The sequence below is a fragment of the Streptomyces sp. CY-1 genome (assembly GCF_047218265.1).
GTDB classification, from domain to species: domain Bacteria; phylum Actinomycetota; class Actinomycetes; order Streptomycetales; family Streptomycetaceae; genus Streptomyces; species Streptomyces niphimycinicus.
Genome location: NZ_CP178393.1, coordinates 6,105,196 through 6,162,601, shown reverse-complemented (window position 1 = coordinate 6,162,601; position 57,406 = coordinate 6,105,196). Strand labels below are relative to the sequence as shown.

Annotated in this window: 47 protein-coding genes and 1 pseudogene (1 of these 48 cut by a window edge); 24 read left to right on the top strand and 24 right to left on the bottom strand. The window is 71.6% G+C overall.

Going from position 1 to position 57,406, the window contains the following annotated elements; all coding sequences use genetic code 11:
* The 5 genes from ACK1X7_RS26555 to ACK1X7_RS26535 all read left to right on the top strand — a co-directional run.
* Positions 1–1,976 carry the 3' portion of a copper resistance CopC/CopD family protein gene (locus ACK1X7_RS26555; RefSeq protein WP_385138197.1) on the top strand. Its footprint begins 163 nt before the window's first position, so 1,976 of the gene's 2,139 nt are visible here — the last part of the coding sequence; its start codon lies beyond the left edge, outside the window; it ends in the stop codon at positions 1,974–1,976.
* Complete coding sequence (gene efeB, locus ACK1X7_RS26550; protein WP_413115722.1) at positions 1,973–3,214, top strand: iron uptake transporter deferrochelatase/peroxidase subunit; 1,242 nt, start codon at positions 1,973–1,975, stop codon at positions 3,212–3,214. Before ACK1X7_RS26555 ends, efeB begins: the two co-directional genes overlap by 4 nt.
* Positions 3,215–3,343: 129 nt before the next feature.
* Positions 3,344–4,279 carry a prephenate dehydratase gene (pheA, locus tag ACK1X7_RS26545; RefSeq protein WP_382957189.1) on the top strand — a complete coding sequence of 312 codons (936 nt, stop codon included), beginning with the start codon at positions 3,344–3,346 and terminating at the stop codon, positions 4,277–4,279.
* Between the two features lie 712 nt (positions 4,280–4,991).
* On the top strand, positions 4,992–6,269 hold the full coding sequence (serS, locus tag ACK1X7_RS26540) for a serine--tRNA ligase (RefSeq protein WP_385138194.1): 1,278 nt from the start codon (positions 4,992–4,994) through the stop codon (positions 6,267–6,269).
* On the top strand, positions 6,266–7,120 hold the full coding sequence (locus tag ACK1X7_RS26535) for an HAD family hydrolase (RefSeq protein ID WP_413115721.1): 855 nt from the start codon (positions 6,266–6,268) through the stop codon (positions 7,118–7,120). The genes serS and ACK1X7_RS26535 overlap by 4 nt, the downstream gene beginning before the upstream one ends.
* Positions 7,121–7,247: 127 nt before the next feature.
* On the opposite strand, the gene ACK1X7_RS26530 is transcribed toward ACK1X7_RS26535, so the two are convergent.
* A complete protein-coding gene (locus ACK1X7_RS26530) occupies positions 7,248–7,700 on the bottom strand; it encodes a phospholipase (protein WP_390794014.1) in 453 nt (150 codons plus the stop codon).
* Between the two features lie 198 nt (positions 7,701–7,898).
* Positions 7,899–8,903: an Lrp/AsnC family transcriptional regulator gene (locus tag ACK1X7_RS26525; RefSeq protein WP_385138188.1), complete on the bottom strand. Its 1,005-nt coding sequence runs from the start codon at positions 8,901–8,903 to the stop codon at positions 7,899–7,901.
* A gap of 172 nt (positions 8,904–9,075) precedes the next feature.
* Between ACK1X7_RS26525 and ACK1X7_RS26520 the strand changes: the two genes are divergently transcribed.
* The 4 genes from ACK1X7_RS26520 to ACK1X7_RS26505 all read left to right on the top strand — a co-directional run bounded on the left by ACK1X7_RS26520 (position 9,076) and on the right by ACK1X7_RS26505 (position 13,874).
* Positions 9,076–10,620, top strand: coding sequence for an MFS transporter (locus ACK1X7_RS26520; RefSeq protein WP_385138187.1), 1,545 nt, complete (start codon positions 9,076–9,078; stop codon positions 10,618–10,620).
* A gap of 317 nt (positions 10,621–10,937) precedes the next feature.
* Positions 10,938–11,687, top strand: a complete 750-nt coding sequence (locus ACK1X7_RS26515) for a hypothetical protein (protein WP_385138185.1) — start codon at positions 10,938–10,940, stop codon at positions 11,685–11,687.
* Between the two features lie 111 nt (positions 11,688–11,798).
* On the top strand, positions 11,799–12,509 hold the full coding sequence (locus ACK1X7_RS26510) for a FadR/GntR family transcriptional regulator (RefSeq protein ID WP_390794015.1): 711 nt from the start codon (positions 11,799–11,801) through the stop codon (positions 12,507–12,509).
* Positions 12,510–12,581: 72 nt separating this feature from the next.
* The gene (locus tag ACK1X7_RS26505; RefSeq protein ID WP_216343829.1) at positions 12,582–13,874 is read left to right on the top strand and encodes a CynX/NimT family MFS transporter; all 1,293 of its coding nucleotides are present in this window, start codon (positions 12,582–12,584) and stop codon (positions 13,872–13,874) included.
* Positions 13,875–14,093: 219 nt separating this feature from the next.
* Here the strand turns inward: ACK1X7_RS26505 and ACK1X7_RS26500 are convergent, their stop codons facing one another.
* From ACK1X7_RS26500 to ACK1X7_RS26465, 8 genes are all read right to left on the bottom strand, one after another.
* A complete protein-coding gene (locus tag ACK1X7_RS26500; RefSeq protein WP_385138181.1) occupies positions 14,094–14,822 on the bottom strand; it encodes an ABC transporter permease subunit in 729 nt (242 codons plus the stop codon).
* 15 nt (positions 14,823–14,837) lie between these two features.
* Entirely contained in the window at positions 14,838–15,764 is a 927-nt protein-coding gene (locus tag ACK1X7_RS26495; RefSeq protein ID WP_059143685.1) for an ABC transporter ATP-binding protein, read from the bottom strand.
* Positions 15,761–16,663, bottom strand: a complete 903-nt coding sequence (locus ACK1X7_RS26490; RefSeq protein WP_385138179.1) for an ABC transporter permease — start codon at positions 16,661–16,663, stop codon at positions 15,761–15,763. The genes ACK1X7_RS26495 and ACK1X7_RS26490 overlap by 4 nt, the downstream gene beginning before the upstream one ends.
* Positions 16,653–17,750: an ABC transporter ATP-binding protein gene (locus ACK1X7_RS26485; RefSeq protein WP_390794016.1), complete on the bottom strand. Its 1,098-nt coding sequence runs from the start codon at positions 17,748–17,750 to the stop codon at positions 16,653–16,655. Before ACK1X7_RS26485 ends, ACK1X7_RS26490 begins: the two co-directional genes overlap by 11 nt.
* A gap of 115 nt (positions 17,751–17,865) precedes the next feature.
* The gene (locus tag ACK1X7_RS26480) at positions 17,866–18,429 is read right to left on the bottom strand and encodes a hypothetical protein (protein WP_390794017.1); all 564 of its coding nucleotides are present in this window, start codon (positions 18,427–18,429) and stop codon (positions 17,866–17,868) included.
* Between the two features lie 186 nt (positions 18,430–18,615).
* The gene (gene pspAB / locus ACK1X7_RS26475; protein WP_413115720.1) at positions 18,616–19,224 is read right to left on the bottom strand and encodes a PspA-associated protein PspAB; all 609 of its coding nucleotides are present in this window, start codon (positions 19,222–19,224) and stop codon (positions 18,616–18,618) included.
* 2 nt (positions 19,225–19,226) lie between these two features.
* The gene (gene htpX / locus ACK1X7_RS26470; RefSeq protein ID WP_385138172.1) at positions 19,227–20,135 is read right to left on the bottom strand and encodes a zinc metalloprotease HtpX; all 909 of its coding nucleotides are present in this window, start codon (positions 20,133–20,135) and stop codon (positions 19,227–19,229) included.
* Between the two features lie 160 nt (positions 20,136–20,295).
* A complete protein-coding gene (locus tag ACK1X7_RS26465; RefSeq protein ID WP_398158494.1) occupies positions 20,296–21,204 on the bottom strand; it encodes an LLM class flavin-dependent oxidoreductase in 909 nt (302 codons plus the stop codon).
* A gap of 217 nt (positions 21,205–21,421) precedes the next feature.
* Between ACK1X7_RS26465 and ACK1X7_RS26460 the strand changes: the two genes are divergently transcribed.
* Positions 21,422–22,315, top strand: a complete 894-nt coding sequence (locus tag ACK1X7_RS26460) for a Cof-type HAD-IIB family hydrolase (protein ID WP_385138168.1) — start codon at positions 21,422–21,424, stop codon at positions 22,313–22,315.
* Positions 22,316–22,396: 81 nt separating this feature from the next.
* Here ACK1X7_RS26460 and ACK1X7_RS26455 read toward each other — a convergent pair whose 3' ends face one another.
* The 6 genes from ACK1X7_RS26455 to hisC all read right to left on the bottom strand — a co-directional run bounded on the left by ACK1X7_RS26455 (position 22,397) and on the right by hisC (position 34,501).
* Positions 22,397–23,236, bottom strand: a complete 840-nt coding sequence (locus tag ACK1X7_RS26455; protein WP_398158492.1) for a hypothetical protein — start codon at positions 23,234–23,236, stop codon at positions 22,397–22,399.
* A gap of 942 nt (positions 23,237–24,178) precedes the next feature.
* On the bottom strand, positions 24,179–25,855 hold the full coding sequence (locus ACK1X7_RS26450) for a GAF domain-containing sensor histidine kinase (RefSeq protein ID WP_413115719.1): 1,677 nt from the start codon (positions 25,853–25,855) through the stop codon (positions 24,179–24,181).
* 588 nt (positions 25,856–26,443) lie between these two features.
* Positions 26,444–30,562, bottom strand: a complete 4,119-nt coding sequence (gene cydD / locus ACK1X7_RS26445) for a thiol reductant ABC exporter subunit CydD (RefSeq protein WP_413115718.1) — start codon at positions 30,560–30,562, stop codon at positions 26,444–26,446.
* Between the two features lie 22 nt (positions 30,563–30,584).
* The gene (gene cydB / locus ACK1X7_RS26440; RefSeq protein ID WP_413115717.1) at positions 30,585–31,586 is read right to left on the bottom strand and encodes a cytochrome d ubiquinol oxidase subunit II; all 1,002 of its coding nucleotides are present in this window, start codon (positions 31,584–31,586) and stop codon (positions 30,585–30,587) included.
* A gap of 15 nt (positions 31,587–31,601) precedes the next feature.
* Complete coding sequence (locus ACK1X7_RS26435) at positions 31,602–33,209, bottom strand: cytochrome ubiquinol oxidase subunit I (protein WP_390794024.1); 1,608 nt, start codon at positions 33,207–33,209, stop codon at positions 31,602–31,604.
* 212 nt (positions 33,210–33,421) lie between these two features.
* A complete protein-coding gene (gene hisC, locus ACK1X7_RS26430) occupies positions 33,422–34,501 on the bottom strand; it encodes a histidinol-phosphate transaminase (protein ID WP_413115716.1) in 1,080 nt (359 codons plus the stop codon).
* Positions 34,502–34,906: 405 nt separating this feature from the next.
* Between hisC and ACK1X7_RS26425 the strand changes: the two genes are divergently transcribed.
* From ACK1X7_RS26425 to ACK1X7_RS26405, 5 genes are all read left to right on the top strand, one after another.
* A complete protein-coding gene (locus tag ACK1X7_RS26425) occupies positions 34,907–36,007 on the top strand; it encodes a LacI family DNA-binding transcriptional regulator (RefSeq protein WP_385140141.1) in 1,101 nt (366 codons plus the stop codon).
* Between the two features lie 216 nt (positions 36,008–36,223).
* Complete coding sequence (locus ACK1X7_RS26420) at positions 36,224–37,489, top strand: metallophosphoesterase (RefSeq protein WP_413116910.1); 1,266 nt, start codon at positions 36,224–36,226, stop codon at positions 37,487–37,489.
* A 190-nt stretch (positions 37,490–37,679) separates the two neighbouring features.
* A complete protein-coding gene (locus ACK1X7_RS26415; RefSeq protein ID WP_385140147.1) occupies positions 37,680–38,528 on the top strand; it encodes a hypothetical protein in 849 nt (282 codons plus the stop codon).
* A 111-nt stretch (positions 38,529–38,639) separates the two neighbouring features.
* Complete coding sequence (locus tag ACK1X7_RS26410) at positions 38,640–39,794, top strand: serine hydrolase domain-containing protein (RefSeq protein ID WP_385140150.1); 1,155 nt, start codon at positions 38,640–38,642, stop codon at positions 39,792–39,794.
* Between the two features lie 166 nt (positions 39,795–39,960).
* Complete coding sequence (locus ACK1X7_RS26405; RefSeq protein ID WP_398158487.1) at positions 39,961–40,833, top strand: BRO-N domain-containing protein; 873 nt, start codon at positions 39,961–39,963, stop codon at positions 40,831–40,833.
* A 134-nt stretch (positions 40,834–40,967) separates the two neighbouring features.
* Here the strand turns inward: ACK1X7_RS26405 and thiC are convergent, their stop codons facing one another.
* Complete coding sequence (gene thiC, locus ACK1X7_RS26400; protein WP_385140153.1) at positions 40,968–42,740, bottom strand: phosphomethylpyrimidine synthase ThiC; 1,773 nt, start codon at positions 42,738–42,740, stop codon at positions 40,968–40,970.
* A 181-nt stretch (positions 42,741–42,921) separates the two neighbouring features.
* Here thiC and ACK1X7_RS26395 point away from each other — a divergent pair, with 181 nt between their 5' ends.
* Positions 42,922–44,355 (top strand): YibE/F family protein, encoded by a 1,434-nt coding sequence (locus ACK1X7_RS26395; protein ID WP_390794029.1) that lies wholly within the window; start codon positions 42,922–42,924, stop codon positions 44,353–44,355.
* Between the two features lie 188 nt (positions 44,356–44,543).
* Here ACK1X7_RS26395 and ACK1X7_RS26390 read toward each other — a convergent pair whose 3' ends face one another.
* The 3 genes from ACK1X7_RS26390 to ACK1X7_RS26380 form a co-directional block, all read right to left on the bottom strand.
* Positions 44,544–44,981, bottom strand: coding sequence for an SsgA family sporulation/cell division regulator (locus ACK1X7_RS26390; RefSeq protein ID WP_211124680.1), 438 nt, complete (start codon positions 44,979–44,981; stop codon positions 44,544–44,546).
* Positions 44,982–45,415: 434 nt separating this feature from the next.
* Positions 45,416–45,610: a DUF5326 family protein gene (locus ACK1X7_RS26385; protein WP_216344785.1), complete on the bottom strand. Its 195-nt coding sequence runs from the start codon at positions 45,608–45,610 to the stop codon at positions 45,416–45,418.
* A gap of 201 nt (positions 45,611–45,811) precedes the next feature.
* A complete protein-coding gene (locus tag ACK1X7_RS26380) occupies positions 45,812–46,129 on the bottom strand; it encodes a cupin domain-containing protein (protein WP_078642398.1) in 318 nt (105 codons plus the stop codon).
* 65 nt (positions 46,130–46,194) lie between these two features.
* Between ACK1X7_RS26380 and ACK1X7_RS26375 the strand changes: the two genes are divergently transcribed.
* The 5 genes from ACK1X7_RS26375 (at position 46,195) to ACK1X7_RS26355 (ending at position 50,035) form a co-directional block, all read left to right on the top strand.
* The gene (locus tag ACK1X7_RS26375; RefSeq protein ID WP_093463150.1) at positions 46,195–46,575 is read left to right on the top strand and encodes a phage holin family protein; all 381 of its coding nucleotides are present in this window, start codon (positions 46,195–46,197) and stop codon (positions 46,573–46,575) included.
* A 24-nt stretch (positions 46,576–46,599) separates the two neighbouring features.
* Complete coding sequence (locus ACK1X7_RS26370; protein WP_413115715.1) at positions 46,600–47,211, top strand: low molecular weight protein-tyrosine-phosphatase; 612 nt, start codon at positions 46,600–46,602, stop codon at positions 47,209–47,211.
* The gene (locus ACK1X7_RS26365) at positions 47,208–48,347 is read left to right on the top strand and encodes a cystathionine gamma-lyase (protein ID WP_385140161.1); all 1,140 of its coding nucleotides are present in this window, start codon (positions 47,208–47,210) and stop codon (positions 48,345–48,347) included. The genes ACK1X7_RS26370 and ACK1X7_RS26365 overlap by 4 nt, the downstream gene beginning before the upstream one ends.
* 197 nt (positions 48,348–48,544) lie before the next feature.
* Positions 48,545–49,444, top strand: a complete 900-nt coding sequence (locus ACK1X7_RS26360) for a LysR family transcriptional regulator (protein WP_385140164.1) — start codon at positions 48,545–48,547, stop codon at positions 49,442–49,444.
* A 42-nt stretch (positions 49,445–49,486) separates the two neighbouring features.
* Positions 49,487–50,035, top strand: a complete 549-nt coding sequence (locus ACK1X7_RS26355; protein ID WP_413115714.1) for an NUDIX domain-containing protein — start codon at positions 49,487–49,489, stop codon at positions 50,033–50,035.
* A gap of 565 nt (positions 50,036–50,600) precedes the next feature.
* On the opposite strand, the pseudogene ACK1X7_RS26350 reads toward ACK1X7_RS26355, so the two are convergent.
* From ACK1X7_RS26350 to ACK1X7_RS26340, 3 genes and pseudogenes are all read right to left on the bottom strand, one after another.
* A pseudogene (locus ACK1X7_RS26350) lies at positions 50,601–51,287 on the bottom strand (pyridoxamine 5'-phosphate oxidase family protein); the annotation flags it as partial.
* A 172-nt stretch (positions 51,288–51,459) separates the two neighbouring features.
* Positions 51,460–53,010, bottom strand: coding sequence for a globin domain-containing protein (locus ACK1X7_RS26345; protein ID WP_413115713.1), 1,551 nt, complete (start codon positions 53,008–53,010; stop codon positions 51,460–51,462).
* Between the two features lie 351 nt (positions 53,011–53,361).
* Entirely contained in the window at positions 53,362–53,994 is a 633-nt protein-coding gene (locus ACK1X7_RS26340) for an HAD family hydrolase (protein WP_385140172.1), read from the bottom strand.
* A gap of 165 nt (positions 53,995–54,159) precedes the next feature.
* Between ACK1X7_RS26340 and ACK1X7_RS26335 the strand changes: the two genes are divergently transcribed.
* The 3 genes from ACK1X7_RS26335 to ACK1X7_RS26325 all read left to right on the top strand — a co-directional run bounded on the left by ACK1X7_RS26335 (position 54,160) and on the right by ACK1X7_RS26325 (position 55,745).
* Positions 54,160–54,666: a DUF2269 domain-containing protein gene (locus ACK1X7_RS26335; RefSeq protein ID WP_385140175.1), complete on the top strand. Its 507-nt coding sequence runs from the start codon at positions 54,160–54,162 to the stop codon at positions 54,664–54,666.
* A 67-nt stretch (positions 54,667–54,733) separates the two neighbouring features.
* The gene (locus ACK1X7_RS26330) at positions 54,734–55,210 is read left to right on the top strand and encodes a MarR family winged helix-turn-helix transcriptional regulator (protein WP_385140178.1); all 477 of its coding nucleotides are present in this window, start codon (positions 54,734–54,736) and stop codon (positions 55,208–55,210) included.
* 79 nt (positions 55,211–55,289) lie between these two features.
* Positions 55,290–55,745 carry a GNAT family N-acetyltransferase gene (locus ACK1X7_RS26325; RefSeq protein ID WP_385140181.1) on the top strand — a complete coding sequence of 152 codons (456 nt, stop codon included), beginning with the start codon at positions 55,290–55,292 and terminating at the stop codon, positions 55,743–55,745.
* Positions 55,746–55,809: 64 nt separating this feature from the next.
* On the opposite strand, the gene ACK1X7_RS26320 is transcribed toward ACK1X7_RS26325, so the two are convergent.
* Positions 55,810–57,093, bottom strand: a complete 1,284-nt coding sequence (locus ACK1X7_RS26320; RefSeq protein WP_413115712.1) for an SGNH/GDSL hydrolase family protein — start codon at positions 57,091–57,093, stop codon at positions 55,810–55,812.
* Positions 57,094–57,406 lie beyond the last annotated feature (313 nt).

The window sequence follows — 57,406 nt, the reverse complement described above, 5'->3', positions numbered from 1 at the left end:
CCTCGACCGACCCCGCCGACGGCTCGGTGGTCAAGACCGCGCCCAGGGAGGTCACGCTGAACTTCTCGGAGGGCGTGCTGCTCTCCGGCGACTCGGTGCGCGTGCTCGACCCCAAGGGCAAGCGCGTGGACACCGGCAAGACCGCCCATGTCGGCGGCAAGTCGTCGACCGCCGCCGCCGGGCTGCACTCCGGGCTGCCGGACGGCACCTACACGGTGGCGTGGAAGGCGGTATCGGAGGACAGCCACCCGGTGAGCGGCGCGTTCACCTTCTCCATCGGCGCCCCGTCCAAGACCACGGCGAAGGTGCCCACGGGCGAGGCGTCCGACAGCACCGTGAGCACGCTCTACGGAATCGGCCGGTACGCCGCCTACGGCGGGTTCGCGGCCCTGGTGGGCGGCAGTGTGTTCGCCGGGCTCTGCCGGTCCTCCCGCCCGGTGCGCAAGATCGCCGTGGGCGGCTGGGCGACGGTCTTCACGGCCACCCTGCTGCTGTTGCTGCTGCGCGGGCCGTACACCGACGGTGAGGGGATCGGCGGGATCCTCGACCTCGGCAGGCTGGGCGATGTGCTGTCCACCAAGCCGGGCGCGGCACTGCTGTCCCGGCTGCTGCTGCTCGGCGCGGCGGCGGTCTTCCTGGCCGTCCTCTTCGGCTCGTACACCCGTCGTACCGGGGAGCGGGAGGCGGACGCGCGGCGCCGCCAGGACCTCGCCTTCGGGCTGGGCTTCGGCGGCACGGTGATGGCGGTGGGCCTCTCCGCGACCTGGGCGATGGCCGAGCACGCCTCGGTCGGCCTCCAGCGGCAGCTCGCCATGCCGGTGGACATGATCCATCTGATCGCGGTCGGGGTGTGGCTGGGCGGCCTGGCCTCGCTCGCGGTGACGCTCCGGGCGGGCGAGCCGATCGGGCGGGCGGCCGTGCGCCGCTTCTCGCGGCTGGCCTTCGGGTCGGTCGTCGCCCTGGTGGTCACCGGGCTGTACCAGTCATGGCGGCAGGTGGGCTCCTGGGGCGCGCTGACCGACACCGAGTACGGGCGATGGCTGCTGGTCAAGGTGGGTCTGGTGGCGGTGCTCCTCGGCATCGCGGCCATCTCACGACGCTGGACCGGCCGCCTTACAGATGTCACGGCGGACCCGGCGGAGGAGACGGACGCGGAGGCCGAGGCGGAGAGCGCGTCGGAGGCGGCTCCGGCGGCCTCGGAAGCGGATGCCACGGCGGAGGCCGAGGCGGGGGCCGGGACCAAGGCCGAGTCCAAGGCCGCGGTGAAGGCCGCGCAGCCGGTCCGTACCGGCGCGGCCGACGCCGCGGTCGACGCCCCTGCCGACGCCGAGACCGAGTCCGGTGACGGTGGCGATGGCGGTGGCAGTTCGGACGACGCCGCCGACGCCGACGATCCCGAACGCGCCGCCCAGCTCGCCCGTCAGCGGGCCGCCAAGGACAGGACCGCCACGCTGCGGGAGCGCGACGCCGACCGCGAGCGCAGCGGTCTGCGCCGGTCGGTGATCGCCGAGACCATCGTGGCCGTCGTGCTGCTGGCGGTGGCCACCGTGCTGAGCGGCACCCAGCCCGGCCGGGCCGAAACGGAGCAGGCGAGCGCCTCGGCCACAAAGCCCGGCGGCCAACTGAACGTCGACCCGGTGAGCGTGCTGATCCCCTACAACACGGGCCCCAAGAGCGGCCGCGGCAAGGCCGTTGTCATGATCGAACCCGCTCTGCCGGGTGACAACGCGCTGCATGTCTTCACCACCGACCTGGCCGACCGTCCCGTGGACGTCCCCGAGGTCAAGCTGTCGCTGACGCTCAAGTCCAAGGGGATCGGGCCGCTGCGCACCCCGCTGGAGCGCCTCTCGACCGGGCACTGGAGCGCCAAGACCGTCCAGCTCCCCATGGCAGGCACCTGGCAGCTCTCCCTGACCGTACGAACCTCCGACATCGACCAGGTGACGGAGACCAGGAACGTGAAAGTCGCTCAATGACGACAGAGCAAGCACCCTCGTCCGGCATCTCCCGGCGGCGTCTGCTGGGCACGGCGGGCGCCGCCGGCGCGGCCGGACTGGTCGCCGGCGGAGCCGCCGGAGCCTACGCGTCCGAGGCGACGCGGGAGACACCCGAACCCCTCAGCTCCCTGGGCGCGAGGGCCGTGCCCTTCCACGGCAAGCGCCAGGGCGGCATCACCACCCCCCTCCAGGCCCATGGCCATCTGCTCGCCTTCGACCTGGCGCCCGGTGCGAACCGTAAGGCGGCCGCCGCACTGCTGCGCCGCTGGTCGCGAACGGCCCAGGAGCTGATGGCGGGCGAGGCCCCGCCGGACGACACGGGGATCGCGCTGGACGCCGGCCCCTCGTCCCTTACGGTCACCTTCGGCTTCGGCCGGACCTTCTTCGGCAAGACGGGACTCGACGACCAACTGCCGGAGGCACTCGCTCCGCTCCCCGACTTCGTCTCGGACGCCCTCGATCCCAAGCGCAGCAACGGCGATCTGTGGATCCAGATCGGCGCCGATGACGCGCTGGTCGCCTTCCACGCGCTGCGCGCACTTCAGCGCGAAGCGGGGAGCACGGCCCGGCTGCGCTGGCAGATGAACGGCTTCAACCGCACCCCCGGCGCCACCGACCGCCCCATGACCACCCGCAACCTCATGGGACAGATCGACGGCACCAACAACCCCAAACCGGCCGACGACGACTTCGAACGGCGGATCTTCGTACCGGAGAAGGGCGAGCCCGCGTGGCTGGCGGGCGGTTCCTACGCGGTCGTCCGGCGCATCCGGATGCTGCTGGACGCCTGGGACCATCTCTCCCTGGAGCGGCAGGAGAAGGTGGTCGGCCGCCGCAAGTCCGACGGCGCCCCGCTGTCCGGCGGCACGGAGACCACCCCGGTCCGGCTCGACAAGGTCAACGGGGACGGTGCGCTGGCCATCGCGGGCGCCGCCCATGTGCGGGTCGCGGCGCCCGCGTCCAACCAGGGCGCCGCCATGCTGCGCAGGCCGTTCTCGTACCACGACGGCTTCCGCGACGACGGGGCGCCGGACGCCGGACTGCTCTTCATCGCCTGGCAGGCGGATCCGATGAAGGGGTTCGTCCCGGTGCAGCGGAAGCTGGACCTGGGCGACGACCTGTCGCGGTTCCTGCGGCACGAGGCCAGCGCGCTGTTCGCGGTGCCCCCCGGCTGCGCCCCGGGAGAGTACGTGGGTCAGGCACTCTTGGAGGGATAGGAGATGAGGGGACAGGAGACGGGGACGAGCCGCCCCGGCCGCGCGCGTCCAAGGGGTGACCGGCGAGTCCGCGCGCTTCGCGGACGCGAGTATCGTGGCCGTCTCGTCTGATCACAGGGAGCGACCGTGATGTCGGCCAGCCGCTATGCCTACCTCGGCCCCGAGGGCACCTTCACCGAGGCCGCCCTGCGGTCCATGCCGGAGGCCGCCACCCGGGAGCTGGTGCCGATGGTCTCGGTGCCGGTGGCGCTCGACGCGGTGCGCTCCGGTGCCGCGGCGGCCGCGCTGGTCCCCATCGAGAACTCGGTCGAGGGCGGGGTCACCGCGACCCTCGACGAACTGGCCACCGGCGAACCGCTGATGATCTACCGCGAGGTGCTGCTGTCCATCAGCTTCGCGCTGCTGGTACGGCCGGGCACCGCGCTCACGGACATCAAGACGGTGACCGGGCATCCGGTCGCCCAGCCCCAGGTCCGCAACTGGCTGGCGGCGAACCTCCCGGACGCCCTGTGGGAATCGGCCGCCTCGAACGCGGACGGCGCCCGGCTGGTGCAGGAGGGGCGGTACGACGCGGCGTTCGCGGGCGAGTTCGCGGCGGCCAGGTACGGTCTGGAGCCGCTGGTCACCGACATCCACGACGCGCAGAACGCGATGACCCGCTTCGTCCTGGCCGGGCGCCCCGCCCGGCCCGCCGCCCGGACGGGCGCGGACAAGACGTCCGTGGTGATCTGGCTCGGGGACGACCACCCGGGCGCGCTGCTGGAACTGCTTCAGGAGTTCTCCGCGCGCGGGGTCAACCTGATGCGGATCGAATCGCGCCCGACCGGCGAGGGCATCGGCCGCTACTGCTTCTCGGTGGACTGCGAGGGACACATCACCGACCGGCGGGTGGGCTCGGCCCTGATGGGGCTGAAGCGGATCTGCCCGAAGGTGCGGTTCCTGGGCTCGTACCCCCGGGCGGGTGTGACGGCGGAGGACCTGGCCGAGCTGCGGCACGGGACCTCGGACGAGGCGTTCACGGAGGCGGCGGAGTGGCTGGCCCGCTGCCAGGACGGCCGGGCCTGAGCCGAAGCCGGCCGTAGCGCGCCTGAGCCGAACCCCCTTCCGTAGCGGCCGGTCGTAGCGACCCGCCGTAGCGAGCGTGCGCCGGGGCACTCCGGGCGCCGGGGCACGCCGGTGCCGGGGCACGCCGGTGCCGGGGCACGCCGGTGCCGGGGCACGCCGGTGCTGGGGATCGACGGTGCTGGGGATCGACGGAATCGCTGCGGAAAAGTTATCCACAGGCTGATGGGACATGCTGGGGATAAGTCGACATCATCAATCCGGCGAGACGGTCACATCACAACACAAGCCGTATGCACCCCCATCGCCGGACATCACTCACCTGTCACCTCAATTCCCTCGGCCAACTCTTTGGAGTGAGGGATTCCTCTCTTGTGGAGTGTGTGAACGCGGTTTGATGGGGGAATCCATCGCCGAGCACTTGGGGGGCCTAAGCGATCACCGCGACATCCACAGATCTCACACACAGCCTGTGGATAACTTCGGGGATTCCCCTCACCCCTGTGGACAACCGGGCCTCAACTCACCCTGTACGCAAGGGAAGAAGGTCGACCCGACGCCGCCTCTTTGCCCCTTTTCGGGGAATGCGCATGCATTCCTTGACGGCGGCCGTCACAGGAATTCCCCGGTTTACCCACAGCCCCAAAAGAGGGCAAAACGGGACGCAAAGGAATATCGCGTCGAGTACCCGAGGTCACACCGGTAACCTGGTGGGGTGATTGACCTTCGCCTGCTCCGTGAGGACCCCGATCGTGTGCGCGCCTCCCAGCGCGCCCGTGGAGAGGACGTCGGCATCGTCGACGCCCTCCTGACCGCCGACGAGCGGCGCAGGTCCTCCAGTGTCCGCTTCGACGAGCTGCGCGCCGAACAGAAGGCGCTCGGCAAGCTCATCCCCAAGGCCGCCGGTGACGAGAAGGCCGAGCTGCTGAAGAAGGCGGGCGAGCTGTCCGCCGCCGTCAAGGCGGCCGACGCCGAGCAGGACGCGGCCGCGGAGGAGACCCAGCAGCTCCTGCTCCAGTTGGGCAATCTCGTCCACCCCGAGGTCCCGGTCGGCGGCGAGGACGACTTCACCGTCCTGGAGACGATCGGCACCCCGCGCGACTTCGATGCCGAGGGCTTCGCTCCCAAGGACCATCTGGAGCTCGGCGAGCTGCTCGGCGCGATCGACACCGAGCGCGGCGCCAAGGTCTCCGGCTCCCGCTTCTACTACCTGACGGGCATCGGCGCCCTGCTGGAGTTCGCACTGGTGAACGCGGCGATGGCACAGGCCACCGCGGCGGGCTTCACTCCGGTGCTCACCCCGGCGCTGGTCAAGCCGAAGGCCATGGAGGGCACCGGCTTCCTCGGCCAGGCCGCCGAGGACGTCTACCACCTCGACAAGGACGACCTCTACCTGGTCGGCACCTCCGAGGTCCCGCTGGCCGCGTACCACATGGACGAGATCCTGGAGGCGGACCAACTGCCGCGGCGCTACGCCGGGTTCTCCTCCTGCTTCCGCCGTGAGGCCGGGTCGTACGGCAAGGACACCCGGGGGATCTTCCGGGTGCACCAGTTCGACAAGGTCGAGATGTACGTCTACACGACCCCGGAGGACGCCGAGGCCGAGCACCAGCGGCTGCTGGACTGGGAGAAGCAGTGGCTGACCTCCCTGGAGCTGCCGTTCCGGGTGATCGACCTGGCCTCGGGTGACCTGGGCTCGTCGGCGACGCGGAAGTTCGACTGCGAGGCGTGGATCCCGACGCAGGGCAAGTACCGCGAGCTGACCTCGACCTCCAACACCACCGAGTTCCAGTCGCGGCGGCTGTCGATCCGGATGCGCGAGGGCAAGAAGGTCCGTCCGCTGGCCACGCTCAACGGCACGCTGTGCGCGGTCACCCGGACCATCGTCGCGATCCTCGAGAACCACCAGCAGGCCGACGGTTCGGTGCGGGTGCCCGAGGCGCTGCGGCCGTTCCTGGGCGGACGCGAGGTCCTGGAACCGGTCGCGCGGTGACCAGCGCCGGACCGAACGACGAGCCGGCCGGAGTGACGGACGAGCTCCCCTATCGACTGGTCGCCACCGATCTCGACGGCACGCTGCTCCGCCCCGACCACACCGTCTCGGCGCGGACCCGTGCCGCGCTCGCCGCGGCCACCGCGGCGGGGGCCGCGCATATCGTGGTCACCGGGCGGACCGTCCCGGTGGCCCGGCACATACTCGACGACCTGGGCTACCAGGGGCTCGCGGTGTGCGGTCAGGGCGCCCAGGTCTACCACGCGGGTGAGCACCGGCTGCTGACCTCCGTCACGCTGGACCGCCAGGTGGCCCTGCTGGCGCTGGAGAAGATCGAGGCGGAGATCGGCCCGCTGTCGCTGGCCGCGGCCCGCGACGGGCTGGACGGCCAGGTGCTGTTCGGCGAGGGCTACCGGATGGACCACGAGGGGATGCCCCTGGTGCCGTTCACGGATCCGGCCGAGCTGTGGTCGCAGCCCATCAGCAAGCTCTACATCCAGCACGCCGAGCTGGACGACGACGCGCTCGCGGACGCCGCCCGGACGGCCGCCGGGGGCCTGGTCGGGGTGACGATGGCCGGCACCGGGCTGGTGGAGCTGCTGCCGCTGGGGCTGACGAAGGCCACGGGCCTGTCGTTGGCCGCGCGCCGGCTGGGAATGACCGCCGACGACGCGATCGCGTTCGGCGATATGCCCAATGACATTCCGATGTTCGGCTGGGCGAAGCACGCTGTCGCGATGGCGAACGCGCACCGGGACCTGAAGGCCGTCGCCGACGAGATCACCGCGTCCAACACGGAGGACGGCATCGCCGCGGTGCTGGAACGGCTCTTCCCGGCGGCGCGCCGATAACGGCGGCGCGCCGGGTGAACCGGCCGGCAGCCGGTGCGGCCGCCTCGGCGGACCGCCCGGCAGCCGGGCCCGGCAGCGGTGATCGGGCTTCCTCGGCCGCCGCCGAGGAAGCCCGGTCCAGGCGGGGTCAGCCGAAGACCTTGACCGCCTGGTAGTAGGTCCACGCCGTGGCGTCGCACGACGTCTTGGTGGCGCCGCTGTAGGCGCTGCACACCCGCTTGAGGTCCTCGTAGAAGGCGCTGTCGAGCCGCGCCTTGTTGGCGTCGAAGATGCCCATCGCCTTGTGGTTGCGGTAGCCGAAGTCATGGCGGGCGCAAGCGGTCTGGAAGGGGAAGCCGAAGGGGTTGTCGGGGGAGCTGCTGCAGTAGTCGGTGGACCAGTCGAACCCGTAGGCGGCCCAGGCACCCTGGTTGTTCCGCGCCGCGACCCAGGTGTTGTAGCTGCCGGCGCTGGTCTGCGTCCAACTGGCGAGGACCTGCGGCTTGTCCGCGGGGGCCGCCTGGGCGGGCGCGGCGGCCAGGGCGATGGCGGTGACAGCGGTGACAGCGGTGGCCGCGAGACTCGTGACGAGGCGACGCATTCGGGTTCCCTCCGTTTTTTCTTCCGACGCCCCCTCAAAAGGCTTGTGGCGCAGGGGGCGGCGCGGTGTGATCCAGCGCACGCCAAGAGTTGGGCAGGTCCCTGACAACCGTCAAGATCTACACCGACGTAGAGATGAACAGAGTTCGACCAGCGGAGTTTCGGAGTTTCCTCCAACCGCCGCCGCCGCGGGGGCGGTTCAGGAGGTGCGCCGGGGCACCCGGGAGGGCGGGACGAACAGCGGCCCCGGACCCTTGACCCGTCGCAGGATCGGGGCGGTCTCCATGTCCAGCACGGAGGGCAGTTCGGCGATGCGGGTGGTCAGATAGGTGTAGAGGGCCGGGACATCGGCGCAGACCACGGTCGCCATCAGATTCTTCGTCCCGGTGGTCGCACATGCGAACGCCACCTCGGGGTGGTCCGCGAGTGTCTGCCCGGTGGCGGCGAGATCCGACGGCCTCACCGACAGCCACATCGTGGTGGTGACGTTCTGATGGAACATCCGGTGGGTGTAGTCGACGTCGAAGTACAGGGTTCCGTCGGCGCGCAGATCGGCCAGCCGGCGGCGCACCGTCGACTGCGACCAGCCGGTGGCGGCGGCCAGTTCGGCCAGCGGCGCCCGCCCGTCCCCCGCGAGGACGTCCAGCAGCTTGCGGTCCTCGGCGCCCACCGGTCCGCGTGGCCCCTTCGACCGGTCCGCGGCGGGCGGGCGCAGCCGCCCGGCCTGCTCGGCCGTCAGCGCCTCGGTCTTGTTGACCAGGCCCTGCTCACCGCCGTAGAACTCATGCAGCACACAGTGCGCGCTCACCCCCACCACCCGGGGCGTCTGCGGGAGTTTGCGCAGCAGCAGGGCGTCGCTGTCCGGGCCGGACGCCGCCCGTGTCGACGCGGCGACCTCGGTGCCGTCGGAGAGCACATGCACCCAGGAGGTGTCGGTCCGCCGGGCCATCGCCTCGGCCACCGGCAGCGCGGCGTCCGGCAGGCACCGCACCCGCACCAGCCAGACCACATCGCCGACCGCCGCCGGGTCGGTGAGCCCCAGCACCCGGAGGGCGCCCGTCGTCCGCAGCCGGGTGTAGCGGCGGGCCACGGTCTGGTCGGAGACGCCCAGCACCTCGGCGAGGCGGCTGAAGGGGGCCCGGCCGTCGAGCTGAAGGGCATGCACCAGCGCCCGGTCCAGGTCGTCGTACGTGTCGGATTCCACCGCACAAAGCTAGCCGACGTCGGATAGTGCCACCGGGGGGATGCTGGCTGGAATGAGCGGACCGGTCAGGACGACCGTAAGAGCCGCGGGGACCGCCGGGTCGCCATCGGGGCCGGCCCTCGCGTCCCCTTGTCGGCACGTCGCCGGCACGTTCCGAATCCCGGAGTCAGTCATGCGCAGATCATGGTGGCCGCTCGCCGCCATCACGCTCGGCAATTTCATGCTGTTGATAGACGTCACGATTGTGAACACCGCGCTGCCCCAGGTGGCGCGGGGACTGGACGCGTCCTTCACCTCCCTCCAGTGGGTGATGGACATCTACGCCCTGGCGCTGGCCGCGCTGCTGATGGTGGCCGGTTCGGCGGCGGACCTCTTCGGACGGCGGCGGCTGTATGTCGTCGGCCTCGCGGTGTTCGCGATCTCCTCCCTGGTCTGCGGTCTGGCACCGGACGCCGGGGTGCTGATCGCGGCCCGCGCCGTCCAGGGGGTGGGGGCGGCGGCCATGTTCGCCACCAACACCCCGCTGCTGATGGCGACATACTCCGGCCGCGACCGCGGTATCGCCTTCGGCGTGTGGGGCGGTACGAGCGGGGCGGCCGCGGCGATCGGCCCGGTGCTGGGCGGGGTGCTGACCGAGTACGTCGACTGGCGGGCGATCTTCCTGGTCAATCTGCCGCTGACGGCGATCGCGGTGTGGATCACGCTCCGTTCCATCGATGAGTCGCGCGGCGCGCCGGGCGTACGGATCGACTGGCCGGGCGCCGCCTCGTTCACGGTGTGCGCCGGGGCGCTGACGTATGGGCTGATGCGCGGCGGTGAGGAGGGCTGGGCCGACACCGGCACGGTCGCCGCACTGGTGACGGCCTCGATCGCGCTGCTCGCCTTCGCCGTGGTGGAGCGCGGAAAGCGGCAGCCGCTGCTGGACCTGGGGCTGCTGCGCCGCCCGACGTTCGCGGTGCTGATGGCCGCGGCCCTGCTGCTCCAGGCGGGCGCCTTCCCGTACCTCACCTACGCCGGGCTGTGGTTGCAGTCGGTGCTGGGGATGAGCCCGGTGCAGGCGGGGCTCGCGGTGACGCCGATGGCGGGCGTCTCGCTGGTCGTCGGCGCGGCGGGCGGAAGGTTGCTGGACCGGGTCGCCCCCGGGCGGGCGCTCGGCGGCGGACTGCTGATGGTGGGCGCGGGCGCGCTGGTCAACGCGGCGATGGTGACCCCCGACGCGGACTGGACGGCCTTCGTCCCGGGCCTGGCGCTGGCCGGTCTGGGGATCGGCCTGGCCATGCCGGTGCTGGTCTCGGCGGCCCTCGGCTCGGCCCCGCCGGAGCGGGCGGGCATGGCCAGCGGCGCGGTGAACACCTTCCGGCAGTTGGGCTACGCCCTGGGGATCGCCGTCCTGGGCACGGTGTTCGCCACGCGGGTACGGGACATGGTCGACGACAGCGGCACCGTCCCGGCCCGGGCGGCCGGACAGGCCGCCGAGGCCATCAGCGGCGGCCACGCCGACGCCGTCATCGCCTCCGCGCCCCCGGCCCACGCGGACGCGGCACGCACCCTCGTCCACGAGTCGTTCGCGGCCGGGCTCGACCGCATCTGCCTGATCTCCGGCATCGCGGCCCTGGTGGCGGGCCTCCTGGTCCTCGCCGTCGTCCGCGGCGGCCCCGGCGGAGCACCCCCGAAGCCGACCCCGGAGCAATCCCCGGCGGAGCCGGTCCACGCCTGAGCGCTGGACGACGGCACGTCACAAGGGGCGGGCGCCCAACAGCGCCCGCCCCTTCGCCGCGTGAGGCCGACGTCCGTCAACGCACGCGGTGCGAGTAACCCTTACGCGATCGGATCGTTCTTCCATATACGCGTTATGCGCGGAGGCAACGCGAGTTGGAGCCTCGGCCGGGCGACGGATCGACGGGCAGCGATGTCACGGCGGTTGGGTCCGAAAGAGGTAGGCAGCCTCCGCTCCTGGTCCCTGGATACGGGCGGCCTAGCCCCTGGCTTGTGGGGCGTGACCATCACCCGAACTTCGGACCGGAAGGCACACATATGCCACCTGAGATCGCACTACTGGAGTCGCGCGCGCTGCGCGACAGCGTCATCGAACGGACGGATGTCCTCGACAAGGTCAAGATCCTGACCATGCTGCCGGATGGGCTGCATATCACCACGCGCATGGTCGCGGAGTACTTCGAGGTTGGGGAAGAAGCCGTCAAGAGCTTGGCCAAACGGCACCGGGAGGAGTTCCACAGCAACGGGATGCATACGCTCCGAGGCGCTGACCTGCAAGGCTTCCATAGGTCCACAATGGACCTATGGGATCGGAGTTATCCACAGGCATGTACCCAGCTCACCCTCTACCCCCGCCGGGCGGTGCTCAACGTCGCGATGCTGCTGCGGGACAGCGATACCGCCAAGCGGGTACGCACCTATCTGCTCGATGTCGAACAGTCGACTCGGAGCGGACCGGAAGCAGGGACGGATCAGCTCCCCCTCGAACGGATCCTCACCGAGCGGATGCTGGCCGGGCCGATCGGCGGCCGCCTCGACGCCGTCGAGGCGTGTCTGGCGGATGTCGGTTCCACGCTGCGCGAGCTGGCGCCGTGGATGGCCAGGGTCTCCGCTCGGCTGGACGGCATGGACCGGCGGCTCGACGCGCATGGGCGGGTCATCTGCGCCATGAGCGAGCGGCTCTGCGATCTCGGTGAGGACATGACCGAGGTCCGCAGGGACGTCGCCACCCTCAAGGCCGAGTCGGTCCAGCGGCGGGCGCGGCGCGCCAAGCGGCTGCGCGGGTAGCGGATCGGAGGAGCCCGGTGGGCGGGGTGGCGCTCTGCCCACCGGGCCTTTCGGGGGGTAGTTGTAGGATGACTGGGCAACCGGGTGAATCGAGTGAGGGAGCCGAGAGGAATGGCGTTGCGGGCGGCTGGGCGGCAGTCGTTGGTCGACGGCGTGGTGGAGCAGTTGCGGGCGCAGCTCGCCGAGGGTGAGTGGCAGGTCGGCGACCGCGTGCCCACCGAGCATGCCCTCGCCGAGCAGCTCCAGGTCGGCCGGAACACGGTCCGCGAGGCGGTCCGCGTCCTTGTGCACGCGGGGATGCTCCAGTCCCGGCAGGGCGAGGGCACCTTCGTGGTCTCCACATCCGACCCCGCCGAGGTCATGCGGGGTGTGCGGCGCGCCGGGATCCGGGATGTGCTGGAGCTGCGGATCGCGCTGGAGGCGGAGGGCGCGCGGCTGGCCGCGCTTCGGCACAGCCCCGACGATCTGCGGCGGATGCGGGCGGCGCTGGAGTCGCTGGAGGCGTTCGGCCAGGCCGGGGAGCGGTCCGCGGACGGCCATCATGAGCTGCACGCCGCCCATGACCTGGAGTTCCACACCGCCGTGGTGGAGGCCGCGCACAACGCCGCGCTGAGCGCGACGTACGGCTGGTTCAGCAGTTCGGTGCGCGATGCGCTGGTGGCCTCGCTCGGCGACCGCGAGGTGCCGAGCATCGTCCCCGCCGACCACCGCGCCCTGGTCGACGCCATCGCCTCCGGCGATCCGGCGGCCGCCGAGGCGGCGGCGCGGGCGCTGCTGGAGGCGCCGAAACGCGCCATCGAAGCCCTGCTCGCCACCGGCTGAGCCCCTCTCGGCGGGCCGCACCGCGAGCCGGGCCGCCCCCACCACCCCACCACGACCGGAACGGAGCTCTTCTTGCCACGCCCGCACGCCCCCGGCCCCGAGGCCGAACCCCTGCTCGTGGACGCCGAGACGGATCTGCGGCCGACCCCCGAGGTGGCCGCCGCGCGGCGCACCCTGCGGGCCCACCCCGCCCTTCTCCTGATCGGCATCGTGCTGGCGTCGCTCAATATGCGGGCCGCGCTCGCCGGGGTCTCCCCGCTGCTCGGTGAGATCAGCGGCCACTTCGGGCTGTCCGCGACCATGAGCAGCCTGGTCACGACCATTCCGCTGATCTTCATGGGCCTGGCCTCGCCCTTCGCGCCCCGGCTCGCCCGGCGCTGGGGCACCGAGGCGGTGCTGCTGAGCGCGCTGGCGCTGCTGATCGGCGGCATCCTGCTGCGCGTGGCGCCGCCGGTGATGGCGCTCTTCGCCGGGGGCGCCCTCGTCGGCAGCGGGATCGCGTTCCTCAATGTGCTGATGCCGGGCCTGGTCAAGCGTGACTTCCCGCACCGGGCCGCCGGGATGACCGCGCTCTACACCACCTCGATGATCGGCGGGGCGACGGTCTCCGCCGCCTCCGCCGTGCCGCTGGAGAACGCGCTCGGCGGCTGGCGGGGATCGCTCGCCTCCTGGTCGCTGCTGGCCGTGGTCGCGGCGCTGGTCTGGATACCCCAGACGGTGCTCGCGCGGCGCGGTACGCACCACGGTGAGCCCGCGGCGACGCCCGTAAGGACGACACCGGACGCTGGGCCGAGGCTGAGCCGCTCCCCGCTGGCCTGGCAGGTCACGCTGTTCATGGGGTTGCAGTCGTCGATCGCGTACGTCTGCATCGCATGGCTGCCGACGATCTTCACCGACCACGGCATGAGCAAGAACACGGCCGGGCTGGTGTTCGCGTTCAGCACCATGCTTCAGATGGTCGGTTCGTTCGTGGTGCCCACCCTCGCCGGACGGATGCGCTCCCAGCGGACGCTGGCCGTCGCGGTCGCTGCGCTGATGGGCGCCGGTATCGCGGGCCTGCTGGTGGCCCCCGTCGCCGGGGCGTGGGTATGGGCGACGCTGATCGGCGTCGGGCAGGGCGGAGCCGTGGGGCTCGCGCTGACCATGATGGTGCTGCGGACCGGGGACGCCCACACCTCGGCGCGGCTGTCCGGAATGGCGCAGACCTGGGGCTATCTACTGGCCGCGGTGGGCCCGCTGGCGCTCGGCGTGGTGCACCAGACCATCGGCGGCTGGGGGCTGCCGCTCACGCTGATGCTGGCGGTGTGCGGGGTGCTGGCGGTGCTGGGCCTGGGCGCGGGCCGCGACCGCAAGATCCGGTCCTGAGCGGCCCGGAGGGCCGAACGGCCTGAGCCTCGGTCCCGAGCGGCCTCACACCAGGCCAACGCGGCCCCCGGACACGCCGCGGCGGCGGCCGTCACGACGACCGCCACCACCGCGGAGACAACCGGCGGCCGCCCCGCCCTCCCTGCGCGGTGGCGGCCGTAAGACGTGCACGAAACCCTGGGGCCTCTGCGCGTCACCTCGCGCAGGTCACGCCGGTCGTCACTCCTCCCCCGCGAGGGTCAGCGTGCGCAGCTTGCGGCCCGCGTACCAGGTCGCGCCCACGGTCACGGCCAGCAGCAGGATGACGCCGGTCGCCAGGCCGACGTCCGACGAGATGACATCGCCGTCCGCGACCTTCTGCCCGATCGCCAGCGCCCACTGCTGAACGCTGAGCTTGCGGGCCCCGGCCACCAGGCTGCCGAAGAACGTCTCCCACACCAGGGCGTAGACAAGACCCGCGATCACCGCATGCCGGGTCACGGTGCCCAGCAGCAGGAAGACGGCGCTGTAGGCGATCGAGGCCACGGCGGCGGCGACGGCGTAGCCGACGGCGAGCTGATTGGCGTTGCCGTTCAGCAGGAAGCCCGCGAGCAGGGTGGGGATGGCGGAGAAGGCGACCGTGACGCCGATCGCCACGATCAGCTTGGTGAAGATGATCGTCGGCCGCTTCACCGGCTTGGCCAGCAGATAGATGACCGAGCCGTCGTCGATCTCCGGGCCGATCGCGCCCGTACCGGCGATCACGCCGATCAGCGGGACCATCGTGGCCATCGCGAAGCCGCCGAGGATCGAGTCGGCCGTCGCGTCGTCCGCTCCGGTCAGCAGCCGTACGGCGAGCGAGATCAACAGCAGCAGACCGGGGAGTGTGAAGAGGATCAGCGCCCGGCGGCGGCCGAGCAGGGCCCGGTAGGTGAGCCGTGCGACGGTGGGGTGGTAGAGCGAGGACATCGCTGTGGGCTCCTTTCAGGCCGCGACGAGGTAGGAGAAGACGCTTTCCAGGGACTCGTCGGAGGGCGAGACCGTGAGGAGCCGGATGTGCTGGTCACGGGCGACCCGGGGCAGCAGTTCGGTGAAGCGGGCGAAGTCGACCGCCTGGATGTGCAGTCCACCGTCGGCGCCGGTGCTCGCGTCGACCTGGATACCGGTGGTCGACGGGTCGGCGATCAGGGCCGCCGCGAGCGCGCGGTCGTCGCTGGACCGTACGAGATAGCGGTGCGGACGGTCCGTCATCAGCCGGCGGATCTTGCGGAAATCGCCGGAGGCGGCGTGCCGGCCCGCGACGATCACCTCGATATGCGCCGCGAGCTGCTCGACCTCCTCCAGGATGTGCGAGGAGAACAGCACGGTGCGGCCCTCCGCGCCCATCCGCCGCAGCAGATCCATGAGCTGCATCCGCTGCCGGGGGTCCATGCCGTTGAACGGCTCGTCCAGGAGGAGCACCGAGGGCTCGTGCACCAGCGCGGAGGCCATCTTCACGCGCTGGCGCATGCCCTTGCTGTACGTGGCGATCTTCCGGGAGCCCGCGTAGTCCATCTCGACGGTGTCGAGCGCCTTACGGGCGGCACCACGCGGATCGGGCAGCCCGTGCAGCTCGGCGTTGGCGATCACGAACTCGCGGCCGGTGAGGAAGTCGTACATCGCCTCGCGCTCGGGGACGATGCCGATGTGGCGGTAAGCCTGCTCATTGCGCCAGATCTGGGCACCGTCCAGGGTCACGGACCCGGTGGAGGGGGCCAGGAAGCCGCCCATCATGTTGATGAGGGTGGACTTGCCGGCGCCGTTGGGGCCGAGGAGCCCGGTGACACCGGGGCCGATGTTCATGGTCACGTCGTTGACGGCCACGACGTTCCCGAACCAGCGGGAGACGTTGTCGATGGCGATCGTGGTCACAGGCCGACCTTTCGGTAGCGGCGCATCAGCAGCCCGTACGAGCCGGCGATCAGGCCGAGGAGAACGAGGATGTAGACGAACCCGGTTCCGGTACCGGGGCCGACCCCGCCGGGGAAGGAGGAGGTGGCACCGAGGAAGGCCGTCTGCACCCCGTCGATGATGGTGATCGGCGAGAACAGCCCGATCCAGCTCACCGGCCCGGAGTTGCCCTGGTCCCAGGCGATGGCCTGGACGGCGGAGACCGCGCCGTAGGAGATGGTCAGCAGGGCGATGACGGCGGCGACGCCGAAGCCGCGGCGCGGGGTGAGCGCGGCGACGACCAGGCTGATGCCGGCGAAGAGAAGCGAGAGCAGAGCCACGGAGATCAGTCCTTGTGCGAAGCCCTTCGTCTGATCGGCGAAGTCCAGCTTGGCGAGCAGCGCCCCGACGTAGAGGATCAGCAGGGGCGCGCCGGTGAGGATGAACAGCGACGAGGCCATGGCGGCGAACTTGGCCACCACATAGTCCATCGTTTCGATGGGCCGCGAGAAGTAGAGCGGGATCGTCTTGAAGCGGAGGTCCCGGGAGACGGACTGCGGCGCCTGGGACGCTGTGTACAGGCCGATCACGGCCTGGAGCATGATCGCGTAGCGGGTGTACTCGACGGGGAGCTTGTCCACCTTGGTGGCGATGGCCACCGCGACGATGATCGCGGCGGGCATGCACATCACGGCGAACAGCAGCATCGGCGCGACCTTGGACTTCGCCGAACGGCCGAGGCCGTAGGCGCCGCGCAGGCTCTGGGAGAAGAGCGAGCGGCGGGCGTAGGCGCGGCCGAGGCGCGGGCCGTCGTAGTGGCGGTAGCCGATGTTGTGAATGACGTCGGCACGCTGCTGCTGGGTCACGGTCTCAGGCGGCATCGACGGCACCTCCGTTCCCGTGTGCGCTTGCGCCGGCCGGTCCAGCGGGCTTCGTCATGCCGTCCGGGGCGTTCGATGCGTCCGGAGCGTCCGGGGCGTGCGATGCGTCCGCATCGTCGTCGGACCGGAAGATCTCCGCGATGCGATGGCGGCGCTGCTCCATGCGGACCAGGCCGAGGCCGAGGTCGGCGATGGTGTCGCGGACCGTGTCGTACGTCTCCTCGCTCGCGACGTCGACCAGCAGCACATGGTCGGAGCCGGGCGTCCCGTCGGCGTCACGGCCGGCGGGCTGGACGGTGAGCCCGGCCCGGTCGAGGGCGGTGCGCAGCGCCTTGGTGCCGTCCGGGTGGTCGGTGGTGTCGGTCACCTCGACCGCGAGCGAGGCCGTCGCCTGGGTGAAGTCACTGGTGGAGCTGGAGCGGAGCAGCTTGCCGCCGTCGATCACCACGACGTGGTCGCAGGTGCGCTCCAGCTCGCCGAGCAGATGCGAGGTGACCAGCACCGAGATACCGAAGTCGGTGTGCACACGGCGGATCAGCCCGAGCATCTCATCGCGGCCGACCGGGTCCAGGCCGTTGGTCGGCTCGTCCAGCAGGACCAGGCGGGGGTCGTGCACCAGCGCCTGGGCCAGCTTGACCCGCTGCTTCATGCCCGTGGAGTAGCCGCCCATGGGGCGATATCGCTCCTCGTACAGCCCGACATGGCGCAGCGTGTCGGCCGTGCGCTCACGGGCGGCGGAGGGCGGCAGCCCGGACATGCGCGCCATATGGACGACGAACTCGGTCGCCGAGACATCGGGCGGCAGACAGTCGTGCTCGGGCATATAGCCGACGCTTTCGCGGATGGCGCTGCCGTCCTTGGCCACGTCGAGACCGAGCACGGAAGCGCGGCCCTCGCTGGCGGGGGACAACCCGAGCAGGATCTTGATCAGCGTGGACTTACCGGCGCCGTTCGCACCCACCAGGCCAGTTACCCCTGGTGCGATGTCGACGGACAGCCGGTCGAGCGCGGTGACGCGGGGGAACCGCTTGCTCAGACTTTCGGTGGCGATCACAGTCACATGTTCGACCGTAGTGGTCTGAGCCACAGGCGGCGTCACTCCAGACGGTGGGATTCCCCTCGTCCTCGGGTCTGACGCGCCCGTAGGGGACAGACCCCGATGGGCGGGGGTTACCCGGGGTATCCACAGGTATTCCGGGGGCTTATGCCCGATGTGCGGCCGGTGTGAGCCGCGACCGTGCCCATCCCGGGTACCACGCGGTGAACAGGGCCGGGAGGACGAACCCCGCGAACTGGACCGCGAGCGCCGCCACCATGCCCAGACCGGCGGAGATCACCACGACCATGGCCGCGGCGGAGAGGGTGAAGGCGGTGGCCCAGGCGCGGGTGATCACCACATTGATCCGCTTGAACACATAGGTGTCCCACACCTCGGGCGGCGCCTGGCGGCGGGCGACACCGGTGGTGAAGGGGCGGCCCACGGCGAGCGTCGTCCAGGCGGTGACGGCGAGCCAGCTCAGCGCCAGCGCCCCGATGTAGTCCTTGAGTCCGCTGTCCGGCCGGGCGAAGGCCCAGATCGTCAGCGCGGTGAAGAAGGCCACCGTGCTGCACTCCAGGATGAGGGCGTCGGCCGCCATGCCCGCCTTACGGGCCCGCACCAGCATCGCCCCACCCAGCACCAGCCCGGCCAGGGCGCCCCACTGCCAGCCCAGTGTCGACACGACCGCGAGGGCGATCCATGGGATGAAGCCGCGCAAGTAGTTCATTCGGCCCTCCCCCGGGCGTCAGGTCACCTTCCGGCATGCGATGTCGAAGGTAGAAGGTGCCCCGCGAGCCCATTCCTATGCCTGAGGGCCCGTCCGGTCCGTGGATTCCCCTTCGCCCGGGGGGAGTTGGGCCGGATCACTGATCACTTCGGGGAGCCGGACCGTTCGTCGGCCGGGGCACCGACCCTAGAGACCCGGGGCGCCCCAGACCGGGAACCAGCGGCTCAGATCCTCCTCGATCCGCAGATCGTCCCCGAGCAGCGCCCGCACCTGGAGCTCCAGCGCGTTGTCCCGCTTCTCGATGGCGCCGGGCAGCGGCGCGAAGGGGTAGAAGGTGCCGCGCTTGTAGAGATACACCAGCGCGAGCGAACGCCCCGCCGGGTCCTGGAAGCCGATCAGCGAGCACAGCAACTGAGGGCCGAACCCGCCGTCCTGGAGCAGCGAATTGACCGCGTGCAGATCGTTCACCAGGGAGGGCACATCGTCCGGCGACTGCCGGGCCAGCAGCCAGGTGTAGCCGTACGCGTCCTGGCTGAACTCCACGGGCACCCCGCCCCGGCCCGCGTCCGCATCCGCATCCGCGTCCGCGTCCGCGTCCAGCAGGTCCCGCACATCGCGCTGGACCTGGGAGAAGGCGCCGCCCTCCACACTCGCGAAACAGACCGAGCCCCGCCCGGTCGCGGTGAACCCCGCCCCCGCCTCCAGGCTGACCGCGGCCCCCGGGAGCCCGAAGAGCCGGTCGAGGTCGGGGCGCACCGGCTTGCTGCGGCCCAGGATGGCGTCCAAGAACCTCACGCTCAGCCCCTTCCCGCCTGGCCGAGCTGGGTGGAGATGCGGGCGAGCTGGTCGAGCCGCCGCTCCAGCGTCGGATGCGAGGAGAACAGCCGGCTGACGCTCTCCCCGGAGAGCGCGGGGGCGAAGAAGAAGGCGTTGAACGGCTCGACCTTGCGCAGATCCCGGGTCGGGATCCGGGCCATCTGCCCCGTCACCTTGGTCAGCGCGGCGGCGAGCGCCGAGGGCCGCCCGGTCAGCAGCGCGCCGGCGCGGTCGGCGGACAGCTCGCGATAGCGGGACAGCAGCCGGGTCAGCAGAAAGCTGATCGCATAGACCACGGCGCTGATCAGGGGGATGAGCAGCACCGCGATGCCCACGTTGTTGTTACGGCTGCCCCGGCTGAGCCCTCCCCACAGCGCCGCGCGGGTCATGATGCCCGCCAGGACGCCGAGGAAGGAGGCGATGGTCATGACCGCCACATCGCGGTGCGCCACATGCGACAGCTCATGGGCCAGCACGCCCTCCAGCTCCTCCGGCTCCAGCCGCCGCAGCAGCCCCGTGGTGGCGCACACCAGCGCGTTGCGCTGATTGCGGCCGGTGGCGAAGGCGTTCGGCACATCGGTGTCGGCGATGGCCACGCGGGGCTTGGGCATGTCCGCGAGGGCGCACAGCCGGTCCACCGCGCCGTGCAGCTCGGGGGCCTGCTGCGGGGTGACCTCCCGGGCGCCCATGCTGAACGCCGCGATCCGGTCGCTGAACCAGAACTGCGCCACGAACAGCCCTCCGGCGATGATCACGATCAGCGGCCAGGCGCCCTTGAACACGGCGAGCAGCACACCGATGAAGACCACATAGAGCAGCCCGATGAAGAACATCGTCGTGACCATGCGGGTGGTCAGCCCCCGGTCCGGGGCATAGCGGGTATGCGGCATGGGATGCCTCCCGAGTGACGCGACGCCAAAGGCTCTATACCCGATTCTGCCGCTTATAGGGCGATCTGTGCCGTGCCTTTATTCGGTTATCCGGCGATCCGTGCCGCGCCCGCTATCCAGCGCTCCGTGCCACCCGTTACCCGGCGATCCGTGCCGCCCGTTATCCGGCTATCTGTGCCGCGCCCTCCGTGGCGATCTTCTCGAAGGTCGCGAGGTCGGCCGCGAAGATCGAATCGGGGATCGGCCAGTGCAGCACGATCTCGTCGATGCCCAGTTCGGCATGGCGCCCGGCGAAGTCCACGAAGGCGTCCACCGAGCTCAGCGGCCCGGTGGCCTCCGGGGTGAAACCGGTGAGCAGGATCTTGCCGAGGTCGCGGGTGTCCCGTCCGGCCTCCGCGCACGCCCCGCCCAGCCGCTCGATCTGACCGGCGATGGCGGCCACCGAATCGGCCGGGGTGCCGGTCTCGGCGATCTTCGGGTCGCCCGTGGTCACCCACGCCTGGCCGTATCGCGCCGCGAGCCGCAGCCCGCGCGGACCGGTGGCGGCCACCGCGAACGGCAGCCGCGGCCGCTGCACACAGCCGGGGATGTTGCGCACCTCGTGGGCGCTGTAATGGGTGCCCTCGTGCGTCACCACATCGTGGGTCAGCAGCCGGTCGAGCAGCTCGACGAACTCACCGAAGCGGTCCGCCCGCTCCCGGGGCGACCACGGCTCCTCGTCGCCCCGCAGCAGCGCCGTCGCGTCGAAGCCGGAGCCGCCCGCGCCGATGCCGAGGGTGATCCGCCCGCCGGACACGTCGTCCAGCGTGATCAGCTCCTTGGCCAGCGTCACCGGATGCCGGAAGTTCGGGGAGGTGACCAGGGTGCCCAGCCGCAGCCGGGAGGTCGCCGCCGCGGCCGCCGTCAGCGTGGGGACCGCCCCGAACCAGGGACCGTCGCGAAAGCTGCGCCAGGACAGGTGGTCATAGGTGTACGCCGCGTGGAAACCCAGCTCCTCGGCGCGCTGCCATATCTCCCGGCCGCGCTCGGACCAGCGGTATACGGGCAGGATCACGGTGCTCACTCGCATAGGGCGAGCCTAAGCGGTGGGTATGACAACGCGGCACCGAGATCGGCGCCGTACGGAGATCAGCGCGCCGCACCGAGAGCAGCACGCCGCACCGAGATCAACGCCGTGGCGGCAGGAGGCCCAGGACGCCCGGGACGGCGCCACGGGACGCCCGGGACGGCTCCCGAGGACCCACCCGAGCACCGCCCCGGCAGCACCGAGCGGCATATGCGGGAGGATGGTTGCCGTGACTCCTGCGACCGAGCGGCCGAACACCCCGGCCCCAGAGCCTTCCCGCCCCGCCCCGGCCCGGCCCCGGCTGATCGCCACCGACCTCGACGGCACCCTGCTGCGGGACGACAAGACGGTCTCCGACCGCACCGTGGCGGCGCTCGCGGCGGCCGAGCGGGCGGGCATCGAGGTGTTCTTCGTCACCGGCCGCCCGGCCCGCTGGATGGACGTCGTCAGCGCCCATGTGCACGGCCATGGCCTGGCGATCTGCGCCAACGGCGCCGCCGTGGTCGATCTGCACCAGGGCGGGCTGCCGATCGAGGTCCGCCCGCTCGCCGCCGACCAGGCCCTGGCCGTCGTGGAGGCGCTGCGCGAGGCGGCCCCCGGCACAACCTTCGCGGTCGAGCGCAGCGGCGGGATCTTCTACGAACCGGAGTACCCGCCGTTCCACCTCGACCCGGGCGCGATCATCGCCCCCGCCGAGAAGCTGCTCCACGACGGATTCGCGCACGCCGACACGCCGGTCCTCAAGCTGCTCGCCCACCACCCCGAGCTGGCGCCCGACGCCTTCCTCCAACTGGCCCGCTCGGTGGCCGGGGACTACGGCGACTTCACCCGCTCCAGCCCGTCCGCCCTGCTGGAGGTCAGCGGGCTCGGGGTCAGCAAGGCCAGCACGCTGGCCCGGTGCTGTGCCGAGCGCGGGATCTCCGCCGCGGAGGTCGTGGCGTTCGGCGATATGCCCAATGACCTGGAGATGCTGATGTGGGCGGGCACCTCCTACGCGATGGCCAACGCCCATCCGGACGTACTCGCCGCGACCACCCACCGCACCGGCGCCAACACCGAGGACGGCGTCGCCGCCGTCATCGAGCGGATCGTCGAGCGGATCCTGGCGGGCTGAAGCGCACGCGACCGCCCCCCGGCCGTGGGGCCGGGGGGCGGCGGTTCGCACGACCGCGTCTACGGTTCGCACCGACCGCGTTTACCAGAAGAAGACCAGGTAGCCGTTGCCGCCGGCGGTACCGGGGGCGCCCGCGCTGCCCGGGGTGTTGCCACCGGGGCCGCCGACGCCGCCGTCGCCACCAGCGCTGGTGTTCGTCGGGGGCAGCTCGACGATGCCGTCGACCGCGTCGCCGCCCGCGCCGCCGTCGGCACCGGACGCCCCGTTCTCACCGGTGCGGTTCACCGTGGACAAGCTGTTGCAGGCGCCGGTACCGCCGTTGCCTCCGTTGCCCGGAATGCCCGGAGCGGCCGAACCACCGCCACCGCCCGTGCCCCCCGTGCCGCCACCGGCGATGAGCTGGGTGCCGCTGGTGGAGACCAGGGTCGTCGCCCCACCGTTGCCGCCGGTGCCACCGGCACCACCGGTACCGCTGGTGCCGGTGCCGCCGGGACCGGAGGCACCGGCGCCGCCACCGGTGCCCAGGTCCACCGTGTAGGTGGCGAAGGGCGTGACCGGAATGACGCACCAGGTGAAGCCGCCGGAGCCGCCGCCACCGCCGGTGCCGCCGGGACCGGTCAGCGTGGCGCTGGCGCCGCCACCACCGCCGCCGCCACCGCCGCCCGCTCCCCACGCCTGGATGTGCACCGAGGTGACGCCCGCGGGAGGCGTGAAGGTGCCATCCGTGGTGAACTCCTGGACCCCATGGATGATGGACGGCGGCCGCGGCGGCTTGGGCCGGCCGCCGCCCAGCGTGTCGTCCGCCTGAGCGGCGGGGGACATGGTCAGCACCTGGCCGGTGAGACTCGCCGCAGCAAGGGTGGCGAAGAGGACCCGGCGGCGCGTCCGGGATCGCTTGGGAGTGGGACTCTGGCTGTTCACGTCATGACTTCCTTCCCCGCGGTCGGGCCAACATCTGTCGCGGAGTGCGATGGGATACGAAGGTCCGAACGGCCCGCGAGGCTCATCCCACCGTCGGCCACCACGCCCCGCACTCCGACGGCGCGCTAGTTGGCCCGCGTAGGTGAGGCGTTGGGCCGGGCGAGCGACAGTAGCGCCTCACAGAGGCGTGTCGAGCACACACCAGCCCGCCGGGCATCGCCCTCACCCGGCGACGAGCCGCCACAAGCGCGGCAGACGCGGTGCCGCCGGCGCGGCAGACGCGACGCCGCCGTCAGGCGTACGGCGGCGCCGGGCGGACGGCGGCACCGGGCGTGCGGCGGCACCGGGCGGACGGCGGCACCGGGCGGACGGCAGACGCAGGCGCACAGCGGCGAGGCGCACGGCCGCCGTCAGACGCAGAGCGCCGTCAGACGCACAGCGGCGTCGGGCATACGGCGGCGTCAGGCGCACAGCGACCTCAGGCGCACAGCGACCTCAGGCGCACGGCAGACGCAGGCGCACAGCCGCGAGGCGCACAGCCGCCCTCAGACGCAGAGCGACGTTGGGCATACGGCGGCGTCAAGCGTGCGGCAGACGCAGGCGTACGGTCGCCGTCAGGCGCACAACGGGGTCCGGCGTACGGCGCCGTCAGGCAAACGGCGCCGTTAGACGCACGGCCGCCGTCAGACGCATAACGGCGTCAGGCATACAGCGGCGTCAGGCGCACAGCGACCTCAGGCGCACGGCCGCCGTCAGCCGCACAGCGACTTAGGCATACGGCGCCGTCAGGCGGGCGGAGACACAGGCGTACAGCCGCCGTCAGGCGTACAGCCGCCGTCAGGCGTACAGCCGCCGTCAGGCGCACAGCAGACGGCAGACGCACGGCGGCCTCACGCGCACGGCAAACGGCAGACGCACAACGGGGTCCGGCGTGCGGCGCCGTCAGGCGCCCCCGTTCGGTAGCGGCGCCTCCCACACCACCGCCGTACCGCGCCCGTCCTCCCCGAGCCCGGGGCCGACGCCGCTCGACCCGCCCAGCGCCTCGGCCCGCCGCACCAGGTTCGTCAGACCGCTGCGCCGCCCGCCCACGGGCACGCCCACCCCGTCGTCCGCGACCGTCAGCCGCACCGACGGTCGCCCGTCCGCAAGCCGCCCCGTGGCGTCCACGACCACCTCGATCCGCTCCGCCCGCGCATGCCGAAACGCGTTGGACAGCGCCTCGCGCAGCGCCGCGACGAGATGGGCGCCGGTCGCCGTGCCGACCCGGGAGTCCACCGGTCCCACGAAGGTCAGGGACGGCTGGAAGCCCAGCGGCACGGCGGCCGCCCTGACCTCCCGCAGCACCCGGCCGCGCAGCCCGGGCGGGGTCTCGGGCGGGGTCTGCTGGAGCGCGTGGATCGCCGTCCGCACCTCCTGGATGGTGGCGCCCAGTTCCTCGACGGCCCGCTCGATCCGCTCCCGCACCTCCGGCGCGTCCGACCGGCGCTCCGCGCTCTCCAGCAGCATCCCGGTCGCGAAGAGCCGCTGGACGACGAGGTCGTGGAGATCGCGGGCGATCCGGTCGCGCTCCTCGAGGACCGCGAGCCGCTCCCGGTCGCGCTGCGCCTCGGCGAGCACCAGCGCGACCGCCGCCTGCGCCGCGAACTGGGCGGCCAGCGTGCGCTCGGTGGCGGTGAACGGGCGGGCGCCGGGCTCGCGCGCGGTGGCCAGCACGCCGACCACCCGGTCCCCGCTGCTCAGCGGGACCATCAGGCTCGGCCCGTAGCGCCCGGGGACGCCGCTGCCGAGCAGCGGGTCGGTGGCCGGGTCCTCGATGACGACCGGCTGCCCGGCCAGCAGCCTCGGCACGGCCGGGGAGCAGGCCGGAAGTACGGCGCCGAGCAGCCCGGAGCGCTCATCGGCCGCCACCGCCGCGACCTTCAGCCCGCCTTCGCCCTCCTCCGGCAGCAGCACGATCCCGACGACCGCGTCCGCGAGTTCCCGGACCTTCTCGGCGACCACGGCGGGCCCCTCCCCGGCGCCGCCGGACAGCAGCGTCTGGGTGACGGCCACCGATCCCTCGATCCAGCGCTCGCGCTGCCGGGTGGCCCCCTGGACGCGGGTGTGGCCGATGGCGATCCCCGCCTCGGTCGCCAGCACCTCGACCAGATGCCGGTCGGACTCGGTGAACGGGCCGCCGTCGCGCTTCCCGGCGACGCAGAGGGTGCCGAAGACTTCCTCCCCGACCCGCAGCGGAACGCTGAGATACGAGCCCGGCGGCTGGGCGGCCGACGGCGCGAGCAGCGCCGCACACCGCTCCCGGTCGCTTTCGGTGCTGGTCTTGGTGTCGGTCTCGGTGTCGCCGTAGGTGACCACATCGGCCAGGTCGCCTTGCCCCCCGGCGGCGTCGCCGTCGGCGTGGTACACCCCGATCACGGCGCGGCGGGCGCCCACCAGCTCGGCCGCGGTGCGCACGATCCGGTCGAGGACGGTGTGCGCGTCCGGCCCGTCGCCGAGTGAACGCATCGCCTCCAGCAGCCGCGGCAGCCGCGCCGTGAGCTCGGTGGACAGCCCACGCAGCCCCCGGGTCGCCTCCGCGGCCACGTCCAGGGGATCGGGGGAGGGCGCAGCGGCCGCCATGCCGTCGAGCCTAATGAATGGCGCAGATGAACGCCGCTGCTCGCGCTGGGCCCGGTCCGGTGGAACGTCGTCGCCTGCGCACCGGTCGGCTGGCGCCTGCGACATCAGTCGCGACGCCACGAGCCCCGCTGAGGCTGGCGTCGGGACCCGCGGCAGCTCGTGCCGGGGGCCCGCCGCGGCCGTTGCCGCGCCCCGCGCCCGCCGGGTGCCGCACCCCGCGACGGCTGGCGCCGTGGCCCGCGACAACTGGCGCCGTAGCCCACTCCGACCGTTGCCGTGGCCCGCGCCGTCTGTTCCCGCACCCCGCGCCCGCCGGGTGCCGCGCCCCGCGACAGCTCGTTTCGTAGCCCACTCCGACCGTTGCCGCCGCCCGCACCGTCTGATGCCGTGGCCCGCGACAACTGGCGCCGTAGACCACTGCGGCCGTTGCCGTGGCCCGAGCGGTCTGGTGCCGGGGCGCCTTCCAGCGGTTGGTGCCGGGGGACGCCTCCTCAGGGCGCCGGGGAGAGGCGCCTCCCGGCCATGGCCGGGGTCGCCGGGCCAGGCGTCGCGGGCCCGCGGCGGTCCGAATCCGCTGGGCAGAGCCGCCTAGCCGGCGCCCATGTGCGCAGCGCCCATGTGCCCGGCGCCCACCAGGACTCCGGTCTCCGCGGCCTCGCGTTCCAGCATCCGGCGGAACGGCCCGTCGGCCACGGCCAGTTCCCCGTACGTCCCACGCTGGACGGCCCGGCCGCCGTCGAGCACGATCACCTCGTCCACCGCGTCGAGGCCCGCCAGCCGGTGTGTGATCAGGACGGTGGTGCGGCCCTGGGTCGCCGACAGCAGGTCGGCCGTCAGCGCGTCGGCCGTGGGCAGGTCCAGATGTTCGGCGGGCTCGTCCAGCACCAGCACCGGGAAGTCCGCCAGCAGCGCGCGGGCCAGTGCGAGCCGCTGCCGCTGACCGCCGGAGAGCCGTGCGCCCTGCTCGCCGACGAGCGTGTCCAGGCCGTCCGGCAGCCCGTCCACCCAGTCCCGCAGCCGGGCCGCGGCCAGGGCCGCGCGTAGCTCGTCATCGCTGGCGTCGGGGCGGGCCAGCCGCAGGTTCTCGCGCAGCGAGCTGTCGAAGACATGGGCGTCCTGGGCGCAGAGACCGACGAGCCGCCGCACCGCGTCCCCGTCCAGGGCGGCGGCGTTCCGGCCCGCCAGGGTGTACGTGCCGCCCTCGGTGTCCAGGAAGCGGAGCAGCACCTGGGCGAGCGTGCTCTTGCCGGCCCCCGACGGGCCGACGACCGCCACCCGGTGGCCCGGCCGCAGCTCCAGGCCGAACCCGTCCAGCGCGGGGGCACGCTGCCCGGGGTGGCGGGCGGTGATCCCGCGCAGCACCAGCGGATACGGCACACCGGGCGCCTCCTCACACCGCGCCTCCTCGCGCCCCGCCTCCTCGGGCTCGCGCACCGGAAGCGGCTCGTCCAGCACCTCGTACACCCGCTCCGCGGCCCGTCGCACCCGCTGCCGGTGCTGCACCGCGAGCGGCAGCCCCGCGACGGCCTCGAAGGCGGCGAGCGGGGTCAGCACCACGACCGCCAGCCACACGCCGTGGATCCGGCCGTCCGCCACGGCCGGCACCCCCACCCACGCCGCGGCCGCCACGGTCAGCCCGCAGACCAGTGCGGACAGCCCGGCACCGGTGCCCGCGGCGGCCGCGGCCCGCCGGGCGATCCGGGTGAGCACCCCATCGGCCCGGCGCACCGCCTCCAGCCGACGCGGCAGCGCGCCCGCGACGGTCAACTCGGCGGTCCCCGCGAGCAGATCGACGACCTGCGTCGACAGGGCCCCGCGCGCCGGTGCCAGCCGACGCTCCGCCCGCCGCGCCAGCGCCCCGGACACGACGGGCACCGCGACCCCCGCCAGCAGCAGCCCCGCCGCCAGCACCGCCCCGGCCTCGGGCAGCACCCAGGTGAGGAAGCCCACCGAGGCCGCACCGACGGTCAGCGCGGTGCCTACGGGCAGCAGCCAGCGCAGGAAGTAGTCCTGGACGGCGTCCACATCGGCCACCAGCCGGGAGAGCAGATCGCCGCGGCGCGTCCGGCCGAGCCCCGCGGGCGCCAGCCGCTCCAGCCGCCGGTAGACGGCGACCCGCAGCTCGGCCAGCACCCGCAGCACGGCGTCATGCGCGACCAGGCGCTCGGCGTAGCGGAAGACGGCCCGGCCGATCCCGAACGCCCGGGTCGCGGTGACCGCCACCATCAGATACAGCACGGGCGGCTGCTGCGCGGCCCGGGAGATCAGCCATCCGGAGACGGCCATCAGCCCGACCGCGCTCAGCAGGGCGAGGCTCCCGAGCAGCAGCGCCAGCCCGAACCGCCCCCGCCCACCACGCGCGGCACCCCGCACCCGCGCCAACGCGCCCCGGCGCGGACGTGCGACCGAGCTATGCGACACGGCCACGCCGTACGACGCGCCCGGGCCACCCGACGCACTCAGGCCGTCCGGCACGGCGGAGCCATCAGGCGTGGCCAGGCCCGTGCCGTCCGGCCCGTGCCGTATCTCGCCCAGCCGCCCACCGACTCCGGCGTCCGCCATCGGCTCATGCGCGGCGGGCGTCCGCTCCACGCCCGAGGCCGCGCCCGCCGTCCCCTGCTCCACGCTCGAGGCCGCACCCGCCGTCCCCTCATGCGCGCCACCGGCTTCGGCCGCCCGTGGCCACTCCGCTCCCGCGGCCGCCTCCGGCGTGGACTCCCGCTCCCCCGCGCGCGGGCGCCCGGCCGCGCCCGCGAAGCCCACCGCCGACGCGCGCCGATCCACGGAGAACGGGGACAACCCACCGGAACCGGCGGCCCCGGAACCGGCGGCCCCGGAACCGGGCCGCGCCTCCGCGCCCGCGCCTGGCGCGGATCCGTGCGCCTCGGCACCCGGAGCCCTGTCCGCATACGCGACGGACCGGCGGACGCCATTCCCCCCGGAGCCGGACCGGAGTGCGACGGTCGGCCCCGGGCGGACGCCGCCCACCGCCGCCACGCGCCCAATCGCGGGCAGGACGGCCAGCCCCCCAGGGGCAGCAACCCCAGAGCCCCGCCCCGAACTCCAACCCGCCCCCGGCAAACGCAACACCCGGTCCGCCAGCGGCAGCAGCGCCGGGCGGTGGACCACCAGCAGCACCGTGCGGCCCTCGGCCAGCCGTCGTACCGCCTCGACGACCGACGCCTCCGTCTCACCGTCCAGATTGGCCGTCGGCTCGTCCAGCAGCAGCACCGGCCGGTCGGCCAGGAAGGCGCGCGCCAGGGCGATCCGCTGCCGCTGGCCCGCGGAGAGCCCGGCGCCCATCTCGCCGAGCCGGGATTCGATCCCGTCCGGCAGCGCGGAGACGAAGCGCAGCGCGTCCGCGTCCCGCAGGGCGGCCCGTACCGCCGCGTCATCGGCGTCCGGCCGGGCCAGCCGGACGTTCTCCGCGATCGTCCCGGCGAAGAGATACGGGCGCTGGGGCACCCAGGCGATCTGGCGCCGCCAGCTCTCCGGGTCCAGCGCGGCCAGGTCGCGGCCCCCGATCAGGACCCGGCCCTCGTCCGGCGCCGCGAAGCCCAGCACGGCGTTCAGCAGCGTCGACTTCCCGGCACCGCTGGGGCCGACGACGGCGACCGTCTCCCCCGGGCGGATCTCGAACGAGGTCCGGGCGAGGGACGGTTCGCCGCGCCCGGGGTGGCGGACCACCAGCCCGTCCAGCGTGAGCGCGGCGCTCCGGGCATCGGGGGCCGGCGAACCGCCGGTGTTCGAGGGCTCGCGCTCCAGCACCGCGAACACCTCGTCCGCCGCCGCCAGCCCCTCCGCCGCCGCGTGGTACTGCGCGCCCACCTGCCGCAGTGGCAGATACGCCTCGGGGGCGAGCACCAGCACCACCAGACCGGTGAAGAGGTCCATCTCGCCGTGCACCAGCCGCATGCCGATGTCGACCGCGACCAGGGCGACCGACACGGTGGAGAGCAGTTCCAGGGCCAGGGAGGACAGAAAGGCCAGCCGCAGTGTCTTGAGCGTGGCCCGCCGGTAGTCGGACGTGATCGCGCGGATCGATTCGGCCTGGGCCTTCGCACGGCCGAAGACCTTGAGGGTCGGCAGTCCGGCGACGACATCGAGGAAGTGCCCGGACAGCCGGGACAGCAGCCGCCACTGGCGGTCCATCCGGGACTGGGTGGCCCAGCCGATGAGCATCATGAACAGCGGGATCAGCGGCAGCGTGGCGACGATGATCAGCGCGGAGATCCAGTCCGCGGTGACGATCCGGGCGAGCACCGCCACCGGCACCACCACAGCCAGCCCCAACTGGGGCAGATAACGCGCGAAATAGTCGTCCAGCGCGTCGATGCCGCGGGTGGCGAGGGTGGTGAGCGCACCGGTCCGCTGGGAGTCCAGCCAGCTCGGGCCGAGCCGTACGGCCCGTTCCACCAGCCGCAGCCGCAGCTCCGACTTGACCGCCGCACCGGCCCGATGGGCGGCCAGCTCGGTCAGCCAGGAGACGGCCGCCCGGCCGACGGCGACCAGCGCCAGCAGCCCGAGCGGGAGCGTCAGCGCCGCCACGTCCTCGCCCCGCTGGAAGGCGCCCACCACGATCTCGGCGATCAGCATCGCCTGCGCGATGATCAGACCCGCCCCGGCCAGGCCCAGCGCCACGGAGGCGGCCAGGAAGAAGCGGGTGGCCCGTGCGTACCGCAGCAGCCGGGGGTCGATTGGTTTCACGTGAAACACACCACCCGAAGCATCAGTGGGCGGCGGGGATGTGCCGGGTACCGATGCGCTTACGGAAGACCCAGTACGTCCACGCCTGGTAGGCCATGATCAGCGGCATCATGATCACCCCGACCCACGTCATGATCTTGAGCGTATAGGGGCTGGAGGCCGCGTTCGCCGCCGTCAGGCTCCACTTCGCGTCCAGCGAGGACGGCATGACGTCGGGGAACAGGGCCAGGAAGAGCATCGCGACGGCCGCCGCGATGGTCACCCCGGACAGTCCGAAGGCCCACCCCTCACGCCCCCGCCGGTTCATGATCAGCGCCACGGCCAGCGCCAGGACGGCGATGACGACCGCCACCAGACTGCGGGCGTTCCCGCTGTCGCGCTGCGTCCAGACCAGGAACGGCACCGCGACCACGACGGTGGCCAGTCCGAGCCCGGTCGCATACCGCCGTGCCCTCGTCCGGATGTCCCCGGACGTCTTGAGCGCGGCGAAGACGGCGCCGTGGAAGGTGAACAGCACCAGCGTGACCGCCCCGCCCAGCAGCGCGTACGGCGTGATCAGGTCCGACAGACCGCCCGCGTAGTTCCCGTCCCGGCCGATCGGCACCCCGTGCACCAGATTGGCGAAGATCGAGCCCCAGAGGAACGCGGGCAGCAGCGAGCACCAGAAGATCGCATGCTCCCAGTTCCGCTGCCAGCGGTCCTCGGGACGCTTGTGCCGGTACTCGAAGGCGACACCGCGCAGGATCAGACAGACCAGGATGGCCAGCAGCGGCAGATAGAAACCGCTGAAGAGCGCCGCGTACCAGTCGGGGAAGGCGGCGAAGGTCGCCCCGGCCGCCGTGATCAGCCAGACCTCATTGCCGTCCCACACCGGCCCGATCGTGTTGATCAGGACCCGGCGCTCGGTGCGGTCACGGGCCAACAGCTTGGTCAGCACGCCGATGCCGAAGTCGAAGCCCTCCAGGAAGAAGTAGCCCGTCCACAGGAAGGCGATCAGCAGAAACCAGAAGTCGTGAAGGTTCATGATTCTCTCCGGCCGTCAGTACGCGAAGGTCAGCGGCTTGTCGGCGTCCTCGTCCTCGGCGGCGGCCCCGCCACCCGGGCCGCCCGGACCACCCGGACCGCCCGAGGGCAGCCGCAGCTTCGGGTCCTTGGCCGGCGGCTTCTCGTCGGTGTCCGGCCCGGCCTTGGCGTACTTGGTCAGCAGCCGCACCTCGATCACCGCGAGCACCCCGTACAGCAGCGTGAAGACGCCGAGCGAGATCAGTACCTCGGTCCGGCTGACCCCGGGGGAGACCGCGTCGGCGGTCTTCATCAGCCCGTAGACCGCCCAGGGCTGCCGGCCCATCTCGGTGAAGATCCAGCCGAAGGAGTTGGCGATCAGCGGGAACCCCATGGTGAGGATGCCGATCCGCCAGGACCAGGTGGTCAGCAGCGGGCTCATCTCGCGCTTCTTGGTGAGCATCAGCCGGGGCACCTCGTCCTCGCCGGTGCGGAAGGCGGGGTCCAGCCACCGCTTGCGCCGGGTCGTCCACAGCCCGATCAGCCCGGCGACGAACGAGGTCATGCCGAAGCCGATCATCAGCCGGAAGCCCCAGAAGGTCATGAAGATGCTGGGGATGTAGTCATCGGGCTGACCGCCGTAGGCGTCGGCCTCCCGCTGGGCGATGTCATTGATCCCGGGGACGGCGTCGGTGAAGTTGCTGTGCGCCAGGAAGGAGAGCGCGGCGGGGACCTCCAGTTCGACGCTGTTGTGACCCTTGCCGACATCGCCGACGGCGAAGATCGAGAAGGGCGCGGGCGCCTGGGTGTCCCACAGCGCCTCGGCCGCCGCCATCTTCATCGGCTGCTGCTCGAACATCACCTTGCCGAGCTGGTCACCGCTGAGCGCCGTGCCGATCCCCGCGATGACCGCGACGACCAGGCCCACCCGCAGCGAGGCCCGCATCGCCCCGATCTGCTTCTTCCGCTGCTCGCCCAGCTCCTCGCCGCGCTCCCGGCGGCGCTTGGCCCGCAGCAGATGGAAGGAGGAGATGCCGATGATGAAGGCGGCGCCGGTGAGGAAGGCCGCGGTCAGGGTGTGGAAGACCACGACCAGGGTGGTGTTCTGGGTCAGCACCGCCCAGATGTCGGTGAGCTGGGCCTTTCCGGTGGCCTTGTCGATGGTGTAGCCGGTCGGATGCTGCATCCAGGAGTTGGCCGCCAGGATGAAGTACGACGAGAGGATCGTGCCGATCGAGACGATCCAGATGCAGGCGCAGTGGATCTTCTTGGGCAGCTTGTCCCAGCCGAAGATCCACAGACCTATGAAGGTGGACTCGAAGAAGAAGGCCAGCAGGGCCTCCATCGCGAGCGGGGCACCGAAGACATCACCGACGAAGCGGGAGTAGTCCGACCAGTTCATGCCGAACTGGAACTCCTGCACGATGCCGGTGACCACACCCATCGCGATATTGATCAGGAAGAGCTTGCCCCAGAACTTGGTGGCGTGGAAGTACTTCTCCTTGCCCGTGCGGACCCAGGCGGTCTCCAGACCCGCCGTGATCGCGGCGAGAGAGATCGTCAGTGGCACGAAGAGGAAGTGGTAGACGGTTGTGATGCCGAACTGCCATCGGGCCAGCGTCTCCGGCGCCAGAGCCAGATTCACCTGAATCTCTCCTTACGGTCGTGCCTGCCCGCGAGCGAGCTTGTGAACGTATTCACATTCACAAGCAATGATACGCACATGGCTGCGCCCCCTCCCACAGGGGGTGGGAGGGGGCGAATGGGGCACGTCTGGGTATGCTGCGCACCTTACGGAGGGGCCGATGGGCCCCTTGTGCGCCCGGGGGAGCAGGCGCTCCGTGGCTCAGGCAGCGCTCACAGCTCCTTGCGGAACGCCTCCGCGGTCCGCAGGAAGATCTCGTTCGCCTCGCGCTCGCCGATCGTCACCCGCACCCCCTCACCCGCGAACGGCCGGACCACCACGCCCGCCGCCTCGCACACCGCCGCGAAGTCGAGCGTGCGCTCCCCCAGCCGCAGCCAGACGAAGTTCGCCCGGCAGTCCGGGATCGTCCACCCCTGGGCGGCCAGCGCCTCCCATACCCGGCCCCGCTCGGTGACCAGCGCGTCCACCCGCTCCCGCAGCGCGTCCTCGCTGCGCAGCGAGGCCACCGCCGCGTCCTGGGCGAGCTGGCTGACGCCGAACGGCACCGCGGTCTTGCGCAGCGCCGCCGCCACCGGCTCATGGGCGATCGCGAAGCCGACCCGCAGCCCGGCCAGGCCGTACGCCTTGGAGAAGGTGCGCAGCACGCAGACGTTCGGCCGGTCCCGGTAGAGGTCGACGCCGTTGGGGACCCGCTCGTCCCGGACGAACTCGACGTACGCCTCGTCCAGCACCACCAGCACATCGGACGGCACCCGGTCCAGGAACCGCTCCAGCTCGGCCCGGCGCACAACGGTGCTGGTCGGATTGTTGGGGTTACAGACGAAAATCAGCCGGGTGCGGTCGGTGATCGCATCGGCCATCGCGTCCAGATCGTGGACCTCGCCCTCGGTCAGCGGAACCTGCACCGAGGTCGCGCCCGCGATCTGAGTGATGATCGGATATGCCTCGAAGGACCGCCAGGCGTAGATCACCTCATCGCCCGGCCCCGCCGTGGACTGGACCAGTTGCTGAGCCATGCCGACCGAACCGGTCCCGGTGGCCAGATGCTCCAGCGGCACCTCGAAGCGCTCCGCGAGCTCGGCGATCAGCGCGGTGCAGGCGAGGTCCGGGTAGCGGTTCAGGGACGCGGCGGCGTCCGCCACCGTCTCCAGCACCCCGGCCAGCGGTGGATAGGGGTTCTCGTTGGAGGAGAGCTTGAAGGCCAGGGGACCCCCCGTGGCGGCCGGCTTGCCGGGCTTGTACGTCGGAATGCCGTCCAGCGCGGCACGCAGCTTGGGGCTCTTCTCGGTCACCGACAGTCCTCCTCGACCCATCCTGTCCCGGACCGTGTACAGCGTTCGCACACGGCAATACTGCACACCTTATGAGGATTCCCCCGTCTCGCGTACCCGCCGGGCGCCGCCGCGTACCCGCCCCCGGCGCCCGCGTACCCACCGGGGGGAGCGCCCCGCTTTTCCGCGCGCGCCGGTGGCGAGCGCCGTGGCGCGCATCACCCGTGCAGGTGAGTTGAGACCTCTTCGAGACATGTATCAATCAGCAGGCGTGGATATGCCAGGGGCGACCAGAGGCCCGGTGGATCCCCCAACTGGCTTCACTTCCAAGGGAATTGAGGGGGGCGTTCATGCAGAAACGTGCCTTCCGAATACCGATGGCGGAATCGCGCAACCCTCCCACCCGAGCCCTACTATCGGCTGGCCATGACAGCAGCAGGGAAGCACCAGGTGAGCCGGTCGGCCGGCCGCCGGTTAGGGCGGGCGGGCATCCGGGACGTGGCCGCCGCCGCCGGGGTCTCGATCACGACCGTCTCCGACGCGCTCAACGGCAAGGGCCGGCTCCCGGAGGCCACCCGCCGCCATGTCCGCGAGGTCGCCGAGCGGCTGGGCTACCGCCCGTCCGCAGCGGCCCGCACCCTCCGTACCGGCAAGTCCGGCCTCATCGGCCTGACCGTGACCACGTACGGGGATGAACCTTTCACCTTCACCGAGTTCGCCTACTTCGCCGAGATGGCGCGAGCCGCCACCTCCGCCGCGCTGGCCCGCGGCTACGCCCTCGTCATCCTCCCCGCCACCTCCCGCCACGATGTGTGGTCCAACGTCGCCCTCGACGGCACCGTGGTGATCGACCCCTCCGACCAGGATCCGGTCGTCACCGAGCTCTTACGCCAGGGCATCCCCGTGGTCAGCGACGGCCGCCCGGCCGGCGCCCTCCCCGTCACCGCCTGGGTCGACAACGACCACGAGGCGGCGGTGCTCGGACTGCTCGACCATCTCGCCGAGGCCGGCGCCCGCCGGATCGGACTGCTCACCGGGACGTCCACCGACACCTACACCCGGCTGTCCACCACGGCGTATCTGCGGTGGTGCGAACGCGTGGGGCAGGATCCCGTCTATGAGGCGTACCCGGCCCACGACCCGTGTGCCGGTGCCGTCGCCGCCGACCGGCTGCTCGCCCGCCCCGACCGCCCCGACGCGGTCTACGGCCTCTTCGACCCCAACGGCACCGATCTGCTCGCCGCCGCCCGCCGCTACGGACTGCGCGTCCCGGACGATCTGCTGCTGGTGTGCTGTAGCGAATCGACCGTCTACCGCACCACCGAGCCGCCCATCACGACCCTCTCACTCAAACCCCGCCGGATCGGCACGGCGGTCGTACAGTTGCTCATCGACGCCATCGAGGGCCTTGATACCGACCACCCCGTCGAGCAGGTCATACCCACCGAATTGATCGTGCGGACGTCGTCACAGCGCCGTCCGCCGCGTACGACGGTCAGCGCCCCGCGCAGCCGTGCCGGAGGCTGACCTGAGGGTGACTCAAGGATGACCGGAGGAGGAGCTGAGACCAATGGGCTTCCCCTACCGGGCCAATCCGGGATAAAAGTCCGACCAAGCAGGAGCGAGCACCGATTGACGGCACCCTGGTGCGTCACAAGCCCTCACGGTCATTCCTATGATGGGCGGACGACACCGCGGACCGCCGTCGACCAGGCAAGGTCCACAAGGTGGGACGGCGGCGTGATGGTGGAGGGGTCGATGACTCAGGGGGCCGGTCTGGAAGCCACGGCAGGGACCACGGCTGCGATCCCACCCGTGCCCGCGTACGGGGTGCCCACCCCGCCCGCGCCCGCGTACGGGGCGTTCACCCCGCCCGGCATGAGCGCGCCCGGAGCCGTACCGCCCGGGCCCGCGCCCGCGGCGCCGGGCCCCGCCGCGCCCGTGCCGCCGCCCGCGCCCGCACCGGGGGCTCCCGCGCCCGGGGCGCCGGCTCCAGGGGTGCCCGCACCGGGCGCTCCGGCCCCTGAGGCACTGCCGGCCGAGTACACCCCCACCGAGCGGCTCCCCGTCCTGGGCCCCGGGCACACCATCCCGGACACCCCGCTCGTCCCGCCGCAGGACCGCCCCACCGTCGCGCTCACCTCGCTGCCCGAGCCCGAACACGGCCCGCTGGCCGAGGACGAGGGGCCCGGCCCGCTGTACGTCGTGGGCGATGTCCACGGCTACCACGACGAGCTGCGCGAGGCGCTCGCCGCCGAGGGCCTGATCGACCCCAAGGGCAACTGGGCCGCGGGGAACGCCCGGTTGTGGTTCCTCGGCGACTTCACCGACCGAGGCCCGGACGGCATCGGCGTCATCGACCTGGTCATGCAGCTCTCCGCCGAGGCCGCGGCCGCGGGGGGCTACTGCAAGGCGCTGATGGGCAATCACGAGCTGCTGCTGATCGGCGCCAAGCGGTTCGGCGACACGCCCGTCAACTCCGGTGCCGGAACCGCCTCCTTCCAGGCCGCCTGGCTGCTCAACGGCGGCCAGCGCAGCGACATGGAGCGGCTGGAGGACCACCACCTCCAGTGGATGTCCCGGCTGGACGCGATGGCGGAGGAGGACGGGCATCTGCTGGTCCACTCCGACACCACCGCCTATCTCGATTACGGCGACTCGATCGAGGCCGTCAACGACACCGTCACCGAGACCCTCCAGCGCAGCGACGCCGACGAGTGCTGGGACCTGTTCCGCAAATTCACCAAGCGGTTCGCCTTCCGCGACGAGGACGCCGGGCCCATGGCGGCCCGCGAATTGCTCGACACCTACGGCGGGGAGCGCATCGTCCACGGCCACAGCCCCATTCCGTATCTGCTCGGCGAGGTCGGCTCCGAGGACGGCGAGGACGGCGGCACGCCCGCCGTCGAGGGTCCGCACGTCTACGCGGACAATCTCGCCGTGGCCATGGACGGCGGCGTCACCATGGCCGGAAAACTGCTGGTCGTCCAACTTCCCCTGACCGACTGAGGGTTCAGCGGACGCTGCCCGGGGCAGATAGAGAGCTTCACCGGCGAGGGAGCAATTAGCGAAACTTGCTGTCACCCCGCGCCGGATCGGCTCTACCATCGGCTTATCCGTCGCAGGCTCTCCTCCGTTTCCGCCCGACTGCCCGGCGTAAGCCGGCGTCACGGCCCTACGGAGCATCGGGGGATGCACCATGAAAAGCGCTCCGCACCTGCTGACCGAGGACCGCCCGGAGTTCGAGCGGGTTCTCGACGAGGCACTGCGCACCGCGGACCGTCGCCCGGACCTCACCGGTGTCGGGCAGCGGCTCACTGCCGAGCAGTTGCGCACGATGGCGCTCGGCGCCTCGGCCGCGATAGCGGCATGCGCGGCCGCCGAATATCAGGACTACCGCGAAACTCGCGCCAAACTGCGCGAGCCCGCGCCGCTCTTCCCGCTCGCCGGGGATGTGAGCGAGCGCGAGCACCCGGACGGCACGGTGGGGCTGGCCGGCGCGATGCAGGACGCCGCGGGGGCCGGGCTCGTCGCCATGCTCGCGGTCCTGGCGCCGGTGCTCGCCGGAACCGCCGCGATCATCTTCCTCATCGTCGGCTATGTCCTCAACGTCCTCGACCCAGCCCCCTCCATCGCCCAGCCGATGGTCACCGCGGGCTGGTTCTTCGCCGCGCTGACCGCCGCGGGCATCCTCATCGCCGCCGTCGGACTGCTCCTGACCGCGCTGCGCAACGGCTCCAGCGCGATCCGGGGCGAGGCGCGCAGCGAGCAGCTCGAGGAGGTGGACCGCGCCAGAGAGGTCTGGCGTCAGGCCCTGCTGGAGCGCGGCATCCTGCCGTTCCTCCGCGAGGCCCTGGCCAACCCCTCGGCCCCGTCACCCTCCGCGTACGTCCCGACCAACCCCGAAACGGTCAGCCGCACCCCGCACCTCGGCTACAGCCGCCCCGGCTTCAGCACCGACGGCGAAGGCCCCAAGGCCCGCCCCCGCTACAGCAGCCCGGACTTCACCAGCCCCGACTACGGCGGACCGGAACACCAGCCGGACTAGCCCGCGTTCGGTCCCGGGGTTGCCCCGGAGGCCCGCTCCGGGCGCGCATGAGGGTGCGCATGGGGTCATCCCGGATGGCGGGGCGCGGCTGCCTCGGCAGCATGACTGTCCATGACTTCCTTGACCCGACGTACCTTCATGGGTGGTTGCGCGGCCGCGACACTGCTGGCCGTGACCGGAACCACCGGCGCCCGCGCGGCGACAGGGACTACCGCACCAACCACCGCGTCCGACGAGGCCGCCCTACAGGCCGCCATCAGCGATCTCTCCCATCCGCCCGCCACCTCCGCGCAACTGCGCGTCGACCGCCGAGGCGACCAGTGGTACGGCACGGCCGGAGCGGCGGACCTCGGCAGCGGGCGGGCCGTACGCCCGGACGACCGCTTCCGCGCGGGCAGCGTCACCAAGGCGTTCGTGGCCACCGTGATCCTTCAACTGTGGGCCGAGCGCCGGGTGGAGCTCGAGGCCCCCATCGGCCGGTACCTCCCCGATCTGCTGCCCTCGGCCTTCTCCCGCCGCATCACCGTGGCTCAACTGCTCAACCACACCAGCGGACTGCCCGACCATCGAGGGCTGCCGGACGACAGCACTCCGGAAGGAGTCCTGCGGCAGCGATGGGACCGGTGGACACCCCGGGAGTGGGTCGAGACGGTGACCCACGACCCGCTCAAGTTCGCTCCGGGGACCGCACAGGAGTACCGGGGCATCAACTACGTCCTGCTCGCCCTGCTCATCGAAAAGCTGACCGGCCACCCCTACGGCCACGCGATCGGATCCCGCGTCCTCCGCCCGCTGGGCCTGACCCGAACCCTGCTGCCCGGCCAGGACCCGCGCCTCCACGGTCCGCAGGTGCGTGGCTATCTACGGATGACCGACGGGTCGCTGCGCGATATCACCGTGTACAACCAGTCCAGCGCCTGGGGCGAAGGCGAGCTGATCTCGACCCTCGACGACCTGTTCCGTTTTCAGCAAGCTCTGTTCTCCGGCGCCTTGCTGCCACCCGACGCCCTGGACAAGCTCTTCACCCTGCCCCCGGATTCCGTACGAATGCTGGACGGCACCCCGGCCCGCTACAGCCTCGGCCTGCAAAAGGCCACGGTCAACGGCGTGACGTTCTGGGGAAAGACCGGCGAGACATACGGCTACCGCACCCGCATGTTCACCACCCGCGACCAGTCGCTCCGCTTCGTCCTCTCGTACACCCCGACGCCACTGACCACCCAGGAGGACATGACCAACCGAGTCGTAGCCGCACTCACCGCATAAACCCACCCCGCGGCCCGCGGGGATGTTTCACGTGAAACGGGCTAACGGGAAGTACCGACTCTTATCCTCGAATCGATCAATTATCCACCGATCGAGGGAACTTCCGCCTATTCGGGGGAATTGATGGGCGGTGATGTTTAGCGTCCATTGGTGGAGGTGATGCGCGATGCGCAAACACAACACACCGCCGGGCCCATCCGCCCGGCACGACGCCATGGACGTCAACGATTTCGTCTACGCGGCCACGGGGGCCCGGGTCCGAAGGTTGACCCTGCCCAACGGAGAGCACTGGTTCCCCGCTGCCGATGTGTGCCGAGAGCTCGGCTACACCACAACGCGAAAGGCTCTGCTCGATCATGTGCCGGAGGAGCGGCGAGAGTCTCTTGAGACTGTGACTTCCAGTCACAGTCTCAGCATTCCCGCAGGTAGGGAATGGCGCCGAGACTTGCAGCTCGTCGATCTCGAAGGACTTATCCTCCTGGTGAACGGCTGCACCAAGCCCGCGTGCCTGCCCTTCAAACAGTGGGTCTCGAGAGTGATCGCCACCGTCCAGCGCGAGGGCTCATACGCGCTGGAAGTCTCCGAGATCTCCCGTCCCACTCCACCGAGCGAGCTCATGGACGCGATCGTCCGGCTGGAGATGCGGACCGAACGCTTCCATACGGAGGTATTGGATTCCCTGCACCGGTCCGAGCAGGCGTGGTCACAGATCCTCGACGCACTGGGCTGCCGACCGGGCGAGGAACCCGCGGCGGACAAGCGGGAGCTGAGGCTCAGGACGGAGGACCTGTTCGCGCAGTGGAAGGCCCGGCTGAGCATCACCGAGGACGTATGGGCGGTGGCCGTCTACATCCTCCCCACGCTGGCCGAAGCCGGACGGATCGGCCACTCGCTGGAGACGCTCTCCGCCAAGACGGGGCTCACTCGGCAGCGGGTGCACGCCTGTCTGCGGTTCCTCCAGAAGCACCACTGCATCCGTCAGAACGGGCTGACGGACAGCGGGAACCCGATCTACGTGGCTGAGCTTCCGCCCGCGTAAGGGCACGCTGAGGGTCCGAAGTCGCAAATCGAAGTTGCGGCTTCGGACCCGTCCCGCAGCGTATCGCCTGGTTCACTCCGCAGGCGCTGCTTTGCCAGCTTTCACCGGCGATCTCGGCCTACGCGTCCAGCGCCTCAGTCCGCGATCGGCAGATAGACGCGGTTGCCCGCCTCCGCGAACTCCTTGGACTTCTGGGCCATACCGGCCTCCGCCTCCGCCGCCTCCGCCGCGTCCATCGCGCCGCCGTGTTCGCGGCGGATGTCCTGGGAGATCTTCATCGAGCAGAACCGGGGCCCGCACATCGAGCAGAAGTGTGCGGTCTTGGCCGGTTCGGCCGGGAGGGTCTCGTCGTGGAAGGAGCGGGCCGTGTCCGGGTCGAGGGCCAGGTTGAACTGGTCCTCCCAGCGGAATTCGAAGCGCGCGTCGGAGAGCGCGTCGTCCCATGCCTGGGCGTCCGGATGGCCCTTGGCCAGGTCGGCGGCGTGGGCGGCGATCTTGTAGGTGATCACGCCGGTCTTGACGTCATCGCGGTCCGGCAGGCCCAGGTGCTCCTTGGGCGTGACGTAGCAGAGCATCGCCGTGCCCCACCAGGCGATCATCGCGGCGCCGATGCCGGAGGTGATGTGGTCGTAGGCGGGGGCGATATCGGTGGTGAGGGGGCCCAGGGTGTAGAAGGGGGCCTCCTCGCAGATCTCCTGCTGGAGGTCGACGTTCTCCTTGATCTTGTGCATCGGGACATGGCCCGGGCCCTCGATCATCGTCTGGACGCCGTGCTCCTTGGCGATCCGGTTGAGCTCGCCGAGCGTGCGCAACTCCGCGAACTGCGCCTCGTCGTTGGCGTCGGCGATCGACCCGGGGCGCAGTCCGTCGCCCAGCGAGTAGGTGACGTCGTACGCCGCCAGGATCTCGCACAGCTCCTCGAAGTGGGTGTAGAGGAAGGACTCCTGGTGGTGGGCGAGGCACCACGCCGCCATGATGGAGCCGCCGCGGGAGACGATGCCGGTCTTGCGGCGGGCGGTCAGGGGGACGTACGGGAGCCGGACGCCGGCGTGGACGGTCATGTAGTCGACGCCCTGCTCGGCCTGTTCGATGACCGTGTCCTTGTAGATCTCCCAGGTCAGCTCCTCGGCCCTGCCGTCGACCTTCTCCAGCGCCTGATAGAGCGGCACGGTGCCGATGGGGACCGGGGAGTTGCGCAGCACCCATTCGCGGGTGGTGTGGATGTTGCGGCCGGTCGAGAGGTCCATGACCGTGTCGGCGCCCCAGCGGGTCGCCCAGGTCATCTTCTCGACCTCCTCCTCGATGGAGGAGGTGACGGCGGAGTTGCCGATATTGGCGTTGACCTTCACCAGGAACCGCTTGCCGATGATCATCGGCTCGATCTCCGGGTGGTTCACATTGGCCGGGAGGACGGCGCGGCCCGCCGCGATCTCCTCCCGGACGACCTCGGGGGAGACGTTCTCGCGGATCGCCACGTACTCCATCTCCGCCGTGATCTCGCCCCGCCGCGCATAGGCGAGTTGGGTCACGGGAACGCCCTCGCGGCCGCGCCGCGGCTGGCGTGGGCGGCCGGGGAAGACCGCGTCGAGGTTGCGCAGCCCCCCGCGGGGCGAGGTGTGCTTGATCCCGTCGTCCTCGGGGCGGACGGGACGGCCCGCGTACTCCTCCGTGTCGCCGCGGGCGACGATCCAGTTCTGCCGCAGCGGCGCCAGGCCACGGCGGACATCCGTCTCGATGGTGGGGTCGGTGTACGGGCCGGAGGTGTCGTACAGCGTCACATCCTGGCCGTTGGTGAGGTGCACTCGGCGGACCGGGACGTGAAGGTCCGGGCGCGAACCCGCGACATATCCCTTATGCCAGCCGAATTCGGCCGTCTCGGCGCGCGATGATGCATCCTGCTGAGTCATGAGACCCACTCCCTACGCCGGCATTACCCGGTAACAGGTTCAGCGGTCGGCGCAGCTATCAGCGTCAGCGCCCTCTCAGCCCGGTGCTCCGAGCTCCCGCGATTGCAAAGGTTCGTGCCCACGCTAACGGTTTATCCACAGTGCTGAACAGGGGGCCCACTCCTCTTGCGATGATGCGACCGTGACCGCCATCCAGCAGGACCACCCGCCCGAGCAGCCCCGCCCCTCCGATCAGGCGCATGACCACGGCCACGACCACGGCCATTCCCACGGCCACTCCCACGGCCATGGCCCCGCCGCTCCCGTCTCCGCCCGCCTCCGCAAGATCATCGCGGCGGTGCTCATCCCCTTCGCCGTCGCCGTCGTCGCCGGTCTGATCGTGCTCTGGCCGGGCGGCACGCCCGACCACAAGGCGAGCGGCCGCAGCGGCCTCGGCTTCGACCAGCAGACCGTCGCCGGACGGGTGGTGAAGGTCGAGGAGGTGAACTGCGCCGACGTCAACGCCCAGCCACAGGCACCCACCGAGCCCGGCCAGGACAGCGCCGCCCAGAACGGCGCCCCGGGGCAGGCCGGGAAGAAGAGCGTCTGTGAGAAGGCCACCATCGAGGTCACCTCGGGCAAGGACAAAGGCCGCACTTTCCCCGAAATAGTCCAGCCCAACGCCTCGCGTCAGTTCAGCGCCGGGCAGGAGCTGAAGCTGGCGTACGCCCCCAAGGCGCCCAAAAACTTGCAGTACTCCGTGTCCGACGTCGACCGGTCGATGCCGATGGCGCTGCTGGCGGGGCTGTTCGCGCTCGCCGTCGTGGTGGTGGGACGGCTGCGCGGAGTGTTCGCGCTGGTGGCGCTGGCGATCAGCTTCGGGGTGCTGACGCTGTTCATCCTCCCGGCGATACTCCAGGGTTCCAATCCGCTGGTGGTCGCGGTCGTCGGGGGCAGCGCGATCATGCTTCTCGCGCTCTATATGTGCCATGGGCTGACGGCCCGTACATCGGTCGCCGTGCTCGGCACACTGGTGTCACTGCTGCTGATCGGGGTGCTGGGCTCGCTGTTCATCGCCTGGGCGAGCCTGACCGGCAATACGGACGACCAGACCGGGCTGGTGCACGGCCTCTATCCGAACATCGAGATACGCGGGTTGCTGCTGGCGGGCGTGATCATCGGCTCGCTGGGCGTGCTGGACGATGTGACGGTCACCCAGACCTCGGCGGTCTGGGAGCTGAGGGCCGCGGACCCGACCGTGTCCCGGCGCAGGCTCTACGGGGCGGCGATGCGGATCGGGCGGGACCACATCGCCTCCGTCGTGAACACGCTGGTGCTGGCGTACGCGGGCGCGTCGCTTCCGCTGCTGCTGCTGTTCTCCATCGCGGACAGCGGTGTGGGCACGGTCGCCACCAGCGAGATCGTCGCGGAGGAGATCGTACGGACGCTGGTGGGCAGCATCGGGCTCGTCGCCTCGGTGCCGGTGACCACGGCGCTGGCCGTGCTCGTGGTCTCCGCGGACCGCGCCCCGGCGGTGGACGGCGGCGCGGAGCGGGGGGCCGACGCGGGCGGCGCCCAGGGGGCCCGGACCGGCCGGGGCGGACGCGGGCGGCGGCGCCGGGCCAAGACGCGCTGAGCGGCCGGGCGACGGCACGTCCAACTGCCGGGCGACGGCACGCTGGGCCTCCGGGCGGGGGCACGACGAGCCGCGCTCAGCCACCGGGCACGCCGCCCGGCCGGTTCGGTGATGGCGGACGGTTCGGTGATGGCGGCCGGCCCGGCCGCGGCGCACCGGTCCTCGGCCCGCCGCCGCGTATCCGGCGCTCAGCCCGCGTACCGGTCCTCGGCCAGGATGCGGTCGAGTTCGGCGTCGAGATCGCCGACCGGATCGCAGGCCGCCGGCTCCTGGCCGAAAGGCACCACCCGGTCCGTCCGATCGAGGAAGGCCACCAGAGGCGCGGCCCCGGCCCGGAACAGGGCCCGTTCACAGCCCACCTGGAGTCTGATGAAGACGTCCGAGAGCCCCTCGGGGGAGGCGGGAGCGATACGCACATCCCCCTCGCCGGTGGGTCTGCTCAGCCCGTCCAGCAGCAGCTCCCGCGCGAAGGCCCAGCTCACCGGCGCGTCGCCGGGCAAATGGAAGGTGATCTCGACGGCATAGGGGTCGCTGCTGTCGTAGGACAGCTCGACCGGGATCCGGAAGGAGAGATCCTGCGAGACCAGGAAGGTCATCGTCACTTCCGCCTGAACTGTGTCACGCATGTCACGCATCGTTCGCCGCCCCGGGTTGTTTGCGCATGGCCGACTCTGGAGCGTAGCGACTCGATTGCTGTGCGGAGTCGGTTTGCCTCGTGTGAGGGAACGAAAATGGCCAGTGTTGCCATGGGGAGACCCGCGGGGCCGGACGACGTGGGCCCGGTGGGCGGGAGATCGGGGCCGGCGCACCGGCCGTATCGAAGATCGCTGTCGTCAACAGGCACCCCCGGGGTGTTGTTGCGAGGCAGACGCCGAGAGGAAGAACGCCGAGTTCTCGCACTGTAACGGCAGGGGTGCCGCCGGGCCGCGCTCCCGCCCCGGCGGTATCCCTCGCGCGGCGTATCCACGCGCGGTGGGGATCCGCAGGGCCTGCGGGGATGCGTCAGGCCCTGGGGGGATGCGTCAGACCCTGGGAGACGCGGCGAGCGCCGCGGGGCGGGTCAGGCGGTGAACTTCCGTACGACGTAGATCAGCCCGGCGATCAGCGCCACCAGCAGCAGCGCCTTGAAGACAAAGCTCACCAGGAACCCGATCACGCTCATGATCAGGCCGCCGAACACGGCGAGGATGAGGACCGGAATCGCGATCCAGGTCACCCACCACGGCAAGCCCCGGAATATCTCCTTCGTGGTCACGTAACTCCCTGCTTTCTCTCCGAGCCGTGGGTCCGGACGCCGACGGCCGGTCTTCCCTGCCCTCGATGCTAGGACGGGACGGAAGCGCGCGGGCGCCCCTCGCCCCCCGTCCTCCCCTGACCGGACCCCTACGGGACCGTCCCGCCACGCATCGGCTCCGCGGTGGACAGGCCCGCAGGGAGCACGAGCCGTCGGCCTGTGTCAGCCCTCCGGCGGTGAGAACACCACCAGCACCCGCAGGTCCTCGGTGATGTGGTGGAACTTGTGCGCCGTGCCCGCCGGTACGTACACCACGCTGCCCCGCGCCACCTGCGTCGTCTCCATTCCCACCGTGACCGACGCCCGGCCGCTCACCACCAGGTAGACCTCGTCCTGGTTGTGCGGCGACTGCGGGTCGGGCTGGCCCGCGTCCAGCGCGTACAGCCCCACCGACATGTTCCGCTCCCGCAGGAACTGTAGATACGCGCCGTTGTTCGCGGCCCGCTCCGCCTCCAGCTCATCCAGCCGGAACGCCTTCATTCGCTCTCCACCCCTGCCTACGGGGCCCCTGCCTGCCGCGGGGCCTGTCTGCGACGATCTCAACCATGAAGAATTTTCTCGTCAAGACGATCGCGAACGCCGGTGCCCTCGGCGTCGCCATCTGGCTGCTCAAGGACATCACGCTCACCGGTGACAACACCGGCCGCCAAGCGCTCACCCTCATTCTCGTCGCGCTGGTCTTCGGCGTGGTGAACGTGGTGGTCAAGCCGATCGTCAAGCTCCTGGCTTTTCCGTTGTTCATCCTGACCCTCGGGCTGATCACGCTGGTGATCAACGCCCTGATGCTGCTGTTGACCTCCTGGCTGGCCGGAAAGCTGGATCTGAGCTTCCATGTCGACGGCTTCGGCACCGCGGTGCTCGGTGGCCTGATCGTCTCCATAGTCGCGTGGGCCCTGCACGTCGTGCTGCCCGATGACAAGGACTGACCCCGTCCGGGGATGATGAGAGGCATGAGAGACCCGTCGCCCTACCGTGTCTGCTTTGTCTGCACCGGCAACATATGCCGCTCGCCGATGGCCGAATCCGTCTTCCGCGCCCACGCCGCGGAGGCCGGTCTTGACGGCCGTGTCGAGGTGGACAGCGCGGGCACCGGGCCCTGGCACGAGGGCGACGGGGCCGACCGCCGCGCCATCGACGTGCTCACCGCCCACGGCTATGAGCAGGATCACATCGCGCGGCAGTTCCGGGCCGACTGGTTCGATCACCTCGACCTGGTGATCGCCCTGGACAGCGGCCATCTGCATGAGCTGCGCGCACTCGCGCCGACCCCGCACGACGCCGCGAAGGTACGGCTGCTGCGGAGCTATGACCCGGAAGCGGACCGGAACGCGCTGGGCGGCCTCGATGTACCGGACCCCTACTTCGGCGGGACGGACGACTTCGAGGAGTGCCTGGAGATGATCGAGGCGGCCGGCGGCGGGCTGCTGGACGCGGTCACCGAGGCCCTCGACGCCGCGGAGAACGCCGCCGAGGAGACCCCGGGGAGCGCCGCCGCGGCCACCCGGAGCAGGAAGAGCGCGTCGGCCGCCGATGGCCCCGACGCGGGGAAGGAACCCGCATGACCGGCGACGGCACCCGCGCCGTACGGGCCGGGCTGCCCGAGGCGGAGGCGTACGAGCCGACGCTGCCGGGCCCGGTCTTCGCCGCCCACTACCACCTCCCCGGCGACCCCGTCGGCCCCTACACCTACGGCCGGGACGCCAACCCCACCTGGTCCCTGCTGGAGCGGGCGATCAGCGAGCTGGAGTCACCGGGCACCGACGCCGAGACGGTCGTCTTCTCCTCCGGGATGGGCGCGATCTCGGCCGTACTGCTGTCCCAGTTGCGCCAGGGCGACGCGGCCGTACTGCCGTCGGACGGCTATCAGCTCCTCCCGGCGCTGGTCGAGCGGCTGGAGGGCTACGGGGTCACCGTGCGCACCGCCCCGACCGGCGAGGACGCCCAGCTCGCCGTCCTGGACGACCGGACGAAGCTGCTGTGGCTGGAAACCCCGTCCAATCCCGGACTGGACGTCTGTGACATCCGCCGGCTCGCCGAGGCCGCGCACGCCCGGGGCACGCTGGTCGCCGTCGACAACACCCTCGCCACCCCGCTCGGCCAGCGCCCGCTGGAGCTCGGCGCGGACTTCGCCGTGGCGAGCGGCACCAAGGCGCTCACCGGCCATGGCGATGTCCTGCTCGGCTATGTGACCTGCCGCGATCCGCGGCTCGCCGCGGAGGTGCGGGCATGGCGCAAGACGGTGGGCGCGATCCCCGGCCCCATGGAGGCATGGCTCGCCCACCGCTCCCTGGCCACCCTCCAGATGCGCGTCGACCGCCAGGCGGCGACCGCCCTGGCCCTCGCCGAGGCGCTGCGCGACCGCACCGAGATCACCGGGCTGCGCCACCCCGGGCTGCCGACCGATCCCGCCCACCGGCTCGCGGCCGGGCAGATGCGCGGCGGGCGCTTCGGCTGTGTGGTCTCCTTCACCCTGCCGGACAAGGAGTGCGCGGAGCGCTTCCTGGCCGGGCTGCGGCTGGTGGACGACGCCACCAGCTTCGGCGGGGTGCGCTCCACGGCGGAGCGGCGCGGACGGTGGGGCGGCGACGCGGTGCCCGAGGGGTTCATCCGCTTCTCGGTGGGCGCGGAGGACCCGGACGATCTGATCGCCGATGTGCTGCGGGCACTCGATGCGGCATCCGCCGCGACGGGTGGCTGAAAGCGAGCGGGTACGCCTGTGCGGGCGTCTCAAGCCTCCCCCCTCGTGGCTTGAGACGCCCCGGTTCTTCTCGTGGAGAACCGCTCGAACAAGGCTAGTTGACTCAGCGTCAGTGTCCAATCACAGTAGCGACATGGACCTATCGGCATATTTATAGTTGGCATGCGTTCGGGGCGCGACGAGGCGAGGGGAACCGCATGGATCTGGCCCTGTTACGCACCTTTGTCGCGGTTCACCGCGCCGGGTCCTTCACCCGCGCCGCCGGGCTGCTCGGGCTCTCCCAGCCCGCCGTCACCGGCCAGATACGCACCCTGGAGCGGCAGCTCGGCCGCCCGCTGTTCCTCCGTACGGCGCGCGGCGTCGTCCCCACCACCGTCGGGGACGAACTCGCCCACAAGGCCGCGCCGCATCTCGACGCCCTCGTGGAGATCGCCGAGGCGGGTCTCGACGACGACCGCTCGGCGCTGCGCACCCTGCATCTCGCGGGCCCCCCGGAGTTCACCGCACTGCGCGCCCTGCCCGCGCTGACCACCCTCGTCACCCAGGGCCTGGCGGTGCGCTGCGCCTTCGGCAGCACCGAGGAGCTGTTCGAGGGGCTCGGCGCCGGCCATCACGACCTGGTCATCACCACCGCCCGGCCACGGGGCCGGCTGCTGACCGCCACCCCGCTGTGCGACGAGGAGCATGTGCTGATCGCGGCCCCGCGCTGGGCCGCCCGGCTCGGCGGGCCAGCGGTGCTCCAGGTCAAGGGGGTACGCGCGCTGGAGGCGCTGCCCGTCGTCGAGGTCCACGAGAGCCTGCCGCTGGTCACCCGCTACTGGTCGGCCGTCTTCGACACCCGGCCGGTCACCGCCGGCACGATCATCGCGCCCGATCTGCGCGCGGTGCTCGCCTGCGTCGCGGAGGGCGCCGGGCTCGGCGTCCTGCCGCGCTATCTGTGCATGGACGCGCTGGACGCGGGGGAGGTCGTGGCGCTGCTCAACCCGCCGGTGCCGCCGCTGCGCACCTATTTCCTGGTGGTGCGGACGGGGGCGCTCACCCTGCCGCATATCGCACGGGCGCACGAATGGCTGTTGCGCGCGGCTGTCGACTGGTGAGTAAGTGGTTTCGCGGGGCGAAGGGTGCGGCAGATGTCCTGCATGACCGAACGACCTGTGGTCAAACGCACCGCTCGCGCCATTCTCCTCGAGGGCGAGGCCGCGCCCCGGATGATCCTGATCAAGCGCACCAAGCCCGGCCAGGCGCCGTACTGGATCACTCCGGGCGGCGGGATGGAGCCCGAGGACGCGACCGTCGTCGAGGCCCTGCACCGCGAGGTGGACGAGGAGCTGGGGGCGAAGGTGACCGATGTGGTGCCCGCGTTCGTGGACACGGTCCCCCATCCCGAGGGGGGCGCGGAGGGCGCCGAAGGCGCCCAGGACTCCGGCGGCTCTGTCGGCTCCGGCGGCTCCGGCGGCTCTGTCGGGGTGAAGGTGCAGCACTTCTTCGTCTGTCGCCTCGCCTCGATGGACCTCACCCGGCGGCACGGCCCGGAGGTGGACGAGCCGTGCGGGGAGTACGACGTGGTGAGCGTCCCCTTCACCCGCGAGGGGATCGCCTCGGTCGAGGTGGTGCCGCCCTCGCTGCGGGCCTACCTCGACGCCAACATCGAGGGTGTGCTGGCCCTGCTCGCGGACGACCTCGGCTAGGGCCGTCCCCGTCCGGCGGGTCTTCGCGGGGCAGGACCTAGCGGAACCAGCCGCCGAACGGCTGCTGGGTCTTCCGGGCTGCCCGCTGACGCGCCTCGGCCAGCACCCGCTCGGCCTCCTCACGCCAGGTCTCGGGCCCCGCGTCGGGGCGTACCTCCGGCCGGATGGCGGGGCTGAGATCGGCCCGCGCCACGGAGGGCTGCGGCGCCTGCCCGGCCGAGTCAGCCGGCTCGGCCTGCGCGGCTGGTGGGGCCTGCGAGGCCGAGACGGCTGGCGTGGCCAGGGCCTGAGGGCCCGGGACCACCATGGCTGCCGGGGTCTCAAAGCCCGATGCGGCTGGCATGGCCAGGGGCCGAGCGCCCGGGACCACCGGGGCGTATGGGACGGGCGGGGTCTGGAGGCCCGGGACGGCGGGGGCCGCCGGGGTGACCGGGGTCTGAGGGCCCGAGACGGCCGCCATGGCCAGAGTCTGCGTACCCGGGACCACCGGGGCGTACGGGACAGGCGGGGCCAGAAGCACCCGGACCGCCGGGCCCACCGGGGCCGCCGGGGCGGGCTGGGCGGGCGGGTCCGCCGGTCGCGGGGTCGGTCCGGTGGTGGTGGGCGGGGTGGGTGGGGTTCGGCGGCCGTCGCGTGCCTCGGCGGCGGCGCCGAAGAAGTCGCCGCCCTTCCGCTTGACGTCGTCCGTCCCCCAGTCCCGCTCCCGGTCGTGCTCGATGGCCTGGTCGCCGGAGGGGCCGCGGTGCCGGTTGTCGCCGCCGCCGGTGCGTCGCTGCGCCGGGACCTTCTGGAGGTGCGGGATGTGCTTGGCGCAGTGGATGTACGCCTCCTCGACGGTCACCTCGACCCACACCACCGCGCGCCGCCCCGGTACCGGGTCCACCGGCAGGCCGGGGTGCGCCTCGCGCATCTCGGCGTCCTCCACCACCCGGGCCCGGCCGTTCACATGCAGCCCGATCCGGTCCCGGAAGAAGTCGACCATGAGAATGCCGACGTGGGGGTTCTCCTGGATATTGCCGAGGCTGGCCAGGACGCCGTTGCCCCGGTATTCGGGATAGGCCAGGGTGCGCGCGTCGAGTGCCCGCAGAAAGCCGGGCGGACCGGCACGGAAGGTGTTGTCACACTCCCCGTGCCCGTCGGCGGTGGCCAGGAAGAACATTTCCTGGCGGTCGATGAACTCCCGCATCCGGGCGTTGAGGTGGTCCAGCACCTGGTCGTCGTAGAAGCGGTCGGCGCGGTCGACCGTGTCCAGTCGCCGCTGGAGCAGGTGTTCGCCGTCGCTCCCCGGACGCCACGCGCGATCGTCGAGGTGCTCCGCACTGTCCACGGTTCTCGTCCCCGTCCTACCCGTCCTGCTGATTCGCCATCCGGAATCGCCGGAATGCCTGCCTCATGTCGGTGTTTCGCCGTCTGCCGTCCGCGCCCTATTCCGCGGCCGCGGCCAGCTCCTCGATGGAGTCGTGCCGGATGCGGTGGGACGGAACGCCGATGCCCACCAGGGCGTCGACACCCCTGCGGATCATCCCGGGCGGCCCGGAGAGATACGCGTCGAACGCGTGCCACGGGCCGTACTGCCGCACGGCGTCCGGCAGCCGGCCGCTGAGGCCGTTGGTCGGGCCGTCGGAGACGACGGGGCGGACCGCGAGCCACGGATGCTTCTGCGCCAGCCGCAGCATGGTGTCGATGTCGTACAGGTCGTGATCATTGCGGGCGCCGTAGAAGACCTCGACCGGACGGTGGCGGCCGTAGTCGGCGACGTCCTCGACCAGTGCCTTGATCGGCGCGATACCGGTGCCGCCGCCCAGGCAGAGCAGCCCGTTGTCGCTGGAGTGGTCGACCGTCATGGACCCGGCGGGGGGCCCGAGGCGGATCACATCGCCGGGGCGGGCGCGGTGCACCAGCGCGGAGGACACCCATCCGGCCGGGACGGCCTTCACATGGAAGGAGAGCAGCCCGTCGGAGCGCGGCGCGGAGGCGAACGAATAGTGCCGCCACACCCGCGGCCACCAGGGCGTCTCCACCGAGGTGTACTGGCCCGCCAGAAAGGGGTACGGCTGGTCCGGGCGGACGGTGATCACGGCGATGTCATGGGTGCGCGACTCATGCCCGACCACCTCGGCCTGCCACCACGCGGGAGCGCGCAGCTCGTCCTCGGCCGCCGCGTCGATCATGATCTGGGAGATCGCGGTGTAGGCACGCACCCAGGCGGCCTCGGCCTCGTCGGTCCAGGTGGTGACCGCGTAGCGGGTGAGCGCGCCGATCAGGCATTCGCCGACGGCGGGGTAGTGCTCGGGCTGGGTGCCGTACTTACGGTGGCCACGGCCGAGCCGGGTGAGGAAGTCGGTGAGGATGTCGGGGTCGTCGATGAGCCGGGCGGCGGTCAGTATCGCCTTGAACAGCCGGTCGCGCTGGGCGTCCATGGCGGCGGGGAAGAGCGGCCGCAGCTCGGGGTGCTGGACGAAGAGCAGCGCGTAGAAGTACGAGGTGACCTTGTCGCTGATGGGCTCGACCTCGGCCATGGTGCGGCGCAGCAGGATCGCGTCGGGCGAGGCGGTCTCGGGGACGGCGAACGGCGAGTCGGGGCCGGGCCGTACGTCCTGCGGGGCGGGGGCCGCCTCATCGGGACGCTGATGCTCCTCGCGCCCGGGGGGCGTGGGGCCGGGGGCGGCGGTGCCGGGGGCCCGGCGGTCGTCCACCCTGCGCTCGTCCACCCGGCCGTCATCCGGTCGCGGACCGGATACCCCTGGACCGGGCGCGGGCGCGGGGGGCGGCTCCACGGGCGTACGGCGGTCGGCTCCGGTGCCGACCGGCCGTATCGGATTCACCGGGCGGCTGGGCGCACGCTCACCGCTCTGCCGGTCCGGGGACCCCTGCTCCTCGGCCGGTCGCCTGCTCGGGGTGAACCAGCCCCAGTCGCCACTGTTTCCGCCGGAGCCGTCGCTGCCGGCCGACGATGTGGTGGTCGGAGCGTCCATGGTTGCCTCGCCTCGAACATCTTTCTGTCGATCTTCGCACTTCCGCTGCCGGAATGTGCCCGCAATTCCCCGTTCTGGTGCCCTGGTTCAAGCGAGAATGGTCGTGCCGACCCTCTCCGTGACTCTCTTCCGGGCAGCATGCCACGCTCGTTCCCCACCCCGGGCACATAGCCCGAAGTCCGGGAAACGGGGGCCGCGTTCCCGTTATACTGATTGGCCTGGGATGCCCGTTCTGACCCCGTTACAGCACGCCGCACGGAACCGGACCCGACCCTACCGGCCCCGGATGAATTCACAAGCCCCAAGTACACCGCATTCGTTACACCTGCCAACTCGCGTAATTACCGATAGTTACGTGTGGTTACCCAGCAATTCGTAAGCCTCTCGGAGATCACGACCGGCATAGGCGTGGGATGCGATTTCGCTCACATGGTGGTCCGCGTTCACGGCGACCGAGACCGGCACCACCGTGAACAGCTCCGCGTCCGAGAGGGAATCCCCATAGGCCACGCAGTGGTCCCTGGTCAACCCGAACTTCGCACAGAGTTCATCGGCGATCCGGACCTTCGCGGCCGGGGTCAGGATCCCCGCCGGGTCCACCGGCTCCCGGAACGGCACATCGGGCCAGGCCGATCCGTAGGTGGCGTCCGCGCCCCACTCCAGCAGCCGCGACACGAAGAAGCCCGGCGAGAGCGAAATCACCGCACAGCGCTCGCCCCGCGCCCGGATGTCCGCCCACACCTCGCGGATCCCCGCCAGCCACGGCGCTCCCTCGAACGCCGCCGCAACATGGGCCTCCGTCAGCTCCTCCCACAGCGCGCAGGCACGCTCGGCGAACTGGGCCGTCGTCAGCTCCCCGCCCGCGAACCCCCGCTCCAGCGCGGCGATCTCCCGCTCCAGACCGAGCTGCCGGGAGATCTCGATCGCGGCGGCGGAGCCGTGGATGAGTGTGCCGTCCAGATCGAACAGATGCAGTCTGGTCATATCAGCCGAGCGTAGAGGCAACCCTCCGGGCCCCGCCGCCCCGGTCCTGGCCTGCCACTGCTCCGGCCGGCGCCGCCGTCCCGGTCCGCGCCCGCCGCCGGGAGTACATGTGGATACTCCTGCCGTCAGACGCCGTGGGCACCGCGGCGCCGCCACCGTGGGGGCATGCAGCAGCTCACCCGCCCCGTCCGCCGGGGCCTCCTCGTCGTGCATGTCGTCGTCTCCGTCGGATGGCTCGGACTGACCCTCGGGATGCTGGCCCTGGGGATCACCGGAGCCGTGGCCGACTCGGCCGAAGAGGCCGGGGCGGTGTACCGGTCCATGAATGTGCTGGGCGACTGGCTGCTGATTCCGATCAGCCTGCTGTCGCTGGTCAGCGGGATCGTGCTGGCGCTGGGCACGCCCTGGGGGCTGGCGCGCCACCGGTGGGTGTACGTGAAGTTCTGGCTGACCCTGCTCACCACCGCCGCCACGGCGTTCGCCCTGCGCGCCGGCATCAACTCCGCGATGGCCGATGTGATGGCGGAGCGGGCGGTCGGGGCGACCAGGGATCTGGTCGTGGCGCCGTCGGTCAGCCTGAGCGTCTATACCTTTCTCACCGCGATCTCGGTGATCAAGCCCTGGGGGCTGACCGCCCGGGGGCGGCGGCTGCGGGCGACAAAGCGCCGATAATTGCATACGCGGTCTTTTTCATGGCTGGACTATCCTGGAATCCGCTCACCCACCAAGGAGGGGTTCCATGCCGGAGAAGGCGCACGGCGCCGCCGCCCCGCCCGCGGGGCAGGCCCTCGCCCAGGGCTGGTGTGCCCTGTCCTCCCTGCACGGCCGGATAGAGACGCATATCGAGCGTGCGCTACAGGCCGGGCACGATCTGAGCGTCCGCGAATTCTCCGTGCTCAACGTCCTCAGCGGACAGCACGACGGCGACGGCGGACATCTTCAGATGAAGCAGCTCGCCGACTCCGTCGTGCTCAGCCAGAGCGCCACGACCCGGCTGGTCACCCGGCTGGAGGACCGCGGGCTGCTCTCCCGCTACATCTGCCCCAGCGACCGCCGCGGCATCTACACCAACGTCAGCGACGACGGGCTCAAGCTCCTGGAGGAGGCGCGGCCGACGCATGACGCGGCGCTGCGCGAGGCCCTGGGCGACGCCGCCCGGCGGCCGGAGCTGGCCCCGCTGGTCGCCGCCGTCGAGAGGCTGACCGCCACGCACTGATCGCCGCGTACTGATCTGCCCCTGGCCCCTCCCCGCCGCCCGTCAGGGGGGCTCTCGGGCCCCGGCGTAGGCTCACCGCATGAGCGACTTCGAGATACGGCGCGCGACCGCCGACGACATCCCGGCGATCGTGGCCATGCTCGCGGACGACCCGCTCGGCGCCCACCGGGAGTCCCTGGACGACCCGGCCCCGTACCGCGCCGCCTTCGAGCGGCTGGACCAGGATCCGCAGCAGCGGCTGGTCGTCGCGGTCCGGGACGGCCGCACCGTCGGCACCCTCCAGCTCACCCTGATCCCCGGACTGTCGCGGCGCGGCGCCACCCGCTCGATCATCGAGGGGGTCCGGATCCACTCCGAGGAGCGGGGCGGCGGGCTCGGCACCCAACTGATCGAATGGGCCGTCGGGGAGTCGCGCCGCGAGGGGTGCGCCCTGGTGCAGCTCACCTCGGACGCGACCCGTAGCGACGCCCACCGCTTCTACGAGCGGCTCGGCTTCGAGGCCAGCCACGTCGGCTTCAAGCTGCCGCTGGCCTGACCGGGCCCTGTCCCGTCCCGCCTGAGCTGACCTGGCCTGACCCGGCCTCACCGCCCGGACTGCCTCACAGCGTCGCGAGGTCGATGGCTTCGGCCATCCGCCGGTAGCCCGCGTCGTTCGGGTGCTTGAAGTCGCCCGAGTCGTACGCCGGGTCCAGCCGCAGCGGATCGGACGGTGAGGCCATGACCTTCGCGAAGTCGACGACCGCGTCGAAGGCGCCCGAGGTGCGGATCCACTCGTTGATCGCGGCGCGCTTCGCCTCCGAGCGCGGGGTGTGGTACTCAGCGCCCTTGAACGGGAGGATGGTTCCGCCGATGACCTTGATACCGCGGGCATGGGCCAGGGCGATCAGCTCCCGGTAACCCGCGATCACCTCGTCCGCCGACACCTGCGGATTGGGCTTGTAGGTGGGCAGATCGACCTCGCTGAAGCCGATGTCGTTGAGTCCTTCGAGCAGGATCACCGACCGTACGCCCGGCTTGTCCAGGACATCGCGGCGGAAGCGGGCGCCCGCCCGGTCCCCGTACCAGGCCGAGTCGTGCAGCAGCAGATTGCCGCCGATCCCCGAGTTGAGGACGGGGCGCGGGGTGCCCGCGACCGCGAGCCGCTCGGCCAGCAGATCCGGCCAGCGGTGGTCGGCGTCGCCGGTCGAGCCGAAGCCGTCGGTGATCGAGTCGCCGAAGGCCACCACCGTGCCCGGGTGGCCGGGGCCGCCGGTGACCTCGACATCGGAGAGGTAGTACCAGGAGTGGGTGGTCTCGGTGAAGGCCGCCGCGGTGCGGTCGGCGCGATGGTCGCCGTCCGCGCGGAAGCTGCGGGCGTATGCCTGGGCGTGGAAGGTGGCGGCGCCGGTGGGACGGTCGAAGTACAGCGTGACCGTCACCGGCTGACGAGGCGCCACGCGCAGCGGGGCCGCGTCGCTCACCGTCTCACCGCCCGCCGGAATCTCCACCGGCCGCCGGTGCCCGAAGGTCAGCGCGCGCAGGCTCGCGCCCTGGACGGAAGCGCCGTGCGCGGTACGGGCGATGGTCGCGCCCGCGATCCGCAACGGCGCGGTGCCATAGCGGTTCGACAGCCGGATCCGGGCGGCCGTGCCGCCGCCGGTGACCCGGACGACCTGACGCAGGGTCTGGGCGGTGCGCTCGGCGAAGCCGCTCTCGGCCCAGTTCTTCTCGAAGCCCGCGCTGGGGCGCTGGACGGGGGCGGCCCACCCGGCCGACCAGACGGTCCCCGGCCGGTCGCGCCCGGCCGCCGCGCCTCCGGGCCGGGCGACGGCCGTCCCGGAGGCGGCCATGACGCTGGTGAGGGCGAGCAGGGAGGCGCTGAGGCGAAGCGTGGACGAGCGCATGGCGGGGCTCCTGAGGGAGGGCGAGGGAAGGGCGGACCAGGCCACTCCCGTACGGGGCACGCCGCTCCCGTACGGGGCACGGGGTACGGAGCACCTGAGTGCCGCCGTACCGAAGTTGCGCAGTACGGGCGTACGAGAGCACCTGAGCACCGGCGCACCGAAACACGGGAGTACCGGCGTACCGGCGCACCGAAGTACCGGAGACCAACCTGCCGCTCACCGCACCGCCGACCCAGCCCCCGGCCGTGCGTACCACTGGCGGGGTCAGGCTACGAGCGCCGAAGCCCGCGAACCGCCGGAACCCGATACCACC

What these genes read in the sequence shown, in the direction of transcription:
- ACK1X7_RS26410 (WP_385140150.1), top strand. Translation starts at nt 38,640, where the DNA reads ATGACTTCCTTGACCCGACGTACCTTCATGGGTGGTTGCGCGGCCGCG.
- ACK1X7_RS26325 (WP_385140181.1), top strand. Translation starts at nt 55,290, where the DNA reads ATGAGCGACTTCGAGATACGGCGCGCGACCGCCGACGACATCCCGGCG.
- ACK1X7_RS26490 (WP_385138179.1), bottom strand. Translation starts at nt 16,663, where the DNA reads ATGCCGCCTGAGACCGTGACCCAGCAGCAGCGTGCCGACGTCATTCAC.
- ACK1X7_RS26335 (WP_385140175.1), top strand. Translation starts at nt 54,160, where the DNA reads ATGCAGCAGCTCACCCGCCCCGTCCGCCGGGGCCTCCTCGTCGTGCAT.
- ACK1X7_RS26355 (WP_413115714.1), top strand. Translation starts at nt 49,487, where the DNA reads ATGACCGAACGACCTGTGGTCAAACGCACCGCTCGCGCCATTCTCCTC.
- ACK1X7_RS26360 (WP_385140164.1), top strand. Translation starts at nt 48,545, where the DNA reads ATGGATCTGGCCCTGTTACGCACCTTTGTCGCGGTTCACCGCGCCGGG.
- ACK1X7_RS26415 (WP_385140147.1), top strand. Translation starts at nt 37,680, where the DNA reads ATGAAAAGCGCTCCGCACCTGCTGACCGAGGACCGCCCGGAGTTCGAG.
- ACK1X7_RS26390 (WP_211124680.1), bottom strand. Translation starts at nt 44,981, where the DNA reads ATGCGTGACACAGTTCAGGCGGAAGTGACGATGACCTTCCTGGTCTCG.
- ACK1X7_RS26370 (WP_413115715.1), top strand. Translation starts at nt 46,600, where the DNA reads ATGAGAGACCCGTCGCCCTACCGTGTCTGCTTTGTCTGCACCGGCAAC.
- ACK1X7_RS26500 (WP_385138181.1), bottom strand. Translation starts at nt 14,822, where the DNA reads ATGTCCTCGCTCTACCACCCCACCGTCGCACGGCTCACCTACCGGGCC.
- htpX (WP_385138172.1), bottom strand. Translation starts at nt 20,135, where the DNA reads ATGCCGCATACCCGCTATGCCCCGGACCGGGGGCTGACCACCCGCATG.
- ACK1X7_RS26480 (WP_390794017.1), bottom strand. Translation starts at nt 18,429, where the DNA reads ATGAACTACTTGCGCGGCTTCATCCCATGGATCGCCCTCGCGGTCGTG.
- efeB (WP_413115722.1), top strand. Translation starts at nt 1,973, where the DNA reads ATGACGACAGAGCAAGCACCCTCGTCCGGCATCTCCCGGCGGCGTCTG.
- ACK1X7_RS26380 (WP_078642398.1), bottom strand. Translation starts at nt 46,129, where the DNA reads ATGAAGGCGTTCCGGCTGGATGAGCTGGAGGCGGAGCGGGCCGCGAAC.
- pheA (WP_382957189.1), top strand. Translation starts at nt 3,344, where the DNA reads ATGTCGGCCAGCCGCTATGCCTACCTCGGCCCCGAGGGCACCTTCACC.
- ACK1X7_RS26515 (WP_385138185.1), top strand. Translation starts at nt 10,938, where the DNA reads ATGCCACCTGAGATCGCACTACTGGAGTCGCGCGCGCTGCGCGACAGC.
- thiC (WP_385140153.1), bottom strand. Translation starts at nt 42,740, where the DNA reads ATGACTCAGCAGGATGCATCATCGCGCGCCGAGACGGCCGAATTCGGC.
- ACK1X7_RS26330 (WP_385140178.1), top strand. Translation starts at nt 54,734, where the DNA reads ATGCCGGAGAAGGCGCACGGCGCCGCCGCCCCGCCCGCGGGGCAGGCC.
- ACK1X7_RS26450 (WP_413115719.1), bottom strand. Translation starts at nt 25,855, where the DNA reads ATGGCGGCCGCTGCGCCCTCCCCCGATCCCCTGGACGTGGCCGCGGAG.
- ACK1X7_RS26420 (WP_413116910.1), top strand. Translation starts at nt 36,224, where the DNA reads ATGGTGGAGGGGTCGATGACTCAGGGGGCCGGTCTGGAAGCCACGGCA.
- ACK1X7_RS26510 (WP_390794015.1), top strand. Translation starts at nt 11,799, where the DNA reads ATGGCGTTGCGGGCGGCTGGGCGGCAGTCGTTGGTCGACGGCGTGGTG.
- ACK1X7_RS26340 (WP_385140172.1), bottom strand. Translation starts at nt 53,994, where the DNA reads ATGACCAGACTGCATCTGTTCGATCTGGACGGCACACTCATCCACGGC.
- ACK1X7_RS26465 (WP_398158494.1), bottom strand. Translation starts at nt 21,204, where the DNA reads ATGCGAGTGAGCACCGTGATCCTGCCCGTATACCGCTGGTCCGAGCGC.
- ACK1X7_RS26320 (WP_413115712.1), bottom strand. Translation starts at nt 57,093, where the DNA reads ATGCGCTCGTCCACGCTTCGCCTCAGCGCCTCCCTGCTCGCCCTCACC.
- ACK1X7_RS26460 (WP_385138168.1), top strand. Translation starts at nt 21,422, where the DNA reads ATGGTTGCCGTGACTCCTGCGACCGAGCGGCCGAACACCCCGGCCCCA.
- ACK1X7_RS26345 (WP_413115713.1), bottom strand. Translation starts at nt 53,010, where the DNA reads ATGGACGCTCCGACCACCACATCGTCGGCCGGCAGCGACGGCTCCGGC.
- ACK1X7_RS26425 (WP_385140141.1), top strand. Translation starts at nt 34,907, where the DNA reads ATGACAGCAGCAGGGAAGCACCAGGTGAGCCGGTCGGCCGGCCGCCGG.
- ACK1X7_RS26520 (WP_385138187.1), top strand. Translation starts at nt 9,076, where the DNA reads ATGCGCAGATCATGGTGGCCGCTCGCCGCCATCACGCTCGGCAATTTC.
- ACK1X7_RS26375 (WP_093463150.1), top strand. Translation starts at nt 46,195, where the DNA reads ATGAAGAATTTTCTCGTCAAGACGATCGCGAACGCCGGTGCCCTCGGC.
- ACK1X7_RS26530 (WP_390794014.1), bottom strand. Translation starts at nt 7,700, where the DNA reads ATGCGTCGCCTCGTCACGAGTCTCGCGGCCACCGCTGTCACCGCTGTC.
- ACK1X7_RS26405 (WP_398158487.1), top strand. Translation starts at nt 39,961, where the DNA reads ATGCGCAAACACAACACACCGCCGGGCCCATCCGCCCGGCACGACGCC.
- cydB (WP_413115717.1), bottom strand. Translation starts at nt 31,586, where the DNA reads ATGAACCTTCACGACTTCTGGTTTCTGCTGATCGCCTTCCTGTGGACG.
- ACK1X7_RS26365 (WP_385140161.1), top strand. Translation starts at nt 47,208, where the DNA reads ATGACCGGCGACGGCACCCGCGCCGTACGGGCCGGGCTGCCCGAGGCG.